Annotated in this window: 55 protein-coding genes and 1 riboswitch (2 of these 56 running past the window's edge); of the genes, 30 read left to right on the top strand and 25 right to left on the bottom strand. The window is 36.9% G+C overall.

What is annotated here, in order from left to right:
* The 3 genes from JO178_RS05530 to JO178_RS05520 all read right to left on the bottom strand — a co-directional run.
* A protein-coding gene (locus JO178_RS05530; RefSeq protein WP_291932913.1) for a 1-acyl-sn-glycerol-3-phosphate acyltransferase crosses the window boundary here: on the bottom strand, window positions 1–470 show its 5' portion. Its footprint begins 115 nt before the window's first position; the window shows 470 of its 585 coding nt (coding positions 1–470); it begins with the start codon at window positions 468–470; the stop codon falls past the left edge of the window.
* Window positions 471–786: 316 nt separating this feature from the next.
* Window positions 787–2,508 (bottom strand): PspC domain-containing protein, encoded by a 1,722-nt coding sequence (locus JO178_RS05525; protein ID WP_291932910.1) that lies wholly within the window; start codon window positions 2,506–2,508, stop codon window positions 787–789.
* A gap of 10 nt (window positions 2,509–2,518) precedes the next feature.
* Window positions 2,519–2,848, bottom strand: coding sequence for a PadR family transcriptional regulator (locus JO178_RS05520; RefSeq protein ID WP_291932908.1), 330 nt, complete (start codon window positions 2,846–2,848; stop codon window positions 2,519–2,521).
* A 345-nt stretch (window positions 2,849–3,193) separates the two neighbouring features.
* Here JO178_RS05520 and JO178_RS05515 point away from each other — a divergent pair, with 345 nt between their 5' ends.
* Window positions 3,194–3,784 (top strand): HD domain-containing protein, encoded by a 591-nt coding sequence (locus JO178_RS05515; protein ID WP_291932905.1) that lies wholly within the window; start codon window positions 3,194–3,196, stop codon window positions 3,782–3,784.
* Window positions 3,785–3,857: 73 nt separating this feature from the next.
* On the opposite strand, the gene JO178_RS05510 is transcribed toward JO178_RS05515, so the two are convergent.
* The 3 genes from JO178_RS05510 to JO178_RS05500 all read right to left on the bottom strand — a co-directional run bounded on the left by JO178_RS05510 (window position 3,858) and on the right by JO178_RS05500 (window position 7,712).
* Window positions 3,858–4,241, bottom strand: a complete 384-nt coding sequence (locus JO178_RS05510; RefSeq protein ID WP_291932902.1) for an acyl-CoA thioesterase — start codon at window positions 4,239–4,241, stop codon at window positions 3,858–3,860.
* Between the two features lie 113 nt (window positions 4,242–4,354).
* A riboswitch (cobalamin riboswitch) is annotated at window positions 4,355–4,535 on the bottom strand.
* Between the two features lie 34 nt (window positions 4,536–4,569).
* Entirely contained in the window at window positions 4,570–5,367 is a 798-nt protein-coding gene (locus tag JO178_RS05505) for a hypothetical protein (protein ID WP_291932900.1), read from the bottom strand.
* A gap of 197 nt (window positions 5,368–5,564) precedes the next feature.
* On the bottom strand, window positions 5,565–7,712 hold the full coding sequence (locus JO178_RS05500; protein WP_291932987.1) for a DNA mismatch repair protein MutS: 2,148 nt from the start codon (window positions 7,710–7,712) through the stop codon (window positions 5,565–5,567).
* Between the two features lie 141 nt (window positions 7,713–7,853).
* On the opposite strand from JO178_RS05500, the gene JO178_RS05495 reads away from it, so the two are divergent.
* Both JO178_RS05495 and JO178_RS05490 read left to right on the top strand, forming a co-directional pair.
* The gene (locus tag JO178_RS05495; RefSeq protein WP_291932898.1) at window positions 7,854–8,357 is read left to right on the top strand and encodes a GNAT family N-acetyltransferase; all 504 of its coding nucleotides are present in this window, start codon (window positions 7,854–7,856) and stop codon (window positions 8,355–8,357) included.
* 48 nt (window positions 8,358–8,405) lie between these two features.
* Window positions 8,406–9,047 carry a uracil-DNA glycosylase gene (locus JO178_RS05490; protein ID WP_291932896.1) on the top strand — a complete coding sequence of 214 codons (642 nt, stop codon included), beginning with the start codon at window positions 8,406–8,408 and terminating at the stop codon, window positions 9,045–9,047.
* On the opposite strand, the gene JO178_RS05485 is transcribed toward JO178_RS05490, so the two are convergent.
* Window positions 9,034–9,543, bottom strand: coding sequence for a hypothetical protein (locus tag JO178_RS05485; protein ID WP_291932894.1), 510 nt, complete (start codon window positions 9,541–9,543; stop codon window positions 9,034–9,036). The genes JO178_RS05490 and JO178_RS05485 overlap by 14 nt on opposite strands.
* Before the next feature lie 21 nt (window positions 9,544–9,564).
* A complete protein-coding gene (locus tag JO178_RS05480; protein ID WP_291932893.1) occupies window positions 9,565–10,059 on the bottom strand; it encodes a DUF456 domain-containing protein in 495 nt (164 codons plus the stop codon).
* A 117-nt stretch (window positions 10,060–10,176) separates the two neighbouring features.
* Here JO178_RS05480 and JO178_RS05475 point away from each other — a divergent pair, with 117 nt between their 5' ends.
* The 12 genes from JO178_RS05475 (at window position 10,177) to JO178_RS05420 (ending at window position 21,063) form a co-directional block, all read left to right on the top strand.
* Window positions 10,177–11,445: a mechanosensitive ion channel domain-containing protein gene (locus JO178_RS05475; RefSeq protein ID WP_291932890.1), complete on the top strand. Its 1,269-nt coding sequence runs from the start codon at window positions 10,177–10,179 to the stop codon at window positions 11,443–11,445.
* A 132-nt stretch (window positions 11,446–11,577) separates the two neighbouring features.
* Window positions 11,578–12,297 carry a pyridoxine 5'-phosphate synthase gene (locus JO178_RS05470; protein ID WP_291932887.1) on the top strand — a complete coding sequence of 240 codons (720 nt, stop codon included), beginning with the start codon at window positions 11,578–11,580 and terminating at the stop codon, window positions 12,295–12,297.
* 5 nt (window positions 12,298–12,302) lie between these two features.
* The gene (locus tag JO178_RS05465; RefSeq protein WP_291932884.1) at window positions 12,303–13,082 is read left to right on the top strand and encodes an alpha/beta fold hydrolase; all 780 of its coding nucleotides are present in this window, start codon (window positions 12,303–12,305) and stop codon (window positions 13,080–13,082) included.
* Between the two features lie 115 nt (window positions 13,083–13,197).
* Window positions 13,198–13,425 (top strand): microviridin/marinostatin family tricyclic proteinase inhibitor, encoded by a 228-nt coding sequence (locus tag JO178_RS05460; RefSeq protein ID WP_291932881.1) that lies wholly within the window; start codon window positions 13,198–13,200, stop codon window positions 13,423–13,425.
* Between the two features lie 46 nt (window positions 13,426–13,471).
* On the top strand, window positions 13,472–13,690 hold the full coding sequence (locus tag JO178_RS05455; RefSeq protein ID WP_291932878.1) for a microviridin/marinostatin family tricyclic proteinase inhibitor: 219 nt from the start codon (window positions 13,472–13,474) through the stop codon (window positions 13,688–13,690).
* 77 nt (window positions 13,691–13,767) lie between these two features.
* Entirely contained in the window at window positions 13,768–14,724 is a 957-nt protein-coding gene (locus JO178_RS05450; protein WP_291932875.1) for an MvdC/MvdD family ATP grasp protein, read from the top strand.
* Complete coding sequence (locus JO178_RS05445; protein WP_291932872.1) at window positions 14,717–15,721, top strand: MvdC/MvdD family ATP grasp protein; 1,005 nt, start codon at window positions 14,717–14,719, stop codon at window positions 15,719–15,721. The genes JO178_RS05450 and JO178_RS05445 overlap by 8 nt, the downstream gene beginning before the upstream one ends.
* Window positions 15,722–16,046: 325 nt before the next feature.
* Window positions 16,047–17,060: an NAD-dependent epimerase/dehydratase family protein gene (locus JO178_RS05440; protein WP_291932870.1), complete on the top strand. Its 1,014-nt coding sequence runs from the start codon at window positions 16,047–16,049 to the stop codon at window positions 17,058–17,060.
* Complete coding sequence (locus JO178_RS05435) at window positions 17,057–18,826, top strand: long-chain fatty acid--CoA ligase (RefSeq protein WP_291932867.1); 1,770 nt, start codon at window positions 17,057–17,059, stop codon at window positions 18,824–18,826. Before JO178_RS05440 ends, JO178_RS05435 begins: the two co-directional genes overlap by 4 nt.
* Before the next feature lie 113 nt (window positions 18,827–18,939).
* The gene (locus tag JO178_RS05430; RefSeq protein WP_291932865.1) at window positions 18,940–19,998 is read left to right on the top strand and encodes a diphosphomevalonate decarboxylase; all 1,059 of its coding nucleotides are present in this window, start codon (window positions 18,940–18,942) and stop codon (window positions 19,996–19,998) included.
* Window positions 19,999–20,200: 202 nt separating this feature from the next.
* The gene (locus JO178_RS05425) at window positions 20,201–20,641 is read left to right on the top strand and encodes a nuclear transport factor 2 family protein (RefSeq protein WP_291932862.1); all 441 of its coding nucleotides are present in this window, start codon (window positions 20,201–20,203) and stop codon (window positions 20,639–20,641) included.
* 44 nt (window positions 20,642–20,685) lie between these two features.
* Window positions 20,686–21,063 (top strand): VOC family protein, encoded by a 378-nt coding sequence (locus JO178_RS05420; RefSeq protein ID WP_291932985.1) that lies wholly within the window; start codon window positions 20,686–20,688, stop codon window positions 21,061–21,063.
* Window positions 21,064–21,066: 3 nt separating this feature from the next.
* On the opposite strand, the gene JO178_RS05415 is transcribed toward JO178_RS05420, so the two are convergent.
* Both JO178_RS05415 and JO178_RS05410 read right to left on the bottom strand, forming a co-directional pair.
* On the bottom strand, window positions 21,067–21,450 hold the full coding sequence (locus JO178_RS05415; RefSeq protein WP_291932859.1) for a DUF1634 domain-containing protein: 384 nt from the start codon (window positions 21,448–21,450) through the stop codon (window positions 21,067–21,069).
* A complete protein-coding gene (locus JO178_RS05410; RefSeq protein ID WP_291932856.1) occupies window positions 21,450–22,280 on the bottom strand; it encodes a sulfite exporter TauE/SafE family protein in 831 nt (276 codons plus the stop codon). Before JO178_RS05410 ends, JO178_RS05415 begins: the two co-directional genes overlap by 1 nt.
* 97 nt (window positions 22,281–22,377) lie before the next feature.
* On the opposite strand from JO178_RS05410, the gene JO178_RS05405 reads away from it, so the two are divergent.
* Together JO178_RS05405 and JO178_RS05400 are read left to right on the top strand one after the other, a co-directional pair.
* Window positions 22,378–22,929: a DUF1543 domain-containing protein gene (locus JO178_RS05405; protein WP_291932853.1), complete on the top strand. Its 552-nt coding sequence runs from the start codon at window positions 22,378–22,380 to the stop codon at window positions 22,927–22,929.
* 28 nt (window positions 22,930–22,957) lie between these two features.
* Window positions 22,958–24,070, top strand: a complete 1,113-nt coding sequence (locus JO178_RS05400; RefSeq protein WP_291932850.1) for a 5-(carboxyamino)imidazole ribonucleotide synthase — start codon at window positions 22,958–22,960, stop codon at window positions 24,068–24,070.
* Window positions 24,071–24,158: 88 nt separating this feature from the next.
* Here JO178_RS05400 and JO178_RS05395 read toward each other — a convergent pair whose 3' ends face one another.
* A complete protein-coding gene (locus tag JO178_RS05395; RefSeq protein ID WP_291932847.1) occupies window positions 24,159–26,282 on the bottom strand; it encodes a cation:proton antiporter in 2,124 nt (707 codons plus the stop codon).
* Window positions 26,283–26,290: 8 nt separating this feature from the next.
* On the bottom strand, window positions 26,291–26,854 hold the full coding sequence (locus JO178_RS05390) for a hypothetical protein (RefSeq protein WP_291932844.1): 564 nt from the start codon (window positions 26,852–26,854) through the stop codon (window positions 26,291–26,293).
* Window positions 26,855–27,009: 155 nt separating this feature from the next.
* Between JO178_RS05390 and JO178_RS05385 the strand changes: the two genes are divergently transcribed.
* Window positions 27,010–27,951: an alpha/beta hydrolase gene (locus JO178_RS05385; protein WP_291932841.1), complete on the top strand. Its 942-nt coding sequence runs from the start codon at window positions 27,010–27,012 to the stop codon at window positions 27,949–27,951.
* Between the two features lie 141 nt (window positions 27,952–28,092).
* On the opposite strand, the gene JO178_RS05380 is transcribed toward JO178_RS05385, so the two are convergent.
* Complete coding sequence (locus tag JO178_RS05380) at window positions 28,093–29,001, bottom strand: EamA family transporter (protein ID WP_291932837.1); 909 nt, start codon at window positions 28,999–29,001, stop codon at window positions 28,093–28,095.
* A 229-nt stretch (window positions 29,002–29,230) separates the two neighbouring features.
* Between JO178_RS05380 and purE the strand changes: the two genes are divergently transcribed.
* Window positions 29,231–29,734 carry a 5-(carboxyamino)imidazole ribonucleotide mutase gene (gene purE, locus JO178_RS05375; protein ID WP_291932834.1) on the top strand — a complete coding sequence of 168 codons (504 nt, stop codon included), beginning with the start codon at window positions 29,231–29,233 and terminating at the stop codon, window positions 29,732–29,734.
* A 72-nt stretch (window positions 29,735–29,806) separates the two neighbouring features.
* Here the strand turns inward: purE and yiaA are convergent, their stop codons facing one another.
* The 3 genes from yiaA to ahcY all read right to left on the bottom strand — a co-directional run bounded on the left by yiaA (window position 29,807) and on the right by ahcY (window position 32,746).
* Window positions 29,807–30,199 (bottom strand): inner membrane protein YiaA, encoded by a 393-nt coding sequence (yiaA, locus tag JO178_RS05370; protein ID WP_291932831.1) that lies wholly within the window; start codon window positions 30,197–30,199, stop codon window positions 29,807–29,809.
* A 346-nt stretch (window positions 30,200–30,545) separates the two neighbouring features.
* Window positions 30,546–31,334, bottom strand: coding sequence for a hypothetical protein (locus tag JO178_RS05365; protein ID WP_291932829.1), 789 nt, complete (start codon window positions 31,332–31,334; stop codon window positions 30,546–30,548).
* A 98-nt stretch (window positions 31,335–31,432) separates the two neighbouring features.
* A complete protein-coding gene (gene ahcY / locus JO178_RS05360) occupies window positions 31,433–32,746 on the bottom strand; it encodes an adenosylhomocysteinase (RefSeq protein ID WP_291932826.1) in 1,314 nt (437 codons plus the stop codon).
* Window positions 32,747–32,911: 165 nt separating this feature from the next.
* Here ahcY and JO178_RS05355 point away from each other — a divergent pair, with 165 nt between their 5' ends.
* Together JO178_RS05355 and JO178_RS05350 are read left to right on the top strand one after the other, a co-directional pair.
* Window positions 32,912–33,433, top strand: a complete 522-nt coding sequence (locus JO178_RS05355; protein ID WP_291932823.1) for a pyridoxamine 5'-phosphate oxidase family protein — start codon at window positions 32,912–32,914, stop codon at window positions 33,431–33,433.
* Window positions 33,434–33,531: 98 nt separating this feature from the next.
* Complete coding sequence (locus tag JO178_RS05350; protein ID WP_291932820.1) at window positions 33,532–34,146, top strand: 4'-phosphopantetheinyl transferase family protein; 615 nt, start codon at window positions 33,532–33,534, stop codon at window positions 34,144–34,146.
* Here the strand turns inward: JO178_RS05350 and JO178_RS05345 are convergent.
* The 3 genes from JO178_RS05345 to porU form a co-directional block, all read right to left on the bottom strand.
* Entirely contained in the window at window positions 34,127–36,391 is a 2,265-nt protein-coding gene (locus JO178_RS05345; RefSeq protein WP_291932817.1) for an FUSC family membrane protein, read from the bottom strand. The genes JO178_RS05350 and JO178_RS05345 overlap by 20 nt on opposite strands.
* 266 nt (window positions 36,392–36,657) lie before the next feature.
* Complete coding sequence (gene porV, locus JO178_RS05340) at window positions 36,658–37,821, bottom strand: type IX secretion system outer membrane channel protein PorV (RefSeq protein WP_291932814.1); 1,164 nt, start codon at window positions 37,819–37,821, stop codon at window positions 36,658–36,660.
* Window positions 37,822–37,881: 60 nt separating this feature from the next.
* On the bottom strand, window positions 37,882–41,778 hold the full coding sequence (porU, locus tag JO178_RS05335) for a type IX secretion system sortase PorU (protein ID WP_291932811.1): 3,897 nt from the start codon (window positions 41,776–41,778) through the stop codon (window positions 37,882–37,884).
* Between the two features lie 165 nt (window positions 41,779–41,943).
* Here porU and gldJ point away from each other — a divergent pair, with 165 nt between their 5' ends.
* Together gldJ and murF are read left to right on the top strand one after the other, a co-directional pair.
* Complete coding sequence (gene gldJ / locus JO178_RS05330; protein WP_291932808.1) at window positions 41,944–43,545, top strand: gliding motility lipoprotein GldJ; 1,602 nt, start codon at window positions 41,944–41,946, stop codon at window positions 43,543–43,545.
* A gap of 65 nt (window positions 43,546–43,610) precedes the next feature.
* Window positions 43,611–44,882: a UDP-N-acetylmuramoyl-tripeptide--D-alanyl-D-alanine ligase gene (murF, locus tag JO178_RS05325; RefSeq protein ID WP_291932805.1), complete on the top strand. Its 1,272-nt coding sequence runs from the start codon at window positions 43,611–43,613 to the stop codon at window positions 44,880–44,882.
* 50 nt (window positions 44,883–44,932) lie between these two features.
* Here murF and JO178_RS05320 read toward each other — a convergent pair whose 3' ends face one another.
* Window positions 44,933–45,550: an NUDIX domain-containing protein gene (locus tag JO178_RS05320; RefSeq protein ID WP_291932803.1), complete on the bottom strand. Its 618-nt coding sequence runs from the start codon at window positions 45,548–45,550 to the stop codon at window positions 44,933–44,935.
* 36 nt (window positions 45,551–45,586) lie between these two features.
* Here JO178_RS05320 and JO178_RS05315 point away from each other — a divergent pair, with 36 nt between their 5' ends.
* A complete protein-coding gene (locus JO178_RS05315; RefSeq protein WP_291932800.1) occupies window positions 45,587–45,976 on the top strand; it encodes an SRPBCC family protein in 390 nt (129 codons plus the stop codon).
* A 32-nt stretch (window positions 45,977–46,008) separates the two neighbouring features.
* Here the strand turns inward: JO178_RS05315 and JO178_RS05310 are convergent, their stop codons facing one another.
* From JO178_RS05310 to JO178_RS05300, 3 genes are read right to left on the bottom strand one after another with little or no spacing between them, the layout of a single operon-like run.
* Complete coding sequence (locus tag JO178_RS05310) at window positions 46,009–47,052, bottom strand: anhydro-N-acetylmuramic acid kinase (protein ID WP_291932797.1); 1,044 nt, start codon at window positions 47,050–47,052, stop codon at window positions 46,009–46,011.
* 6 nt (window positions 47,053–47,058) lie between these two features.
* Complete coding sequence (gene lptC / locus JO178_RS05305) at window positions 47,059–47,649, bottom strand: LPS export ABC transporter periplasmic protein LptC (RefSeq protein WP_291932795.1); 591 nt, start codon at window positions 47,647–47,649, stop codon at window positions 47,059–47,061.
* 1 nt (window position 47,650) lies between these two features.
* Window positions 47,651–48,949: a hypothetical protein gene (locus JO178_RS05300; RefSeq protein ID WP_291932792.1), complete on the bottom strand. Its 1,299-nt coding sequence runs from the start codon at window positions 48,947–48,949 to the stop codon at window positions 47,651–47,653.
* A gap of 291 nt (window positions 48,950–49,240) precedes the next feature.
* On the opposite strand from JO178_RS05300, the gene JO178_RS05295 reads away from it, so the two are divergent.
* Window positions 49,241–50,359, top strand: coding sequence for a DNA polymerase III subunit delta' (locus JO178_RS05295; protein ID WP_291932789.1), 1,119 nt, complete (start codon window positions 49,241–49,243; stop codon window positions 50,357–50,359).
* Window positions 50,360–50,396: 37 nt separating this feature from the next.
* On the opposite strand, the gene JO178_RS05290 is transcribed toward JO178_RS05295, so the two are convergent.
* Complete coding sequence (locus JO178_RS05290; RefSeq protein WP_291932786.1) at window positions 50,397–50,624, bottom strand: hypothetical protein; 228 nt, start codon at window positions 50,622–50,624, stop codon at window positions 50,397–50,399.
* Window positions 50,625–50,881: 257 nt separating this feature from the next.
* On the opposite strand from JO178_RS05290, the gene JO178_RS05285 reads away from it, so the two are divergent.
* From JO178_RS05285 to JO178_RS05265, 5 genes are all read left to right on the top strand, one after another.
* Complete coding sequence (locus tag JO178_RS05285) at window positions 50,882–51,508, top strand: TetR family transcriptional regulator (RefSeq protein ID WP_291932783.1); 627 nt, start codon at window positions 50,882–50,884, stop codon at window positions 51,506–51,508.
* The gene (locus JO178_RS05280; RefSeq protein WP_291932780.1) at window positions 51,492–52,808 is read left to right on the top strand and encodes a TolC family protein; all 1,317 of its coding nucleotides are present in this window, start codon (window positions 51,492–51,494) and stop codon (window positions 52,806–52,808) included. Before JO178_RS05285 ends, JO178_RS05280 begins: the two co-directional genes overlap by 17 nt.
* 16 nt (window positions 52,809–52,824) lie before the next feature.
* Window positions 52,825–53,928, top strand: a complete 1,104-nt coding sequence (locus JO178_RS05275; RefSeq protein ID WP_291932778.1) for an HlyD family secretion protein — start codon at window positions 52,825–52,827, stop codon at window positions 53,926–53,928.
* 93 nt (window positions 53,929–54,021) lie between these two features.
* Window positions 54,022–55,599 (top strand): DHA2 family efflux MFS transporter permease subunit, encoded by a 1,578-nt coding sequence (locus tag JO178_RS05270; protein ID WP_291932775.1) that lies wholly within the window; start codon window positions 54,022–54,024, stop codon window positions 55,597–55,599.
* Between the two features lie 422 nt (window positions 55,600–56,021).
* Complete coding sequence (locus JO178_RS05265; protein ID WP_291932772.1) at window positions 56,022–56,627, top strand: hypothetical protein; 606 nt, start codon at window positions 56,022–56,024, stop codon at window positions 56,625–56,627.
* Between the two features lie 101 nt (window positions 56,628–56,728).
* Here the strand turns inward: JO178_RS05265 and JO178_RS05260 are convergent, their stop codons facing one another.
* A protein-coding gene (locus tag JO178_RS05260; protein ID WP_291932769.1) for a TQO small subunit DoxD crosses the window boundary here: on the bottom strand, window positions 56,729–57,671 show its 3' portion. It continues 71 nt past the right edge of the window; only the last 943 of its 1,014 coding nucleotides appear in the window; the start codon falls outside the window, past its right edge — the gene reads right to left on this strand; its stop codon occupies window positions 56,729–56,731.

The raw sequence follows: 57,671 nt of genomic DNA, 5'->3' as shown, positions 1-57,671 counted from the left end.
GCAAGTCTTTCATAAGGAATCGTGTAGCCGAGATACACAATATTTCTTTTAAAATCTCCTGCAGCCAGAACAATAGGTACTTTTGCGGCTAATGCCATATGGTAAAATCCTTTTCTCCATTTGGGAACCCAGCTTCGCGTTCCTTCGGGAGTAATAACCAGGCTGAAATCTTCTTTTGCAAACTGGCTCGCTACAAAGTTAACCAGATCATTTTTCTGGCTTCTGTCGATACCAATTCCGCCAAGCCCTTTTACTAGCCCACCGTACCATGCTTTGGTATGAGCATCTTTGATAATGATTTTTAGCGGTTTTTTTAAGGACCAATAAGCAAGGTTTCCTAAAATGTATTCCATGTTATGAGTATGTGGTGCCACTACAAGGATACACCTGTTCAGGTTGTTGACATCGCCCTGTAAAACGACTTTCCAGCCTAATAATTTTAACATTAGTTTGCCTATCAGCTTTTTCATAGATTCTTGGATTAAAAACAAAAAAGTATAACCAAATTATGGTTATACTTTACAAATATATTGAAATATTATCGCTCTTAAAACAAACCGTTGATTAAATCTACGATTTTCATTACAAATTCTAAAGCAAATTGTATCATGATAGGTGTGTGTGTTTTTGTTTTATGGTTATAGTATTTTAACAGTACGAAAATAAAGATTTTTTTCCAGATAAGAAACTAAAAAATATGATTTTTTTCACTTTTCTGAGATAAGAAGGATGTGAATTTCAAACGGTTGCTGTCCATTCACACCTTCTCGCACTCTCTGAAGTTAATTATTTAGTTTGTATGGAAATTTCGTTTTTCCCGTCTTTGATTTTGATGTCTACATCTTTGTTCATTTTCTTGATGCCTGACGTCACTGAATCAATTACTTTCTCAACATGGTAGCTCGGAACTTTCTTACCGTTCACGATCACACTGTCTTTATCATCGGTACCGTAAGTGATGGTAGATCCGTTTACGGTAATTTTATTTTTTTCAATTCTGATACCATGGTGATTTTCATCTTTGTCCTGATCATTATCATTGATGCCGTCTCCGTCAAGATCTCCTTCAAAATCAATTCTGTTTTTCTGAGTCGGAATCACTACTGATTTCTGTGGAACTACCAGTTCGTACTCTACTCTGTAATCTCTGAATCTGTGTTCATAAGGATACTTAATGTAGTTTGGAAGCATTACTTTATTGTTGATCACCTCCACCGGTACAGTTACCTGAATAGGGAAGTTATATCCGTTTCCTTCTTTTTTAATAATCAGGTAAGGTGTTTTCACTTCAGGTTTTCTTGTTACCTCTACAGAGATATAATCTTCTTCGTATACTGTTTTTTTGTCTGAGTAAATATCATCGTCATAAGCCTTGAAATTCTGAGGAATATTAACCTGTTTTACATCTACATAGATGGTATCAGAAGTGGTATTGATGGCAACATTCTCCACATCTTCCTTGCTTCCTTTATAAATCAGGTTTTTCTTTGCCATACTGATTCCGAAATAAGTTCCTAATCCGATAAGCAGAAGGAATAAACCTCCGATCACCCATCCGATATTTCTCAATTTAGTTTTTGGAGAAAATATCTTAATACTTAATAAACTGAAGATAATGGCCGGAATTAAACTTCCGATGACCATAATGGCAGCCAGGACTTTATCAAGACCATTATCATCCATATAGAATCTGATCTGGTTGGCTCCCGGGAAATCCGTATCCATTCCGAAAAGACCGAATAATACGAATACTCCGATAATGCTTCCTACAGCCATGATTACAAATAAACCTCCTACGAAGTATTTAAAGATATTCCATACTCCGCTTCCTGCGTTGTTGATATAAGGCTTGTTTTCGTTGTATATTTCTCCGACTCTCTGTGTAGATTCGTTGGCAAACTGAACCAGTTTGTTCGATTCATTTTTAAGATTGTCGAAGTTCATAGGCTTTCCCTTCATTTTCAAAAAATCGGCTGCGGTTTCAGCTTTTGGAAGTACGATCCAAAGAAGGATATACAGTAACCCCACTAATGAAGAGGAAATTGCTGCAGTAAAAATTCCCAGAACGAAAATTCCCAGCCAGATCGCTCTCATGGCAGTAATGTCCATTCCTACATATTGAGCCAATCCTGCGCAAACCCCTGCTATTTTTTGTTTTTCAGGATCACGGAACAATTGTTTTTTATCTGAATAATTAGTTCCTGAAGTATTATTTTTAGTTGTTGTTTTTTCAGAAAAATAAGCCTCTTCCTGTTCTTCGATTTTTTCCGGAGTCCCGATTTGTGCGATTACTTTTTCTACATCCGTATCGTTGATTACTTCACGTTTTCCCAGAGAATCTCTGAATATCTCCACCATTCTTATTTCTATGTCATGCATTACCTCATCCGCTTCGGAAGCATCCAGTGAGCTTCTCAGTGCATTCAGGTAATCGCTGAGCTTTATATATGCGTGTTCTTCTATTGTAAAAGAAAAACCTGCGAGTCCTATTGAGAGTGTCTTGTTCATAGCTTTATTTTTAATTTTTTTGGGTGATTTGGTTTACTGAAGCTGTCAGTTCATTCCACGTATTTTGAAGTTCATTCAGGAAAAGTCTTCCTTTTTCTGTGATCTGGTAATATTTTCTGGGCGGGCCTCCCGTTGATTCTTCCCATCTGTAAGAGAGAAATTCTCCGTTTTTAAGTCTTGTGAGAAGAGGGTAGAGGGTGCCTTCCACTACGTCCAGTTTTCCTTTTTTTAGTTCATCTATTAGGTCGGAAACATACATTTCGCGATGATTGATGAGACTTAAAATACAGAATTCCAGAATTCCTTTTCGCATTTGCGCTTTGGTATTTTCAGTATTCATCTTTGATAAGTTTTGTTAATTAGTTCTATTTTTAGAAAAATGCTCCTAGCTAGCTGAGCCTATTCTAATTTTACATTACAAAGATATATAATTAAAATGGTATTATGCAATACAAAGTAGTGGTATTTTTGAAATAATAAGCTTAACTTGTTGTAAATCAATTTAATAAATTTTAGTATTTTTTTGCGTATTTAAAAAAAATACTAAAAATGATCCATTGTTTTAAAAAACATATTTTGAGAACGATCTTAGGTTTCGTATTTTTGTTATGAAATTTTGACAAAAAACACAGGCTTATACCGCTGCCAAAAAGAAAACAAACAATAATATTATAAATAAAGTATAATGAAGATTCAGAAGGAAATAGACTTTATTCTGGCAGTAGATGCCTTGAAAAATGTACAAAGAAGAAATTTTAATGCGGATGACTCCAGAAGAGAAAATACGGCAGAACATTCGTGGCAGATTGTGATTCTGGCACAAATTCTTTATCCGTATGCTAAAAACCGGGCAGATATAGATTTACTCAGAGTGATCAGAATGCTTTCTATCCATGATTTGGTGGAAATTGAAGCAGGTGATACCTTCCTGTTTGATGAAAAAGCAATGGTTGGAAAATTTGAAAGAGAAAAAGTTTCTGCTCAAAAGATTTTTGGAATTTTAGATGAGCCGTTACGGTCGGAATTTTTTAATCTATGGCTGGAATTTGAAGAAGAAAAAACTCCGGATGCTATTTTTGCCTGTGCCATAGACCGGTTCATTCCTTTTATTCTGAATTCCCATACTTCAGGAAAAAGCTGGACAGAGGCCGGAGTTACTGAAAAACAAATCAGAAATATGCTTGAAAATACCATTACCAGAGCATCTGACGAAATGGGAGAAGCCTTTGAATTTTTACTGAACCAAAGTATAGACTCAGAAAAAGTTATAAAATAAACGGGATTCTTTATTTTTTTATATGAAGGAATATAAAATCAGTTCGGGCGGCCAAAGGCCGCCCGAACTGATTTTATAGAATTTGAATTGGTTTCTTGAATTCATCAATCGCTACAAAAGTGAAATCACCAATGATGGCTTTCTCTCTTTCATAAGAATACATCTGCTCAGTATAGATCTCAACATTCACCTTCATACTTGTTTTTCCGACATATGAAACTTTTCCGATCAGCTCCACGATAGTTCCTGCAGGAATAGGCTTTTTAAAATCGATTTTATCACTGCTCACCGTTACCACTCTTTTTCTGGCGAATCGGGTTGCCGTGATGAAGGCTACTTCATCCATCAGCTGCATAGCCGTACCTCCAAACAGGGTATCATAATGATTGGTTGTATTAGGGAAAACCGCTTTAAAAATACTGGTTTCGGATGCTTTAATTCTTTCTTCTGTAGTCATATTTCATTATTAATTAAAGCGAAATGAAATAGTATCAAAACAACAGAATAATAGCAGGAATCTAAGAAATCCCTGAAACCATCCATCAGATCAATAAACTTCAGATCGCGAAAGTTTTTTGTTTAAGAAAAGGCAGGTCTCCTGACTTGTAACATCTTTTATCTCCTTCCCATGCCCCGCACAGTGGATCTTTGATAAAGATTACAGTTACTTACAGTTGCGCGACAGTCCGTGATTTTCACACGATTCCCTTTTAATCTGCGGCTAGGCAGAACCAATTTCTATGATGAATAAGTGTTAAACTTTTTCGGGTGCAAAAATAGTGAATTTATTCCGGATTATGATAAATAATCTGACTGATCACTCTTCCTTTTTTGATTGTCCACAGACTCGTATATCTGTTTTCCCCAGAACCATTGATCATATAAAGGAAAATGTTATCATTATCCAGAGACGTTACCCCTACATTATTGAAATCCATTGTGGGCTGAAACATATTTTTGATGGCTTCCCTTACAAAAACGGACCCTCTTCCGGGCTGTTGTACTCTGATAGATTTGATTTCGGTCATTCCTTCAGGCAGCTCATCACTGATTCCCCATGGTTTTACCTTATCAATAGTCAGAAGTTTTCCGCTGGCATCTTTTTCTTTCTTACGATATCCTGCATTAGAAGGATATACATCAATCACCACTTTGCTTCTCTGGGCTGTAGGTACTTTAGGATCAGAATTATCTGTGAAAATTAATGATCTTCCGTTTTTAGATTTGGAAGGGGTATAGGCCGGAAGCTGATCAATATAAGCGATACGCTCTTTGTTGACCATTCCTTCCTTGTCAAGTGTCTCATACCTTACAAAAGGTTTTTCATCGTCCTGTTTTTCAGGATATTTGATCCATATCCATTCCGTTTCTCCGGGAGCCGGCTTTACATAAACAAAAACATCTCCTTTACGCATACGGATCTTATCTACAATTTTTCTGTAGTTGTCTTTATGTACACGTACATTAGCATATCCCTCCTCAGCTTTTACCACTCCGAAAGGAACTTTATTCTGTCCTTTAGCAAATGCCAATGAAAAAATACTGAAAGCAGATATATAGAATGCTTTATTTATGGAAATCATGATGATAATTTTTAATCCTCCAAATATATAAATTAAATGCTTTTCCGAAGATACTTATCCCGTTGCAGTTATTTTAAATCTTGTATTTGCTATAAGTAAGCGCTACGAAACCATTAAAAAGAAAAAGAGTGTTGAAAGCAACACTCTTTTTTTGATTATACCATTTAAATTTTTTTGTTCGTTGGTTGCCCAATTGCTTAAATTCTCTCCAGTTCATCCGCATCAATCGTCGTCTTGAAAGTTCCGTAATTAACGATCACTTTGTTTCTGGAAATTTTTTCAATAGTTCCTACACTGGTACTTCCAGTAATGCGTACACGCTGGCCTATTTTCATCCAGACGGCACGGTCACTCTTGCGTTTTTCTTCAAGCCTTTCATTGGTTTCCGCAATTTTTTCAATCACTTCTTCCTTTTTAAGCTGTTGCGTGATTTTTCTCTTCACCACCTGAAGACGTTTGGATTCATCTTTGTCTGCCCCCAGTTTTCTGAATTTCTCCTGTTCAAGTAATTTTACAAAATCTTTAACAACATCTTTTCTGGATTTCCCTTTTGTATAGCTTTCAATGAATGTTTCAATCTTATTTCCGAACTGAAGTTTACGATGTTCTTCTTCATACAATTTCTGAAAATTGAATAACTTCTGCTGAAGCTGATCATTCAGTTTCTGAAGATTATCTCGTTTATCCTCTACAGACTCTTTTCTTTCCGCAAGATCAGATTTCAGTTTTTCAACTTCAAATTTTTCCTGCTGAAGCTTAACAATGGTTTTATCAAGATTCACAATGTCATGTTCTACTTTTTTCTTGGCAGAATGAATGATAAATCTAGGAATTTTATTTTTTTCTGCAACCTCAAACGTGAATGAACTACCGGCCTGGCCGACTTCCAGTTTATACATTGGTTCCAGAGTTTCTTCATTGAAAAGCATGGCTGCATTCTGAGCATTAGGAAGCTGTTCTATGACCAGTTTGATGTTTGTGTAATGCGTTGTAATAATTGCAAAACTCTTTTTATCATAGAAAAACTCCATAAAACTTTCTGCCAGAGCTCCCCCTAATTCAGGATCAGAACCGGTTCCGAATTCGTCAATCAATAATAAAGTATCAGCATCAGCCTCACGGATAATTCCTGACATTTTCTTTAATCTTGATGAATAGGTCGACAGGTGGTTTTCAATCGACTGGTTATCACCAATATCTGTCATGATCTTTTCAAAGAAAAACATTTCAGACTTGGGATGCACAGGAACCAAAATCCCAGTCTGAATCATCAGTTGAAGCAGTCCTACTGTTTTCAGCGTAATGGATTTTCCTCCTGCATTCGGTCCGGAAATACAGATGATTCTGTTGTGTTCCGTTAAAGCCAGGGTTTGTGGGTGAATCGTTTTATTTTCTTCTTTATTTCTCAGCCATAGTAACGGGTGGAAAGCATCTTTCAGCCTTAATGTTTTATGACGGTTGATCTTCGGGAGTACACCATTAATTAATTCTGCAAACTTTGCTTTAGCTCTCGTAAGGTCAAGATCAAAAATATAAATCTGGTACCTCCACAGCTGAGGCTGGAATTCGGCAAGTTCTGCAGTGAGTTTTCTCAGTACCTTATCAATCTCTTTTTTCTCTTCCTCTTCATTCTCACGAAGCTTGAAATAGTGTTTTACAACACTGTCCGGCTGAATATAAGTGATAGAACCTGTTTTTGAAATTCCAAGTGTTCTTCCGGGAACTCTTTTCTTAAATCCTGATTTTACAGCAAGCACCCTTTGGTCATCAATAATCGTTTCCCGTATATCATCCAGAAAGTCACTTTGTCCATAGGTGGTCAGTGCGCGGTTGAAGTTTTCCTGAATCGCTTTTTTAGCATGTTGAATCTCTGTTCTTATTCCTTTTAATGCTGGGGAAGCTTCATTTTTTACTTCACCGAAACGGTTGAAAACCTTATCTACTTTCTCAATAATTTCTTTTCTGAATTCCAGTACGGAAACATCTTCCATTAAAGTAGGAAAAGTTTCCGGCATGGTAGGGAAGAACTTCTGGAGTTTTCCGATTTGTTCCGTGATGGTTTTGATTTTAATGAAAGCGCTGTTTTCCAGGCGATAATTCTCAATCAGCATTACTTTCAGCTCACTTTCGATATCTTCATATTCATCAAACGGAATTGCATTTGAACTTTCAAAACTCGACAGGTATTCTGACGTTTTTTTCAATGAAAGTTCTGCCTCGTCTATTTCCATCGGACGAAGTTGAAGAATTTTTTCTCTTGTTTTCGGAGAATACGCAAATGGGGAAATTTCCGCGAGCAATTGCGGAAACTCTAATTCGTCTAAATCTTCTTTATCTATATACACCATGCAAATTTAGTGAGAAAATGTGAATGTAATACGGTGGTAATTTGAAAATGAGCAGATTTGGAAGCTGAAAGTTGAAAAAATCAAGACTTTTTAATGATAAAGAGCTTGTAATTGATCAGGGTTTAATACATTTGGAAGATGAGACTGGAAACCCAAAGACTGATTTTAAAAGAAATCGATGAAAGTCATACCGAAGATATTCTGAGGATCAGAAGCAATGAGCTGATCAATCGGTATGTGAAAAGAAATTCACCGAAAACCAATTATGATGCATTAGAATTTATCTTAAGCATCAGAAAAAGAACACAGAATAAAGAAATTATCTTCTGGGGAATTTCCTGTAAAGGCAAGAACAATTTTATCGGAACCATCTGTCTATGGAATTTTTCTGAAAACAGGCAGACAGCCGAAGTAGGGTACGAGCTGCTTCCCGACTATCATAAAAAAGGAATTATGAGTGAGGCACTAGGTTCGGTTTTAGATTATGGATTTAATGACTTAAATTTACAGGAAATTTTAGCTTTCACCCATCAGCAGAATGAGAATTCTCAACGATTGCTTCTAAAACATCATTTCATTTTGGAAGAAAATAAAACAGATAACAAAAATCCTGAAAATGTGATTTTTTGTTTGAAAAGATGAGTCTAAAGCAGCAAATAATAATCAATTTTAAAATTTTCAGACTGAATTATGACCTGGACAGAAATTTTAGCCCCGATAAAGAGTACAGAATACTTTAAGACCTTATGGGAAAAAGTAAAAAATGAATATGCAACCACTAAAGTTTTTCCTCCGAAAAATCAGATTTTCAGAGCTCTGGAGATTACACCTTTTGAAGATATAGAAGTAGTGATTATAGGGCAGGACCCTTACCATAATGATGATCAGGCGAACGGTCTGTGTTTTTCTGTTTCCGAGAAGGTAACCGCACCGCCGTCGCTTAAAAATATTTTCATCGAATTAAAAGATGATCTGGGTGTGGTAAGAACATCAAAAGAACTGGATGATTGGGGAAAACAGGGCGTATTGATGCTGAATGCTACCCTGACAGTTCGTGCTCATTCTCCGAATTCCCATAAAGATCTGGGCTGGGAGAAATTTACCAACTATATTATCAAAGAAATCTCAGATAAAAAAGAAAATGTAGTTTTTGTCCTCTGGGGAGCTTTTGCACAGAAAAAAGCCGAACTTATCAATCCGGCTAAGCATTTTATTTTAAAATCGGCGCACCCGTCACCATTTTCTGTCTACAGAGGATTTTTCGGGAGTAAACCTTTTTCAAAAATTAATGAATATCTTGTCTCAAAAGGGAAGAAACCTATTTCGTGGTAGCACCGGAAGTATTTTCCGTCTTTTTTACCGTAATCCCTATTTTATATTTTTCAGCAGGTATTCTTAGTCCGTCTGAAGATTTTGGATAGGGAGTCACTTCCTGTAGTGTAATGGTATATCCGTTGAAATCGGCAGACTGATGATAATTCCTTGCGGGATGATCCATACTGGCGAGGCTTATAGTCTCAGGTCTGGTTGTAATTCCCATCACTTCTATTTTGGCAACAGCTACTCCGGCCCATATACAATTGGTTCCTTCAGGACAGCGGCTGTCTTCTGAAATACCTTTGAATGTAATATTTACTTCAGCTTCTTTCAGAAATTTATTTTGTCCCTGGGTAAAATAAATGATATCTCCTTTCTGATCGGAAGCTTTTGTAGACGCTGTGCTGGTGCTCATTTCAGATGTTTTTGTTTCGGTTTTTATTTTCTTTTGGGCATCACATCCTGTTAATGCAAGAATTCCCAGGCTGAATATAAGGGCTTTATGGAACATAGTTTCTTTTTTTATTTTTATTTAAATGATATTGAACATATTAAGAAATACTACCAAAAACATTGCCACTCCGACAACAAAACTGAATCCGGTGCCGTAGATAAACCCAAGAAAAGCTCCTTTCGTAGACTGAAGGGCTTTATTTATGTCCTTACTGTCATGAAGAAGTTCTCCCATAAATACACCGGCAAACATCCCGATCAGAAATCCTAACGGCAGGGGAATAAACAACATTCCTAAAATGGTTCCGATGACAGAGCCGATACTTCCCCAGCGGGTACCTCCATATTTTCTGTTGGTTCTCGCCGGAATCACATAGCTTAATACAACAGAAGCCACAGTCAGAATTCCAAATATCCAGACATAGACCATAGGAAGGTTTGCATCGGTTCCGAATTTATAGATCAGAAGCCCGCAAATGCTTAATAATAAACCCGGTAAAACAGGCAGAAATGTTCCTAATATTCCTACTACTAATAAAATAAGACAGAGAATATTAATGATTGTATTATCCATTCTTTAAAATATAAACGAATATATGAAAAAAGAAAAATTATGCCATATTGATAATTTGGGCTGAAAATTGATTGTGAATATTTAAATCGTCATTCTTATTTTATAAATTTGCTGTCAATGAAAGATGATATTCAAGATACTAAAAACTATTTGCAGGAAATAAGCGAACAGTTGTACATTTACATTTCTCAGGTTTCTCCGTCCGGGCTGGACTGGATCATACATATCATTGTAAAACTGGCCCTGCTTTGTGCCCTGTTCCTGCTTGCAGATTTTATTTTTAAATTCGCGATCAATTCTGTTTTTCGTTTATTTCATAACGAGGAAAAGTTTCCGGTTTTAAAATCAATCTATCAGTCTAAGATTACCAATTCCGTTGCTCATTTTGCTGCACTGACCATTGTGGGCGGAATACAAAGCTCCATTTTTCCTGAAGGAGCACTTCCTAAAACAACCATCTTTATTATTAGAAGTGTTAATTTGGGACTGGTCCTGATTCTTGCAGGAATGCTATACCGGTCGCTGGCTGCATTTAGAAATTATTTCGCCATCAAACAGGACTTTTATAAAATTATGGCTTTAAATGCCATTTCGGAAACCGTTAAGATTCTGGGGATTTTTATATTTTCCGTAGTAGGGCTCTGTGTGGTTTTTGGAATCAAAGGAACCACCATCGTAGGAAGTCTGGGAGCGATTACCGCAGTCCTGGTTCTTGTGTTCAGAGATACGATTTTAGGATTTGTTACCGGAATTCATGTGGCTACTTCCAAGAATATGAAAGTAGGGGACTGGATCAGTATTCCCAAATACAGTATAGAAGGAAATATTACAGAAATAAGCCTCCTGACTACAAAAATCACCAACTTTGATAAAACTGTTTCTACAATTCCGACTTATGATTTCCTGACTACGGAGATCAAAAATATGCAGGTGATGTCTGAATCCAATACGAGAAGGATCAAAAAATCTATTTACTTTAATATCAATTCTTTTAAATTTTTAACAGATGAGGATATTGAAAGGTTAAAAGAAATAAACCTGATTTCAGATTATCTCGAACAGAAAAATATTGAAATTAAAAACGAAAATGCAAGTCTTGAACATAAGGATAAGGTGGTGAACGGAAGACAGCTTACCAATATCGGAGTGTTCAGATATTACGCACAGAAATACATAGAACATGATCCCGATATTGATAAAAAAGGGACAAGAATGGTTCGTCAGCTGGATATAACGCCACAGGGGCTTCCCCTTGAAGTCTACTGTTTTGCCAATGATTCCAAATGGGAACGGTTTGAACAGATTCAGGCGGATATTTTCGACCATTTACTGGTAGCCTCAAAGGAATTTGATCTTCAGGTGATGCAGATCAGTGTGAAAGTGTAAAAAAACGGATGTTCTTCCGGCTGATAAATAATAATATGATTAACAAAGGATATGGGAAGACTGATCTTGAAAAGGTGAGTACATTTGTTCCACCTGTTTCCAGCTTTTTATATTTAATATCTAAATAAAGAAATGACAAAATTAAGCGTAAACATTAATAAGATTGCGACATTAAGAAATGCGAGAGGAAGTGAAACACCAAGTGTGACAGAAGCTGCTGTAAAAATCCAGGAGTTCGGAGGACAGGGAATTACCATCCACCCAAGACCCGATGAGAGGCATATTACAAGAAAAGATGTCTATGATCTGAAACCATTGGTTACTACTGAATTTAATATTGAAGGGAATCCGCACCAGAGTTTTATTGATATGGTACTGGATGTGAAGCCGGAGCAGGTTACATTGGTTCCTGATGCAGATGATGCTATTACTTCGAATGCAGGATGGGATACCAAAAAACATTTGGATTATCTTACGGAAATTATCGCGGCGTTTAAAAACGCGGGAATCCGTACCTCTATCTTTCTTGACCCTTTACCTGAACTGGTAGAATATGCTGCAAAAACAGGTGCAGACAGAATTGAACTCTACACAGAAGCTTACGCGAAAAATTATACAGTTAATAAAGAACAGGCGATCAAACCTTATTATGATACAGCGGTAGCTGCAACAGAATTTGGACTTGGAATCAATGCAGGACATGATTTAAGTCTGGATAATTTAAAATACTTTGCAGATCATATTCCCAATCTGCTGGAGGTTTCTATAGGACATGCTTTGGTTTCTGAGGCACTTTATATGGGATTGGAGAATACAGTTCAGGCTTATCTGAAAAGACTGGCAAAATGGTAAACAATATGGAAATATTAAACTCGAAAATATTTGGCGAAAATCTGACAACGACGCCATTACTGGTTTTTCACGGATTATTCGGAATGCTGGATAACTGGGGAAGCTTTGGTAAAGATCTGGGGGAGTATCTTCCGGTCCATCTGATCGATTTAAGAAATCACGGACGGAGTTTTCATTCGGATAGCATGTCTCATGATGATCTGGCAGATGATATTGCCCGATATATGGATCACTACGGAATTCAGAAAGCTCATGTTTTAGGACATTCTTTAGGAGGGAAAGCTGTAATGCAGTTTGCTATACAATATCCTGAAAGAGTAGAAAAACTGATTGTTGTGGATATTTCACCTAAAGCATATCCACCGCATCATCAGGGAATTATAAAAGCACTGGAAAGTGTGGATTTCAATACCGTCAATTCAAGAAATGAGGTGGAAGCGGTCTTAAATCAGTACATCCCCGAAAGATCTACCGTTCAGTTTTTAACAAAAAATCTGTATTGGGACGATCAGAAAAAACTCAACTGGAGATTCAATCTTAAAACCTTATCTGAAAAATATAATGAATTTGTTTCCAATGCTATAAAATTTGGCGTTTTTGAAGGAGAAACCTTATTTATTGCCGGTGACAGGTCTAATTATATTCTCCCGCAGGATGAATATGGGATTAAACAACAGTTTCCGAAAGCTAAAATTGTTATTGTAAAGAATGCGGGACACTGGGTACAGGCTGAAAATCCTGTTGATTTTGCAAATGTAGTGAAGGGATTTCTTGGTTTAGGTTAAATTTGTACTTGATTTTTGATGTTTGTGTTAAAATTTTATTAAAATTTTAGATTATATCTCCATGAGTTGAATTTTTTTGTACTTTGGATTGTCAAAAAAATAAAATTATTACCTTATGGAAAACAAAAATTTAAAAAAGAAGCCATTCTTTGCATCATTCTTAGAAAAGCAACTTAAAGACCCTGAAACGGTAAAAGGAGGGGCCGCTTCTGTTACTTCACTTCTTAAAGATGATATTATGACCACTACAGCCCTTGAAGACAGTGCTACACTTCCTTCAAACGACGGGCACGTAACGATGAAGTATCCTTCTGATAGTGATGAAGCAGGAGATGCAGTATAAGTTCAGATACAAATTCAATTATATATCAAGTCAAAACTAAATCATTATGGAAAATAAAAATTCAAAGAAGAAGCCGTTTTTTGCATCATTCTTAGAAAAGCAAATCAAAGATCCTGAAACCGTAAAAGGAGGAACGGATATCACTATTCCTGAAAGAGATGTCGTTACAAAACCAATTGTTGACAATGTAACGTCTGCAACAGGAGATATGGAACATACGATGAAGTATCCTTCCGATGGTGATGATGATGTTCAATACGTATAATATAAATCAAGTATAATAACAAAATCATAAGAAAGGAAACTTAAACATTAAGTTTCCTTTCTTAATAAATACGGCTAATGATTCTCTGCATCACTCATTCACAGGATTTTTATAATATCGACCTCTTTTTTGAGTATCTCTCTTCTAAAAATATTCCTTATTTCAGACTAAATTCCGACCGGCTGAATCATCTTCAGAAAATCAATATCAATGAAAATTCATTTGAATTGACAGACGAGTTTGGACATACCCTACATTCAGATCAGATTAAAGCGGTATGGCACAGAAAAGCCTGGAAAATAGGAATTCCGGAAGAGCTGGATGAAGATTATGAGAAAATTTATCTTCAGGAATACGCAAGTATACGCTATAATCTGATTACTATTTTAGAAAATATTCCATGGATTAATCCTTATGAAAAGGAGAAAAAAACTGATGGTAATAAAATGTATCAGCTGAAAATGGCTCAAAAAAACAATCTTATTACCCCCAAAACTCTTTTTTCTAATGACGAAGAGACCATAATCTCTTTTTTTCATCAGTATTGCAATGGGAAAGCTATTGCTAAACTTCATAATGTAGTAGCCAAAACCATGAGTGGTGAGAATCAGGTTTCTACAATGGTCATTGAAAAGGATACACTGGAATATATTTCAGATATCGCCTACTGCCCGATGATTTTCCAGCCTTATATCGATAAAGAATATGAGTTGAGAATTGTTTATGTGGATGGGGAATTTTTTACGGGTAAAATTAATAATTCTGAGCATGTTGACTGGCGTGTGGTTCATCATGATTATTTCTGGTCTGCTTATGAATTACCGGAAGATGTTAAAGTAAACCTGACTTCCATGATGAAGGAAATGGGACTTTATGTAGGAGCGATAGACGTGATCAAAGGAAGAGACGGAAGATATTATTTTCTGGAAGTAAATCCGCAGGGAGAATGGGGAATGCTGCAAAAAGAGCTGGGTTTTCCCATCGCACAGAGAATTGCCGACAATCTTATAAAAAGAATCAGTTTCCATGGATAAAATTTTAATTATAACACATACTAAAGATAATTTCTCAATCGAAAAAGTAACGGAATATATTGAGAAAAATGATTGTGAAGTCATTCGTTTTGACGTAGATTTATACCCTTTACAAAATAAATTGTCCACTGTTTTCAAGGACGGAGAATGGGCAACTATTCTTGAAACCGCCGACAAAAAATATCGCCTGGATGATATTGCCGCCATCTGGTACAGAAGAGCCTATAATATAGGTACTGGCCTTAAAGAAGAACTGGATACCAAGTTTTATGGGCCAGCCATGGGAGAAATCCGAAATACACTTTTTGGTTTTATTGAATCGGTAGATGCTTATTCTCTGGGAAAACCGAGTGTTTACAGGAGACTGGACAGTAAAGAGGAACAGCTGAAAATTGCTCATAAAATAGGATTTAAAGTTCCGGAAACCTGTATTACCAATAACGCTGAAGAAGCCAGAAAATTTATTCTTACCCACCAGAATGTTGTAGCTAAAATGCAGACAGGTTTTGCTATTTATGAAAATGGAGTAGAGAATGTAGTTTTCACTAATGTAGTGAGGGAAGATAAGCTGGAAGAGCTGGACTCTCTGTTGTATTGTCCGATGCAGTTCCAAAGAATGATCGAGAAGAAAAGAGAACTCAGAGTTACTGTTGTGGGACGTGATATTTACGCATTTGAAATCGATTCCCAACAATTTGAGGATGCAAAGGTAGACTGGAGAAAAGACGGAGCCAATCTGATCAACAAATGGATCAGGACAGAACTTCCGGTAGAAATCGGGGAAAAAATACTGGAACTCCTGGATGTTTATCATGTAGATTATGGTGCAATAGACATCATTGTCTCTCCTGATGATGAGTATTATTTCATTGAGATCAATGCGGCGGGAGAGTTTTTCTGGCTGGACAATCTTACAGAAGACAATCTTATTTCCAAGAGTATTGCAGATGTACTTTGCGATAAAGCACCGAGAAGAAATAATATGGTAATGGCTTAAAATAAAAGCTGTTTTCTTATAAAAGTCCTGATGGTTTTAGTTTAAAATTTCAGGACTTTTTTATGTTGTCATATTGAAACTACAGGAGATTATAATAAGTCTTTCAAAACTTTTATGGTTTTGTGGTTCAAAATTTACAGGAGGTAACTTTGATCTTCGGATTTCTTGTTTTCAAAATAATAATATTGGTTAAATTAAATTGAATTATGCTTTAAAAATCGCAAATTTGCAAAAGCAGTTTTTCATATAACTTTCAGATAAGAATGAAGAATTGCCGGATAGAAAATATTGTCATATTTTAGTCAGCAATCAAGTAATATAATTAATGGTTTTTGTAACGGGTGCAACCGGTATTCTGGGAAGAATAATCGTGCTGGAACTTCTTAAAAGAGGGAAAAATGTGCGGGCTTCCAAAAGAGCGGGAAGTAATTTAAACGAAGTAAGGAATTCCTATAGCTTTTATACAGAAAACCCTGATGATTTTTTCAATAAGATCGAATGGGTCAATGTGGATTTCGATGATATTCATGCTCTCCAGGATGCACTGAAAGGAGTAGATGAGGTATATCATTGTGCCGCAAAAGTAAGCTTTCATCCCAAAGATGAAAAAGAAATGTATCATACCAATATCAAAGGAACGGAAAATCTTCTGTTTGCCTGTGAAGGTTCTGACGTAAAGAAGTTTCTGCACGTAAGCTCTGTTGCCGTTCTGGATAACTTTAATGAAAAAGGTGAGCTGGACGAAGATTCTGATTTTAATCCTAAACTAGAACATTCAGCCTATGCGATTTCTAAACATTTATCTGAAATGGAAGCATGGAGAGCCTCTGCTGAAGGATTAAATGTGGCTATTATCAATCCGGGAATGATTATAGGAAGTGGTAACTGGACTCAAAGCAGCGGAGAGCTTTTTTCTACTTTTGAAGACAACAGCTTTACATTTGCAGGCGGTTCCGCATATGTGGATGTAAGAGACGTGGCAAAAATCGCTGTAGAATTACTAGAAAATAATATTTTCGGAGAACGTTTTATCATCGTTTCTGAGAATAAAAGATATGCTGAACTGGCAAAGCAGGTCAGAACAAGACTGGGTCTTAAAGACGCAACAATACTTTCCGAATCTTTACTGAACGTTGGAAGAGCAGCGAATATCCTGTTCGGATGGCTGATTCCGAAACTGAAAATGGTTACCAAATCAAATATTGAAGCCATATCTTCATTCAACACTATTTCCAACCAAAAAATTAAAGATAAACTGAATTATCAGTTTATTCCCGTACAAGAAAGTATAGACTTTCACCTGAATAATTATATTAACGACAAAAAGCTGAAGAAATGAATCTGGCAGAGGCAATTATCCTTAAAAATGTAGAAAAACACCCTGTAAAAGCTGCTATTGGCTTTAAAAAGAAAGATGAAGCCTGGAAAGAGCTGAGCTGGAAAAAATTCAGTGAGATTGTTTTTAAAGCAGCTAACGCATTACAGGAAGCCGGAGTTCAGGAAGGAGACAGAGTAGCCATCTATTCGGATAACTCTTCTGAATGGATGATCTTTGATCTGGCTACCATGGCCATCGGAGCTATTACTGTCCCTATTTACTCAACCAATAATGCAGAACAGGCAGAGTATATCCTCAATGATTCCGGATCCAAAGTGGTTCTGGTAGGAAATCAGGCTCAGTATGACGCCTGTCTTGACATTTTACAAAAAGAAGAAAATACTCTTGAAACGATTGTTGTTTCCAAGAAAGCCGCCTGGATCAAGAAAGAATTCAACAGTTTTTATCTTGAGGATTTTGTTGCAAAAGCCTCTCCAAAGCTGGAAATCTGTAAAAGAGAATATGATGATACTGCAACACTGATTTATACTTCGGGAACAACAGGTACACCGAAAGGAGTAATGCTTACTCATGGAAACTTTATCAAAGCTTTTGATTCACATTTTGAATTTTTTAAGTTTAAAAATTTTGAAGAAGAACTTTCATTGGCATTTCTGCCACTTAGCCATGTTTTTGAAAGAAGCTGGAGTCTTCTTTGCCTGTATGGAGGAGCAAGGGTATATTTCCTTGAAGATCCGAAAAATGTAGCAAAGGCACTGGAAGAAGTAAAACCTACAACGATGTGTGCGGTACCGAGATTTTTCCAGAAGGTATACGCCGGTGTCCTGGAAAAAGCAGAAGAAAGCTCACCATTAAAGAAAAAAATCTTTAACTGGGCTTTGAAAACAGGATGGGAAACAGCAGAACTCAGAAGAAATGAAAAAACAATTCCACTGGGATTAAAAATAAAAGCATCAGTTGCAGATACCCTTGTTTTCAGTAAAATTAAAGAAAAAATGGGCGGAAGACTATGGTTCTTACCTTGTGGTGGGGCATCTCTGTCTCCTGAAGTAACCAAATTCTTTGAATCAGTAGGAATTCATGTTACCGTAGGATACGGTTTGACGGAAACTACGGCTACACTAACTCTTTTTCCTCTAACGCATTTCGAGCATGGTACAAGCGGGAAACCTCTTCCGGGAGTAGAACTTCGTATCGGAGAAAATGACGAAATTCAGGCAAAAGGAAATGGTATCATGAAAGGATACTATAATAAACCAGAGGAAACACAAAAAGTATTTACAGAAGACGGATGGTTTAAAACCGGTGATGCAGGGAAATTTGATGAAAAAGGAAACCTCATTATTACGGACCGTATTAAGGATCTGATGAAAACTTCCAATGGAAAATATATTGCTCCGCAACAGATTGAAAACCTTCTGACCAATAATAATTTTATCCAGCAGATTATGCTGATCGCAGAAGGACGTCAGTTTGTGTCTGCTTTAATTGTTCCGAACTTTGAATTCCTACATGACTTTATTAAGAATCATAATATTCCGTTTACTAATTGGGAAGAAATGGTTAAAAATGATAAAGTCATCGGTTTTTACAAAGAGAAAGTAAAAGAACTCCAGAGTCATCTGGCTGATTATGAGAAAGTGAAGAAATTTACCCTGATGCCTGCAGAATTTGATATCAATACAGGAGAAATTACCCCAACCCTGAAGGTTAAGAGAAATGTAGTATTGAAAAAATATGCAGATATAATAGAGAAGATGTATTAATAATAAAACTTGTAAACTCAGAAATATCATTAGTTCTTAAAAGACTTTCGAAAATATTCTGAGTTAATCTTTATAAAAAAACGGATATCAGGTTTTATCACTTAAAATAAACAATGACAACACAAGAATTTACAGGAACCCCAAATTTTACAATTCATACGCAGACCGTTTCGGAAAGCTGTCCTTCCAATATTGCTCTTATTAAATATTGGGGAAAGTATGCAGATCAGATTCCGGCAAACCCAAGTATCAGCTATACTCTGAATCACTGTAAAACGAATACCAGCATTGAGTTTTTAGCCTATGAGCCGTTTTCTGTTCAGACTTTTCTGGCCGGAAATGAAGAAGTGAAGTTTGCTGAAAAAATTGAAAAATATTTCAGAAATATTGAACAGTATCTGCCATGGATTTTGCAGGGGAAATATATCATCAGAACCGAAAATACTTTTCCTCACAGTTCCGGGATTGCAAGTTCAGCTTCAGGATTTGGAGCCATTGCAAAATGCCTGATGAGTCTGGATACACTATTTACAGATAAATCTTCTGATGAAGAATCATTGAGAAAAGCTTCATTTCTGGCAAGACTTGGAAGTGGAAGTGCCTGCAGAAGTTTATATAACGGACTCGTGGTATGGGGAGAAACAGATGAGGTTACAGGAAGTTCAGATTTGTTTGCTGTTCCGTATCCTGATACAGAAATTCATGAGGTGTTTAAGAATTTCAATGACTGGGTGTTGCTCATTCATGAGGGCCAGAAAAGTGTATCTTCAACAGTAGGACATGGTTTAATGAAAACCAACCCTTATGCGGAAAGAAGATTTCAGGAAGCACGGGAAAATTTCGTTCCGATGAAAGAAATCCTGAAAAACGGAGATCTGGAACAATTTATAAAACTGGTAGAACACGAAGCCCTTACACTTCACGCCATGATGATGATGAGTGATCCCGCATTTATTCTGATGAAGACAGGAACATTAGAAGTAATCAATAAAATCTGGGATTTCAGGAAAGAAACCGGATTGCCGCTCTTCTTCACTCTGGATGCAGGAGCCAACATTCACTTGCTGTTCCCGGATAATAATTCTGAAGATGAAATTAAAAAATTTATTGAAACAGAATTATTACAACACACACAGAAGAACGGAGTGGTAAAGGATGTGATGAGATTTTAAAAAAGAAAATGATATTCAATAGAAGTGGGTTTTAACCCACTTTTTTATTTTAAAGAATAGCCGTAATTCTACGGAACAATCTGTTTTTCTGAAATTATAAAAATACAGATTCAGAATAGGGCAATGATTGATAATTTCAAACAGGCATATCCTTTATTTTTCCTATTTTTATTCATCCAATTCAATCTGTAAAACTTATCTTATGAATAAAACTGGCGGAATTCTTTTGTTATTCAGTACGCTCTGTTTCAGTCAGCAGAATCAGGATATTGAAAAACCTGTCCGTAACCTGTTTCTTGCAATGAAAAATGCAGATCCTGTTTTGCTGAAATCTGTTTTTACTGAAAATGCAATTCTTCAGACGGTAACAAAAGAGGGTATTGTAAAAAGTGACAATATACAGGATTTCATTGCCTCGGTTTCCAAATTTACGAAAGGAGATCTTGATGAAAGAATTCATATAGAGGCTATTCATACGGATGGAAATCTGGCGAGTGTATTTACACCCTATTCTTTTTATAGGAAAGACAACCTCTCACATTGCGGAGCCAATAGCTTTCAGCTGGTAAAACAGAATAACGAGTGGAAAATCCAGTATATTATTGATACCAGAAGAAAAGATAATTGCAGAGAAATAAAATGAAGAATTAAATAGACAACGAATTTAAAAAAAATAAAAAAATGAAGATGAAAATCCATCATATTGCGATTATCTGCTCGGATTATACCGTTTCAAAAAAATTTTATACAGAGATTTTAAACTTAAATGTAATCAGGGAAGTGTATCGTGAAGAGAGGCAGTCTTATAAGCTGGATTTGGCGATCGGGGATCATTACGTTATAGAGCTGTTTTCTTTTCCTGATCCGCCAAAAAGAGCTTCACGTCCTGAAGCATGTGGCTTGAGGCATCTTGCTTTTTCCGTGGAAAATGTATCTGAAAAACGTGCAGAACTAATAGGCAAAGGACTGGATTGTGAAGAAATTCGTATAGATGAATTCACCGGAAAAGAATTCTTCTTTACCCAGGATCCGGATCAGCTCCCGCTGGAGTTTTATGAAATGTAAAATCTAGTGGGCGTAGCCTGCAAAAAAACTTACAGCCATAATGGTTAAAACGATAGAAGAAATGACTACATATACGTAGTCTTTTTCTTTTAAATACCCTATTAATGCAAAAACAATCCGCATCAAAGGGGTGAAAATCAACAAAAGAATTCCCAGCTGAATAATTGCAGAGCCTTCTCCTTTACATAAAGAATCCCAGAAATGGCTCCATACTTTTTCGGAAGAAGTTCCTACATTCAGGCTGCTGTATTTTTTAGGCATTTCAAAACCTTCAACAAATAACTTGACAAACCCTATTAATGAAGTGGCTACCGATAAAATAACTCCTAATCTGAGAAGATTTCCTACGGAGCGATTCAGATCAACATCTGTAAAATTCTTTTTCATTATCTGAAGCTTTTGTTGATACCGTTATACATCATATAAATGGAAAGGATGGTGATCACAATCGCAAAAAATACTTTAAGTTTTTTTGTTTTTGATACCATCAGTGTTTTAGAACCGATGAAACTTCCGATAACCACACCTATCAGTACAGGTGCTACAATAACCGGAATAATTTCTCCCCGCTGAAAGTAGATCAGTGCACTGGCAACTGCCGTTACTCCGATCATGAAATTACTGGTGGTTGTAGAAACTTTAAAAGGTAATTTCATCATATTATCCATAGCCAGTACTTTCAGGGCTCCGGAACCTATTCCAAGAAGTCCGGACATAGCACCGGCAAACATCATCATTAAAAATCCGGGAACGGTATTTCTTGCAGAATAACTTTTTAAAATTCCCTTATCAGGAAAAGTTCCGTGAAGTTTCAGCCTTTCTTCCAGACTTCCTTTTATTAAAGGTTCCTGGTGATCAGGCTTTCCTTTAAGATTTAAAATAACAGTCAAAAGAAGAATACTTGCGAAAATAATTCCAATTGTATTAGGGTTAAGCATTCCCGAAACTAAAGCTCCGATAATTGCTCCGGCAGTGGTTGCTATTTCGAGAAACATTCCGATTCTCATATTGGTAAAACCTTCTTTAACGAAAGCGACAGCTGCACCCGAAGAAGTTCCGATCACAGAGATCAGTGAAGCACCGATTGCGTAATGCATTGGAACGCCGAAACCCAGCGTTAATAAAGGAATGATAATAACTCCTCCTCCTAAACCCGTAAGTGAACCTAAAAGACCAGCGGAAATTGCACCAAGGAAGAGCACGATGATTTCTGACATACTACAAATAATACTACAAATATAAAATTATTGTAGTAGTCTGCCAAACATTTGAAAAAGATAAATTTAACGTATTTTTGTATGCATGAAAAATGAAATGAAATTATTTTACGTTATCCTTGGCGCTACGCCAAAAGGAAGAAACATTGAGCAACACGATGTGTTTTTCGGGATTGCTGAAAATCTTAAAGATCTTGTTCCTGAGATGAAAGACTTTTGGAAAGAAGCAGACGGAAAGATTCATATCGACTGTCATCAGGAAGTGAAATTTGCAGACGGGTATGAAGTTACCATTGTAGAAAAAGGCGAAAAATCATCTGAAGAGCAATTATACTTCCTTAATCTTGGGGGGTATAAAAGAGGGTTTTTTGAAGAATTTCATGAGCAGCATCTGATGGTTGGACAGTCTATGGGAGAAATTATTAAAAGAGCGAAAGCTACCGAATTTTATCAGACCATGGGATTTGAAGGTGCTGTAAGTCATGTAGATGATAAACACGGAGTGGATATTGATGATATTTTCAATGTGAATGATATTCTTCCGGTAAAAATGAAAGAAAAATATTCCATCGTTCTAAAAAAATCAGAAGCGGAAAATCAGGAAAATCAAATGGGACTGGGATATTTGAAAATTGATAAAGTTCAATAAAAGGAAATACAATCTAATAAAAATAAAAATGAAAATAGGAATTCTGGGAGGTGGACAGCTGGGTAGGATGCTGATACAGAGTGCGTTGAAATATGATGATGAGTTTTATACTCTTGACCCGGCTTCGGATGCTCCGTGCCATAATATCTCATATTTTACACAGGGAAATTTCAATGATTATGATACAGTCCTGAACTTCGGAAAGGGTAAGGACGTGGTGACTATAGAAATAGAACATGTGAATGCTGATGCTTTGGCTGAACTTGAAAAGCAGGGAGTAAAAGTAGTTCCCAATGCTGCTATTATTAAAACCATTCAACAGAAAATCCTTCAGAAAGAATTTTATAAAGCTCATGATCTGCCGAGTCCGGAATTTCAGGTGGTATGGAACTGTGATGAAAAGATCATTATGCCCCTTCCGTTTGTTCAGAAAATGAATACCGGAGGCTATGACGGAAAAGGAGTACAGGTCCTCAGAACGGAGGATGATTATCAGCATCTGTGGACAGAAGCATCTGTTATTGAAAGTCTGGTGGATATTGATAAAGAACTTTCAGTAATTGTTGCCATAAATGAAAGGGGAGAAACGAATACTTTTCCGGTAACTGAAATGGTCGCAGATCCTAAGCTGAATCTTCTGGATTTTAATGTCTGTCCGGTTCTTTTGACTGAAGACGTGCAGCAGCAGATTGATGCAATTACGGAAAAGTTTTTAAATGCCGTTAACTCTCCGGGATTGTTTGCCATCGAATTATTCTTAGATAAAGAAGGAAAAGTTTGGGTGAATGAAACCGCTCCAAGACTGCACAACTCGGGACACCAGAGTCAGGAAGGAAATACCAACTCACAGTTTGAGCAGATGTATCGTGTGGTGAAAAACCTGCCTTTAGCTGATACGGATGCCATTACCTACAGCGGAATGCTGAATCTGGTAGGTGCAGAAGGGTATTCGGGAAAAGTAGTGTATGAAGGAATGGAAGACGTTCTTCAGTTACCGGAAACCTATATTCATTTATACGGAAAAACGGAAACGAAGCCTGGAAGAAAAATGGGACATATCAATGTACTGGCAGATTCAAGAGAAGAGCTGATGGAGAAGCTGGTCATGGTGAAGGGAATGGTAAGAGTGATTTCGAAATAACGTCATTTTTTAAATATAAAAGAGCCGTAGTTTTTCTACGGCTCTTTTTTCTTTTACACTAATCTATGATTCTATCAAGGCGTGTATCTTATTTAAAAATATTCTGGATTACATTTCCGATTTCCACAAAATCTCCGTGATTACCCACAGACCGTATTTCCGGACTGTTTTTATCGTATTCGGAGAACGGGAAAATCAAAAGATAATTGTTATCGTTCAGGTTCCTGTTTAAAAGTTCAGGAATAAGCCTCATCCTTGGAATATAAGACTGCATTCCGCGTTTGGCCATTAAGATAATTAAAGCTTCATCATCTTTCAGCTGGGCAGCAGTTCTTTCGCCGTCCTGCCATGTATTCATAATGATAAATTCAGCTTCTATATTGGCTTTTTTAATAATTTTCTGAAGGATATCAAGAATGTTTTCAGGGGCATAAAAGACCACTGTTGCTCCTGAATTTCTGGCAATATTCCAGACTCTTAAAAGAGCATGAAAGAACCCTGCCTCTTTATGGGCGTTTTCAGGAATCATTACCGCATATCTTTTAATGGTGGAAAGCGGCTGTGCAGCATGATAAACCAGTACATTCACATCATCATTCTGAAGATAACCGTTATAAAGATTATAGACAAAAGAAGGAGAGAATCCTTTTTCATCTTCTAATCCGATGATCAGATCGGTGATTTTCTGTTCCTTGATCACGTTATTCACTCCGTTGATCACGTCATTGTCATATCTTTTAAGAGACTGCAGCTTAACATCAGCAGCGGCAGCGGCATCCGCAGCCTGGTGGAGAAGTTTTTCAGCATTTTTTACAGAAGATTCATTCTTATCTTCATTGATCACATTCAGGGCAAACAGATCTTCTGTATTGGAATGGGCTTTTATCAGGATTCCCAGGTTGACCATTCTTTCTACCGTTTCTTCATGATTGATGGCCAATAGAATGTTTTCCTCCTCATGGGTGTTTCCGGAGACGGTATCTTCATTATCGGTCTCTGCAATTTTTTGAGCGCTTGCCATCGAAATGAAAGATGAAATGGTACACGAAATAAGGATCAGTAAAATACTGCCGTTCAGTACGTGCTCATTTAACAGCCTTACAGGTTCTCCGGTTTCAGTTTCGGAAAGAATTATATTGTAACCCACCATTACAGAAGCCAGTGTGGCAGCCGCAGAAGCAGAGCTTAGTCCAAAGATCAGTTTTCCTTCTTCCTTTGTTAATCTGAAGGTTTTTTGAGTGGCAACGGCAGAAAGGTATTTTCCTCCGATGGAGGCCACCAGCATAATTCCTGCTACTTCCAGTGTTTCCCAGCTTTTAAAGAAAACTTTGAAATCAATCAGCATTCCTACACTGATCAGGAAGAACGGAATAAAGATCGCATTTCCTACAAATTCTACTCTGTTCATCAGAGAAGATGTATGAGGAATTAACCGGTTGAGTGCCAATCCTGCAAAGAATGCTCCGATAATGGCTTCTACACCGGCAAGTTCAGCAAGCATGGCGGCAAGGTAGATCATCACCAGTACAAAAATATACTGTGAAATTTTATCGTCTACTTTTTTGAAAAACCAGCGTCCTATGATAGGAAACACAATTAATACAATAAGAGCAAATACAACGAATGAAACAGATAATGTAACCCAGAATTCTGTTCCTACATCTCCCTGTGACATCCCGACAATGACGGCCAATACCAATAAGGCAAGGATATCAGTAATCATGGTGCCTCCGACCGTAATATTGACGGCTTTATTTTTGGCTATTCCCAACTTACTGACCAGTGGATAGGCGATAAGCGTATGAGACGAAAACAGGCTGGCAAATAATATCGAAGTCAGCATGGAAAAGTGAAGAAGATAATAGCCCCCTAAATAGCCCAATACAAAGGGAACGGTAAAGGTGTAGATACCAAAAGTAAGACTTTTCCATTTGTTTTTCTTAAAGTCTCCCATGTCAATTTCCAGCCCGGCCAGAAACATGATATAGAGAAGACCGGTAGTTCCCGTTACTACAATACTGCTGTCTCTCGACAGGATATTGAATCCGTTGGGGCCTATAACTGCTCCGGCAATGATAAGGCCAAGCAGATGGGGAACTTTTATTTTATTTAATAATAACGGAGCTGCCAGAATAATGACCAGTACCAACAGAAATTTCAGTACCGGATCTTCAATGGGAAAACTCAGATTATGTATACTCAGTAAAATCATAGGTGTTTTTATTTTGTGGAACGTACTAATTCAACAGAGAATTTGGCTGTGCAGCCGTCAGAAGTGATACTTCTTGTCCCTTTGATCTTGTTATCAGAAATCTCATTCAGAAGAACATTCATTTCTACATTTTTTTTTGCGGTAGAATCTGTTTTGAAAGAAAGTCTGATTTCATTATTTTCAAATTTCCCTGAATACAATCTCACCAGATTATTGTTGTTGATGATTTTGGTAATGGGTTGGGTAGAATCATTATCAAATTCCCAGATATCTGTACGCTGATCACCCACAGCATATTCACTACAATTGGATTCCGTACAGATTACTTTTCCGTTCCAGGCTCCTGAAATCTGGGCTGGCCATAGCGCGATCTGGACCGAATCTTTTTTGGTAAAGATGCTGTCTCTCATTTTGAGAAGCGACTGATACTCGGATTCTTTCTTGGCGAATAATTTCTCTTTTTCAAGTAATTGTTTTTCTCGGTCTGTCAGATTCTTTTCCTTTTCTTTGTAATCACAGCTTATTAAAAGAAAAGAGGCTGCCAGAAGAATAAAAATTGTGTTTTTTAGCATAGTAGATGTGTTGAGTATCCAAGATAAGAAAAATGGAGAGAATATAAAAATCAAGTCGAAAATTATCTGTTTTTAGTTATTTTTAATGTATTGAAAATCAATTTTGTATATTGAATAAAGGTTTTGAAGAATATTCATGATAAAAATTAAATTGAATGAAAAATTTTCTGTTGTCTTTTTTGTTTTTTGGCCACTTGTTTTTGGGTTTAAACGATCTTTCTGTGAAAGGACAATTACCTTCTATGGCTCTCTGGAAGGTTATTCCTGGTGGGTCAGGACCTCAAGGTGAAAACAAAATTTCGCCAAAAGGTTCTATTACTAATATCAGTGTTCCGAAATTAATAGTTCATCAACCTTCCAATCCTAATGGTATTGCAGTATTAGTAATAAGTGGCGGCGGATATGCACATATTGAATCTGGTTCGGAAGGCAATCCTGCAGGAGAGTGGTTGCAATCACAGGGGATTACTGCTTTTGAATTAATATACAGGCTTCCCACAGAGGGATGGGCTACAAAAGCCGTTCCGTTTCAGGATGCTCAGCGTGCCTTGCGAATCATAAGAAGCAATGCCGGGAAATATAAAATTGATCCTGCTAAAATAGGTGTTCTGGGTTTTTCTGCGGGTGGTCATCTTGCGGGATATATTTCTTCTACTTTTGATAAGGCGTCTTATCCTCAGCAAGATGCTATTGATCAGATTTCAGCGAAGCCGAACTTTACAGCAATGATTTATCCTGTGGTATCCATGCTGCCTCCTAATAACAATACACATTCTTTTACATCTTTGCTGGGAAAATCATCAGATACTCAACATCAGGTTGCATATTCTGTTGAAAAACAAGTAACGGAACGAAACCCGATCACTTTTCTGGCACAGTCTGAAGATGATCCTATTTCCCCGATAGAAAACAGTATTCTTATGTATCAGTCCTTGAAGGATAACAAAGTTCCCGTGGAGCTTCATTTGTTTCAATCGGGTGGACATGGCTGGGGATTGGGTAAAAAAGATACCAATACCAGTGAGTGGCCTAATTTGTTTTTAAACTGGTTGAAAATAAATGGTTTTTACAGAAATGACCTGCCTTTAGAAAAATAGAAATGGTGTTCCATATCTTTTCTATTGTCTTTCCATTGAATTTCTACGTACTGGTCACAGGAATTTTCAACATTTTTTTATTAGGTACTGTGAAAGTATTACAGACAACCAAGACAGTAAAATATCAGATAAAAGTATATTTTATATGGGCAGTTTTTGCTTTTTAAACATTTCCGGTTTGTAATTGATGATGAAAACCCCGCAAATAATCAGTATGGTTGCGATAATAAATTTAAAGGAAATCTGTTCATCCATAATCAGCCAGCCCAGGAAAATAGCAATAATGGTATTGATATAAGCTAATATGGAAACCTGAACCGGGGAAATTTTAGTTAAGGCATAATGAAATGCGAAAAATGCTGTTACGGAGCCAAAAACAGAAAGGTAAAGCATTGCCGAAATACTTTTTAACGTCCAGTTTCCGAAATTATAATTCTCTGAAAACAGAAATGCAAAGATCACCTGAACCACTCCTGCAAATAAAAACTGATAAAATAAATTTAATGTAATATTACCACTCTGGATATTCAGTTTTTTTGTAAAAATAGTTCCGGAAGCCCATCCTGAAATGGCGCAAAATAGAAAAAGCATTCCTGTTTTATAAGCAGGATTTGCCAGATCTTTAAGCCCGTCCCAGAAAACAAAAAGAACGCCGCTGAAACAGATCAGGACTCCTGCCATTGACCGTAGGGTGAATTTTTGTAATCCTATGGCAAGGCTTCCCAGAAATACCAGAATAGGAGCACAGGCGCTTATTAAAGACGCAAGGCTGCTGGATACCGTCTCTTCTGCGACAGTTACCATCCCGTTGGCAATGATTAACATCAACGAAGAAAAAATAATCTGATACTTCAGATTTTTCCAGCCGATCCATTTAAATTCTTTTCTTGAAAGAAGGATGACTAACATAATAATAGAGGCAAAAAGCTGACGGATTCCGGCAACAAACCATGCAGGAATGGTTTCTACTGCAATTCGGATCGCGAGGAAAGTAGTTCCCCAGACAATTGCGACCGTAAAAACGGCAAAAATGAGTTTATAATCTTTCAAGTAAATAGTGGTGTAATGGGCAAATTTACCTGTTTTAAAATAAAAAAAAGGGATGCAGTTGGTGTAATTTTTACAGATACAGATGTCAGCTAAAAGAATTTTCTGGTTATTTGTGAAGAGATAAATTAATTATTTAAATACTGTTGTTTAATTTATATTTTAAAGTTTGAGCCTAAATTTTAGCGGCAGTTTTAAATTATTTATCTTTGAACATCTAATAAAATTGAAGATGGTAGGAATTATTATGGGCAGTCAGAGTGATCTGCCGATTATGGAACAGGCTGCAAATTTTCTGAAAAGCCTTGATATTCCGTATGAGCTGACTGTGGTTTCAGCGCACAGAACACCTGAAAGGATGTTTGATTATGCGAAAACAGCAAAAGAAAGAGGGCTTAAAGTAATTGTAGCCGGAGCAGGCGGAGCTGCACATCTTCCGGGAATGGTGGCCAGCTGTACGACACTTCCGGTCATCGGAGTTCCGATTTTATCCAGCAATTCTATTGACGGATGGGATTCCGTATTATCCATTCTTCAGATGCCCGGTGGAATTCCGGTTGCCACTGTAGCATTGAACGGTGCTTTGAATGCGGGGATTTTGGCTGCAAAGATTTTAGGAAGTGCAGATATTCAGATTGCTGAAAATCTTCAGAAATATCAGGACTCTTTGAAAGATAAAGTATTAGGAACCGTGGATGATATCAAAGCGAAACATCCTAATCATTTTGATAAATAACAGAGCAATAGACTCCACATAAAAGCCTCACTGAACACTGAGGCTTTTTTATTTATTGATCTGTGAATTCTCCTATTCCTGAATCATATTGTCTCTTGTGTTTTTCTGAACAGAGATGGCGCCGAAAAGGGCCAGTAAAAAAGCAAATGCGTAGAAACCTTTTTCACTCGGAAGAATGGTTGCATTCCAGAGACCTACTGCTAGTAATACAATGGAAGATAATGTTGCAAACCAGCAGATCCCGTAATAGATATCTGTTACCTGAATGTTTTCCAGTTTGTCACGGACAGCTTTCTGCAGAGAAACTACAGCAAAAAGGCCATACAAAAGAATGGTAAAATAATACCCTTTTTCATTAAGCTGCATTTCAGCTCTTGCAAGACCTGCGATATACCCGATCATTCCTGCTCCCAAAGCTACCCAGGACGCTGCAATAAATGCATTCGATACTCTTTGTTTTTTCATGAATATAATGTTTTGTTTAAGGGGCCAAATATATTCATTTTTTATAAATAGGATGGCGGGAGAGGTGAAATATGGGTAAAATACGGATAAAACACAGTTGTGAAAGTTGAAAATATATTGCTCATTAGCCCAGGCTAAGCCATTATATTAAACGGAGGTCTTATCAATAGAAAACTGAGAACTTCAAATGATCGTTGCTTATTATTCTAGCCCTGATAGCAGCGGTTACCCCGCAGCAATATGGGCTGGGTAAGGAGGCGAGGAGTAGGAGCGGATAGCAGGAAAAAGCTCCATAAAAAAACACTCCGGATTCTGTGGAGTGTCTTGTATGGATTAACTGAAAGTCTTATTGTGAAATGTACTCGTAATTATATTGTACATAATTATTTCCGTTGGCTTCTTTTCCGATTACCTGAACAGGGAGCTGAGTACTGTTGTACAGAATGCTGTAGGTAATATTCTGACTCAGGATCCAGTTTCCGCTATTATCTTTATAGCTTATTTTTTCTGTGGTATAATTGTTTTTGCTTAACCCCATTGCTCCTTCTGTCATGATTCTGAGGTATTTGTTGGTGTTTGCTAACGGAGTGAATTTATCATCATAAGAAAATTCCCTTTTTATACCATTGACTACAGGCCCGCTCATTAAAGAAGTTTCTGAAGAAACATTGTCTCCGTTATAAGTATAGGCAGTAGAGGAGGGTTTGGAGCAGTTTTCAGACTGGCAAAGGCTGGAGGAAACCACTTTCCCGTTTGTATCATAAGTATAAGAGTAGTTTCTGTTATAATCCGGATTGGTATAAGTAGTTTTCGAACTGATGAGCCGGTCTCCGCTGTAGTTGAATACAGAAGAATATTCCAGAGCCTGATTAGAAGTGTAATAGTTGGCTTTCACTGGTTTACCGTTATTATATTCGTAAGTAGCGGTACGTCCGTCGGTATTCATTTTTATGACTTCTCCCTGGCTGTTATATTCAAATGATGATATACTGGTTTGAGGTTTGGATGGGTTGTCGTAGTAAATGGTTGTGATTGTACTGACCATTATTTTTTTCTCTGGGGATTCATCGTTACTGCTGCAGCTGTTAAAGAACAAAGCTAAACTCATGGCTCCCGGAAATAGAAAGTTTTTCATGTTATTTTTTGCGGCAAAAATAAGAAAAGTCTGGTGAGGCAATGAATAAAAAATCCCACTATTTGGAAATAGTGGGATCATATCATATTGTCTGATTTTTAATATCTGTAGTATTCAGGCTTGAATGGTCCTTTTACGTCTACTCCGATATACTCAGCCTGCTCAGGGGAAAGAGTTTCAAGCTCTACGCTTAATTTTTTAAGGTGTAAAGCTGCTACTTTTTCATCTAAGTGCTTAGGAAGCATGTAAACTTCGTTTTTGTAAGCTGCGGCGTTGTTCCATAATTCGATCTGAGCCAATGTCTGGTTGGAGAAAGAGTTTGACATTACGAAACTTGGGTGTCCTGTTGCACAGCCTAAGTTTACCAGTCTTCCTTCAGCAAGGATAATGACTTCTTTTCCTTCAATTGTATAGATGTCAACCTGAGGTTTAACTTCAGATTTAGTCTGACCGTAGTTTTTGTTTAACCAGGCCATATCGATCTCATTATCGAAGTGTCCGATGTTACAAACGATTGCTTTATCCTTCATTTTAAGGAAGTGTTCTCCTCTTACAATATTAAAGTTACCGGTTGTTGTAATGATGATATCGGCGTTGTCTACTACGGTATCTAATCTTTTTACTTCATAACCGTCCATTGCAGCCTGAAGGGCACAAATTGGGTCGATCTCTGTAACGGTAACGATAGAACCGGCTCCTCTGAAAGAAGCAGCAGTACCTTTACCTACGTCTCCGTATCCGCAAACTACTACTCTTTTTCCTGCTAACATTACGTCTGTAGCTCTTCTTACAGCATCTACAGCAGATTCTTTACATCCGTATTTGTTGTCAAACTTAGATTTAGTGACTGAATCATTAACATTGATTGCAGGCATTACTAAAGTTCCGTTTTTCATTCTCTCATACAGTCTGTGTACTCCTGTAGTCGTTTCTTCAGAAAGACCTTTGATGTCTTTTGTAAACTGAGGGTATTTATCAAACACCATGTTTGTCAGATCACCACCATCATCAAGGATCATGTTCAATGGTTTTCTGTCTTCTCCGAAGAATAAAGTCTGCTCAATACACCAGTCAAATTCTTCTTCGTTTAGACCTTTCCAGGCATAAACCGGAATTCCTGCAGCGGCAATAGCAGCAGCAGCATGATCCTGAGTAGAGAAAATATTACAAGAAGACCATGTAACTTCAGCTCCTAAAGCTACCAGAGTCTCGATAAGCACAGCTGTCTGGATGGTCATGTGAAGACATCCTGCGATTCTGGCTCCTTTCAGAGGCTGAGATGGGCCGTATTCTTCACGGATAGCCATCAAACCAGGCATTTCTGCTTCTGCAAGGGTAATTTCTTTTCTTCCCCATTCTGCTAGGGAGATATCCTTTACTTTATAAGGAAGGTATTGTGTTGTAGTACTCATATGTAATGAATAGTTTTAAATTCAATTGATAATGAAATGCAAAATTACAATTAATAATTAAGATAAAAAAACAACAATTCAAGTTCGGAAAGATGAGATTAAACATGATTTGATATTATTTAGTCTTAATATAAATAATTACTTTTATCGGATAAATTATACGATATGAATCATACCCATACGGAGAAAAAAGCAAAACCGGTTGCTCCTAAAGTAATAGAACTGATTGCACGTACCAAAAGTATAATCCTGGCTACCACAGATGGCGAAGGAAATCCCAATTCCAGCTATGCACCATTTGTACGGGTAGATGAGACATTCTATATTCTGGTATCTTTTATGGCAAAACATACCCGGAATCTTTCGGCAGGAAGAAAGGTGTCGGTATTGTTTATTGAAGATGAATCAGCTGCCAAACAAATCTATGCCCGTGAACGTTTGACCCTTGAAACTTTTCCCGTACAGGTAGAAAGAGATTCGGAACAGTGGAATAGGGTAGTTGAGAAACTGGCCGAAACTCATGGCAAAGTTGTGGATGTTATTTCTGAAATGGGAGATTTTATTTTAATTGCTTTACGGCCGGTAAGGGGTTCTTATGTGAACGGATTTGGAAGTGCTTATTTTGTAGATGAAAATTTAGAAATTATTGAGCATCGAAATGATGTGAATCATAAGTCGAATAAGTAAGGAAGCTGGGAGCAGGATATAAAATAATAGCTTCCGGCTCCCGTCTTGTCTCTTCTTCGAATGGTTTCTTTTTAGTATTTTTGTTAAATAAAAAAAGAATGCCCCTTTACCGAGATTTTTCAGATGATAATGCCACCATCCTTGTTTGGAAGTATGATGAGAGTGAAGAACTTGATATTAATGAACTTCTGGAGCCGGAAAATGCAGAAAAAGTAAAAGATTATCATCCTAAAAAACTTCTGGAGGTGCTGATGGTGCGCAAGCTGTTAAAAGGTCTGAAGCCACATTCTAAAATTTTATATAGAGAAAGAGAACCTTTTCTTTCTCCCGATGATGCGGAAATTTCCATTACCCATTCTTTTCCCTTTGCAGCGATTGCGATATCCAAAAATAAAATAGGAATTGATGTTGAAAAATTCAATCCCAAAATTTTAAGGGTGATTGATAAATTTACGTATGAAAATGAAAGAGGTTTTATTCCGCAAGATAAGGCAGATACATTTTATACAATTATATGGAGCGTGAAGGAAAGTATGTACAAAATTCATCATTCCAAATACTGGTCTCTGAAAAAAAATTATGAAGTAAAGCCTTTTGAACTTAAGCATCTTCATAAAATAAGCTGTAGGGTTTATGACGATCAGTTTTCAGATGAGTTCAAAGCCAGAGTAGAATTTTTTGATGATTATTGTTTTACGATTGTGGAGGAGTAGCATGTTTCTCACTTCTGTATTTTTCAATAACCTTTCGTTGTTCTTTAGCAACATCATAGATCAGTTCAAGGATATCCAGAATATTTTTAAGTTCCGTCAAATGTGAAATTTTATCGGGATCTCTTCGGTCTATGATATCGTTTTCCTCAATCTCTGTTTTTCTTTTCATCAGCATGTCTTCAATAGAAGAATCTTCCGGTTCCAGACGGCTTTCCATTTTAAGAGCTTCATTGATGTCTTCACCATGTAATAAAGCTGATGTCTGCTGCATTTCAGCTTCAATTTTCCTGCTCCAGCTCTCGGCATCAATTTCAGGATAGAGCTCATTGCTCTTGGAATATTGTGAAAGGGAAGCGGTATAAGCTGTGATAAGATGTGAGGTAGCTACAAACTGATGAACAACCTCGAGTTTCTTCTGCTGGTTTTTGGGATCGGAAATCATTCGCTGGAAATTATCCGATAGGTTCGCTAAAGAAATAATAGCATTTTTTCGCTTTACTTTATAATCTTCAAGATCAAAATCTCCCTGTAAAAATTTAGAAATTACACTTTGGAAATAGATGAGGTTGTCTGCCGCAGATTTTTTCATCAGATCCAGGTTTTGGGTATGCTCCCAAACCGGTAATACAATATAAGATACGGCAAAAGCAATTATTCCAGCGATGGCGGTATCCACAACACGGTCTTTGAAAATGATGTCTACTTTTCCGGGGTTAAGAAAATTAAAACTCAGGAAAACATAAATGGTCATAAATAATACTGCCCAAAAATACCTTCCTTTTAAAAAGCTGAAACACATGATCATACTGATCAGCAGAATGGCAAATAAAACACCGTTAATATGTATGAAATGCAGGATGATATAAGCGATTGTAGCTCCGGTTACCGTTCCGTAAAGCCTGAGAAGATTTCGTTGTTTCGTGATAGAATAGGCCGGTTTTAGGATTGCAGTAATGGTAATTAAGATCCAGTAAGTATGACCCAAGCCCAGAAAATCAAACATAGAGAAAAGGTATCCCACTAATAATGCCGTGGTAATTCTTATGGCATGACGGAAATGAGAGGAGGAGAGAGAAATATTATTCCTTAAAACTTTGGCGTTCAGCTTAGGTTCATTCGGCATAAATTTTTTCAAATCCAGTCCGGTGGATAAACTTTTTGCGAGTTTTACATTTTGAGAGAATACTTTATAGATCTCATTGATTTCTTTGGTGATCTCATTAATACGCATCAGAATCTGACGCAGGATCATAAAATTTTCCAGATTGTCAGAAGTAAGCTGCTTATTTCTAAGCTCAAAATAATTGTAGTTAAGATTTTTTAATTCAAGTTCCAGATTGAACATAGACTTAGCTCTCGTTCCACTTTGCAGGGCGATTCCGATATTGGTAATCTCCTCGGCCAGAAGATTAAGATAGTCGTGAATATTGACCAGAATCATGCTGTCTTCAAAACTCTGTTGCAGCTTTTGGTAGTCACTTTCTGAGGTCATGAGTTTTTCATGAAGGTCCATAGAGTTCAGAAACATCAGCATCAGCAAACGGCTGGTTGTCGTAGATTCATTGACAATGGTTCTGGTTTTAAAAACAGTTTCCCGGGTATCTTCCTGAAGATTTTTTATTTCAATCTGTTTGGCAATAACCTGAGTGGTCAGTTTATCAAAATCCGGATTTTTCTGGTAATAACTGGCTTTAATCTTTAAAAATTCTGCCAGCTGAAGGTAGTTTTCGCCAATCATCTGTCCGGCCAGTTTATAGGGACGAATGGTTGTGACAATAAGGAATATCAGTAAAAACCAGATACAGCCACTGGCAAAGATTAATAAGCTTTTTAAAATATCACTACCGGTAAGATGCCCGTCGATAAAGATGGCCAGTACGACAAGTGATAGTGAACCTACAGCAGCTAATCTCTGCCCATATACTCCGATCAGGGAGAAAAACATACCGAAAGCTATGATTTCAAACAGGACCAGGAGCCTGAAATTCATTACCAGACTTGCTATGAGTGCTACAAAGACAAAACAGCAGATGGCAAAAGCGAGCGCATTTCTTCTTCGGATAAAGGGACCTGGCTGGTCTGTAAGTGCTACAAAGCTGGTTCCGAGAGGGAAGAGGAAGTATTCTTTTAAAATTCCAAAGTGGGCCAGTACTAAACAAGGCAGAACAGTAGCTAATGTAATTCTGATGGCAGAATATACATATTGACTGGTTACAAATTTTTTTAGCTCCGCCGAATAGTTCATAGTACAAAAATAGGTATAGAATTTAAAAGAAATACCATAAAAAAGAGACTTTTCTCAACTTAAATATTATATTTTTTTAATAAAAAACTGATAATTGAAATGATGTAAAGGTGAAGTATTGAGATCCAGTGGAATGGTAATCAATTTTTATTTGGGTAAAGTGAATATGGTAGGGTGAAGCGCTATGCTTTATTTTTTTCTGGTTATTACAATAAAAAAGCCTCATACAAGTGATGAGGCTTTTGTTATCATTGATATATGATTAATTAACGATCGTTGTTGGATGTTTCATCACCGATATTCCAGGTAAGACCAAAACGAAGGGTATTATCTAATGCTGTGTTTACTTTAGACATATTGATCAGATACGAAAGATCAAGTCCGAAAGAACGGTATCTTAATCCAATACCTGCAGTGGCAAACTGTCTTGCTCCCTGCTCTGCACTTTCATTGAAATAACCTCCTCGTACAGAGAATGCGTTGTCATATGAATATTCAATAGCACCACTATACATGATACTGTTTTTGTTTTTGAAAGATTTTCCGATACCTTCCATTACTCCTACATTAGGTACAGCATAGATTTCTTTTCTTGTATTGGGATCTATTCCTGCATATTCGGATCCTGGAACTAAGAGTTTTGAACCTTCAAAGCTGATTCCCACTCTGTTCATATCATCAAGATACATGTCATATCCGATCCCTAATCTGGCCATTGTCGGAAGATAAGATCTAGATTCTTCATTTCCTGTATAATCCAGTTTCGGACCCAGGTTTGATATTGTGAAACCTGCGTTCACTTTACCGTCGTTCCCACCGATACCCGAGAATTTTGGTGAACTATAGTATCCGGCAACATCTACTGCAAATGAGTTGGCTGCTTTAAGTGTTGTATCAGTATTAAATCCTCCGGCTAAGTCTGAGCGAATAAATCTACCCGTTACGGCCATGGAATAAGAATCAGAAAGTTTTAATGCATAGGCAACATCAATAGAGAATTCATTTGGTTTTGATGCACCCATTGAAACAATTTCCGAACCTACCAGCTGAGTCAGGTCTACCTGTCCCATATTAAAATAATAGATACTCGCAGAAATTGTGGATCTTTCTTCCTGTCCTAAAAATTTATGGAATGATCCGTATAGTAAGAATACATCATTGGTAAGTTTTCCCATATATGGTGTATAGTTCAGACCGATGGAAGAACTTGTTCTGCTAAAAGGATATTTTGCCGCATTCCAGAATTGTGAAAATGCATCCGGGGAAGTTACCACCCCCTGATCTCCCATACCTCCTGATCTTGCATCTGGTGCAATTCTTAGGAAGGGAGCTCCGGTCAATACTGGATTAATTTTACTTAAATCTTGCGAATAGCCTAGAAAACCAGCACTTAACCCAAATCCCAAAAGCAGTTTAGTAGTTAAATTCATATGTTGTCTTTTATATATTATCAGTTTTTTATTAATTTTATTATCTATTGTATTGTATAATTATTTCAAAATTACCATTTTTTCTACAGCTGTAGCACTTCCTTTGCATTTTTCCTGATTTTGACTTTTTGCAAATATCTTAAAAATATACGTACCTTTTGCTACTGTTGCTCCAAAATCATCTCTTCCGTCCCATTCTATAGCCTGACGGGGAGTTCTAAAGCCCTGTAGAAAGGGTTCTGCAACGACCGGTTGAGATAAAGTTTTTACCAATCTTCCGGTAATTGTATAAATCTGAACATTTACATCTAAAATATCATCGCAGTTATGTTCAAACTGGATGTACGTTTTATTGGTGAATGGATTCGGCCAGTTCAACGGACGGTTGATAATTAAATGTTGATCAGATTCATCCTTAACTTCAAAATTTAACGTAGCAGTTGCCGAATTATTGTTTATGTCCCAAACTTTAAATGTTAATTGATGTTGTCCGATAGCCAGATTTCTGAAAGGATAGGTTACATTTCCTTTCTGGTACTCTGCAAGACTTGGGCTTAAGCATCCGTTTCCTTCTCCGGCAGCATAAAAATCATTTAATATAATGGTATTGATGATTTGCCCGTCCAGATATACCGTAATATCATGGCCTACTCCTGAACCTGTAGCGTTAATTCCTGTGTCATCCGTAAGACAAGCCAGAAGAGTGGGGTTTTGGTTGGTAATTCCGCCGTCGGCAAAGTTTGTGTTATTCATATAAAGTCTTACCTTCGGAGGCTGGTTGTCATTTACTCCGTTAGGATTCAGACCACCTACCTGTACTGCCTGATTGTTGAAAACATCTGTTACTTTATTATCCGCGTAACCTAATATTCTTCCTTCTCCGATAGTATAATTGATATCCTTAGGCACATAAAATTCAGAAGTAAATACTCCGTTGACAACTATTCCCGAAGCTTTTACAATAGGGCTTCCTTCTTCTGTGTATTCCAGAACAGGTGAAAGAGCACCATTATTGTTTAAAGTCTTTTTATTGATTCTCTTATCAAAAATATTGATGGTTACTCTCCCGTTGAAAGTAGAATTCAGGGTTCCGTTAGCATTGTTAATATGTCCTTTGATTTTAACAAAATCTAATCCTCTGATCTGACCCGGAATAGGCGTGTCTATATTATCAATTACCAAAAGTCTCTGAGGTCTGCTTAGTTTCATTGCCGGATCACCCAGGAAGTTTACTTTTAAGTGATTGAGATCCGCACCTCTTTCTTTTTTAGCTGTTAAATGTGCATTTCCAAGTGTTGCAAAATCATCATTGGTTAATTTAAAGATGTTTTTAGTGTAAGTATCTGTAAACTGGCGCCCGTAAATAACTCCGATAGCGCGGCTGGAAGTAATCATTGCTGCTGCACCTCCCTGTTTTAGTTTGATGAATTGCTCACCTGCCGAATACGTGGAAGGCTCATCCCATAACGTAAATTCACAAGTGATTGTAGAAACAAAAGGAAATCTGCTGTATACATTGGAAAAATTATTGGAATTCTGAATTTCAGTCGTTGTTAAAACCCTTTCCTGTGCCCATCCGTTAATCCCTCCATGTCCGAAATAGAACAGATACAGGCTGTTTCCGATCGCATTTGAGATCGCCTGATTAACCTGCGGATATCTTAATCCTCCTGCAGTACTTTGAGCAGGAAAAGCATCCATGTATAATTTTTTTACATTGTATTCTTTTAACTGGGTTTGTCCAGGTTGTTCAAATTCATTGACCAGGGTAGCGTTCATCACATTATGAAAAGGACCTCCGTCCTGAGCATCATCATCCACTACGAAATCAAGTTTCATACGCCATTCACCAAACGGGCTGGATTGTCCCGGAAGTGAATTGTAATAAGCAAGTGTTTTATTGATCATATCGCCTGCTTCGGAAATATTAGCTGCAGGAATTCTTCCGATAGGAAGGTCCGGAAGATTATTTTCAATATAGCTTGCTGTTTGTGGTTTAGTCATTACGATATAATCATCCGTTACGAATGAGCTTACATAATCTGAAGATTGCTCACTTTGATAAGCCGTAACAATATTTGAATTGTTTGATACTTTATTTTTAAAATCATATGAAGCATCACCAAGAATGAATACATATTTAAGACTTCCCGTCGGAGTATTCAGTTTGCTCACAAAATCCCTGATAGCTGTAAGATCTCTGCTTCCGCTGCCAAACTCCTGATATACTTTATTAATATCTACAATTTCTACTTTGTAGTTATTTTTTGTCTGGTGATAACTTGCTATTCTTTGTGCCTGGCCCATCATTTCAGGGACTGTAAGGATCAGGTAGTCTATATTCTGCAACGCTGAAAGATTCTGATTTCCGATTCTTTCCACAAATTGCGGAGAAAAGGCAGCATCAGCACGGAAAGCCACAAACTCATTATTGAAGTTCTGATCAGCCGCGATATATGCAAAATTAAAGCTGCCGGCTCCTGCTTTGTTTACTCTTCTGTTGGCATTCGTAATATCGGTAACATCCCATACCTGTTCTATATTGGAAGCGTTGGAAATACTGAATCCATAGTTTGTATTGCTGCCGCTTACCAGTGAAAAGTCTCTGAAATTCATTTGCGAACCATTGAAACTAAGGTTTTCTTTATATTGTACTTCCGCATAATCCATAAAGAATGTTCCGTTAGGATTCAGACTGATATTAGGATTGTATTTTATCGTAATCTGATTTCCGGTGATATTCGTTATCGTTCCCGAATAAGTGGGTAAAAAATAGAAATCATATTTAAATGTAGAAGTGTCCGTCGGAACAGAGCGTATAATTGAATTTTGATCATTGATTTTAAACTCAACCGTGTTTTTTTGTGCTCTGTAGCCTGCTATTCTTGCTCCGAACCTGATAACATCCGTAGCCTGTATCGGTGAATTGGTAGTGAAAGTGACTGTTTTCTCCGTAGTGAAAGGAGAGTCTTCTACCCATACTCTTCCTACTTTCATCACGTTCTTCTGGTCGTTATTAATCACCTGGTAACTGTCATATCTGGTGATTAATCCATTAGGAAGGGTGCCGTCAACTGCCTGAACTCTTTTACCGGGACCTTTGTCAATATTAATATAGTAATAGGAAAAATCTTCATATATGTTTTTTACATTATTACTTCTGTCATATCGGGTTTCGGTTCTTTTAAAGCCATTACCGTTTTCTCTGTTATAAAGATTGTACCCATCCGGACCCTGCGCATAAAATAAAGCATAGTCATTATCATTCCATACTCCGTCATCTTCACCTACTACCTGAATGGCATTCTCCTGCAACGCACTATATTTAGCGTCCTGGTTGTATTCCGGTAACAACAGACCACCATTACCATAGATTCTGAAATTCTTAGGATTTACAGAGGCCGGATTGATCCCGTTGTCTCTTAAAAACTGAGTGGTAATTTTAAATATACCGGATTTGTTGACTTTTATTTTATAGAAATTTCCACTTGATAACGGATTGGCTGTGGAACCTATTCTGCTTACACTTCCAAATGTATTGGGTATTGCCGTTTCAGAAACATTAAATGAAGATAGCCTCTGAACACGTCCATTATTAGTTTTAAATAATGATACACTGATGCTGGCATATCTTTCGCCTTCTAACGTATAATATGAAATATCTGCGATATCATAATTAGGAAGGCCTCCTTTATCCAGTTCGTATAAATCTCTGTCGGAAACATTATCCCAGGCAAGGTCGGAAACTTTTAACTGCTTTTCTCCTACCTTTTGTTTGGTTACTATAAAAACGTTATTTTGGCTAAACGAAAAACCCTCATTTTTGAAGTTTGGAAGATTTAATTTTGACTCACCAAAGTCCTGAATTTTTGAACCATCCCATTCTATGGTGTTTCTTTGGGCCCAAAGTGTTGATACAAAAGAGAATAGAAATAAAATCGCGATTTTTTGTTTCATGTTTATTGTTGAAATTTCTGAATTACAAAATAAATGAAAATTTTATAATTAAATTGTGATACAATAAAATTAATTTGTTAACGTTTTTCAAAAAAATCAAATCTTTATTTGATTTATTGAATAATTTATTTTTTCTTTGTACTCTTGAAAATATTTATATCGACTATGAAAAAACTAAAGTTGTTTTCATTAATAGCATTAAGTTCTACACTTGCATTAACCAGTTGTGGCGGATCAGGGACCAGCAAAGGTGGCGGTACCAAAAAATTTGTCAGTAAAACAGGTTGGAAACCAAACGAAAAACAGGGTTGGTTTTTTGCAGGAAAGCAACAGAAGCAGAAGGGTTGGCCGGGAATGGTATATGTAGAAGGTGGAACTTTTACAATGGGATTAGTGAAAGATGATGTTATGCACGATTGGAATAACACACCGCGCAGAATGCAGGTAAGTTCATTCTTTATCGGAGAAACTGAAATTACAAACTATGAATACCGCGAATACCTTACATGGTTGAAGTATGTATTCCCTCCAAGTGATCCTAGCTTTAAGGAAATCTACAATGGTGCTTTACCAGATACCTTATTATGGGACAACAAATTAGCTAGAAACGATTATAATGAAACGTACCTGCGTTCTCCGGAATTCGACTACTATCCGGTAGTAGGAGTTTCCTGGACTCAGGCCAACAGATATTGCGAATGGTTGACAGACAGAGCCAATGAAAAAGCTTTGATGCAAGCCGGAGTAATTGCTAAAGACTTGTACATTAATGAGTCTAACAATCAGGGTGGAACTGCATTCAATATGGATAAATTCAAGGCGAATGATCCTGAAATGCAGGGATACATCAATGAGAAAAGAATGCAGCAGAAAACAGGTATGAAAACTACCAACCAAAGATTGTTAGCTGCAAACAGAGCTCCTAATTCCGCAATGGTTCAGAAATTTAGACTTCCTACAGAAGTTGAGTGGGAATATGCGGCACTTGGTATGGCTAAAAACAGAGAATATAACCAGTACCTGGGTAAAAAACCTGAAATTGAAAAGCTGAGAGGCACCAAAGGAAAAGAAAGAGGAATGTTCCTTGAAAACTTTAAAATGGGTAAAGGTGACTATTCTGGTATCGCAGGATGGAAAAACGACGGATCTGCACAAACTTCAGACGTAAGACAATATCCATCTAACGACTTAGGAATCTATGGAATGTATGGTAACGTTGCCGAATGGACAGCAGATGTTTACAGACCAATCATCGATGAAGATTACAACGATTTTAATTACTATAGAGGTAACATGCCTCAGGCTATTGTAAGAAACGGTGACGGAACTTACAAAATGGTGGACGAAGGAAGTATCAAATATGATACTTTGGCAGACGGAAGACTAGTGTACAGAGGACTTCCTGGGCAATTCGAAAGACAGACAATTGCCGATTACAGAAACTATAGAGACGGTGACAGACAATCTTCTTTAGAATACAGAAGAGATGCAGATTCAGCTTCATCATTTGATATGTATAATGCACCTCGTCAGAGATTCGTTGTAGATGCAAGCGGTAGAGTGAAAATGCAGAAAGATACCAGAGACAGAACTTCAGCAATCTCTAACGAAGTAAGAGTAGTAAAAGGAGGTTCTTGGCAAGATACAGCCTATTGGTTGGATCCGGGACAGAGAAGATATAAAAATCAAGGAAGAGCTTATGGTTGGATTGGATTCCGTGTAGCACAGGATGCAAGAACAAACGATAAGAGTAGAACAAGAAGATAATATTTATCAAAAAATACTTATAAAAAACCTTCCGGAGTTTCGGAAGGTTTTTTTATTTTTGACTCATGAATATAGAACAGTTTTATCCCTTATTTTTACAAGCAGGTAAAGTAACGATTGATAGTAGGAAAATAGCTGAAAATGATATTTTCTTTGCTTTTTCCGGTGAAAATTTCAATGCAGCAACTTTAGCTGAAAAAGCTATAGATGAAGGAGCTTTGGCAGTCATTGTAGAGCTGCCGGAATTTGAAAACAGAGATAGAAATATTTTTTATGTTCCATCTACTCTTGAGTTTTTACAGCAACTGGCTGTTTTTCACAGGAGTAAACTAACCATACCTTTTATAGGGCTTACAGGCAGTAACGGGAAAACAACGACTAAAGAACTGATTCATGCAGTGCTTTCCGAAAAATTTAATATTCAGTATACTTTCGGTAATCTGAACAATCATATCGGAGTTCCGTTAACGATACTTTCTATTAAACCTGAGCATGAGATGGCGGTCATCGAAATGGGAGCAAACCATCAGAAGGAGATTGAGCTTTTATGTACGATTGCCCAACCTGATTTCGGATATATTACCAATTTCGGAAAAGCACACCTCGAAGGTTTTGGTGGCTTCGAAGGAGTGATTAAAGGAAAATCTGAACTCTATGATTACCTTAAGAATAATCAACGGACAATTATTGTTAACGAGAATGATCCTATTCAGCTGGAAAAAACTGAAAATTATTCACCAACGATCACTTTTGGAAAAGATCATTCAGATTATAATTTTGCATCCTTTTCCGAAAATCATTTTGTGGGGTTGATGTATCAGGGTGAAAAGGCTTTGTCAAAACTGACAGGAGATTATAATTTTACCAATCTTTGTGCAGCCGCAGGCCTTGGCCTTTATTTCGGAATCAGTTTCGGAAGAGTAAAGCATGCCATAGAGCAGTATACCCCAACAAATATGCGTTCGCAGGTCGTTAAAAAAGGAGACAGGACACTCGTGCTGGATACTTATAATGCAAACCCGAGTTCGATGGCAGCTTCACTGAATAATTTTATCAGTTTTGAAGGCAGTAAAACCATCGTAATCGGGGATATGCTGGAATTGGGTTCGGAAAGTGAAAAAGAGCATCAAAGTATCTTAAAACTGGCTCAGGATCTGCGTTTTGATGAAATTATTACCGTAGGAAAACATTTTAAATCGGTTAATCCTTCAGGCCTTGCTTTTGAAGATACTTCCTCACTGGCAGAATATCTGAAACAAAATACAATTAAGTCTGATAATATCCTGTTGAAGGGTTCAAGAGGAATTGCTCTAGAGAAGCTGATAGACTTTATATAATAAAAAAGGCCGGAAGTATAACGAATGACTTCCGGCCTTTTTCTGAAATTTCAGCTCTGACGAGCTTTTGAATTCCAGAAATCCTGTACGATCAGCTGGATATTCTTGAATGTACTTGGAAAAACTTCTCCTTCAATCTGGGTCGTGTTTTTCCATGCTACTTCAGTAATTCCTTCTTCTGTCTGAGGCTTAAATACAGCCTCTCCATTGAAGTTCATTTCAAACCAATGGGTGCATTTTAGTATTTTTTCACCATTCCTTTCTACATAAATGTGATACGTTGTATTGATGAATTTTACGAGTTCTACATGCTGAAGACCGGTTTCTTCTTCAATTTCCCTCACGGCAGATTCTTCCTTGGATTCACCTTTCTCCATTTTTCCTTTAGGAAGGTCCCATTTCCCTAATCTTTTGATGAAAAGAATTTCACCATCAGGATTATTTACAATTCCTCCGGCTGCTTCTATGATTCTGAACAGCTTCTGGAATTCCTGCCAGATCTCGCCAATATTCTCACCGAAAACATTGAGTTCTGTCACAGAAGTATTCTCTAAAAGATCTAATGCAATTTCTAAAGTTGTGAAACTTTCATACCCAAGATTTTTTTCAAGATCTTCAGGATGCTTAGATAGTAATAATTTTTTTTCGTTCACAAAAACTTTATACATTTGTAAGAATTAAGAATTTAAATACAAAAATAAAAAATGAATTTAGAAGGACGAAAAATTATTGTCAATAAATCATCCAAAGAGCTAACAGAATTACTGAAATCTCCTGAAAACTACAAGGAATTTATGCCGGATGGTCTTCAGAAATTTGAAATAAGAGACAACGGATTTAAATTCGGATTACAGGGAATGCCGGAAATTGCTTTGAAAATAGATGAAGTAGATGATCAGAAAGCAGTCTTAAGATCTGCAAGTTCAAGTTTAGATTTTTCATTAACAGCAACTTTGAATCCTCTCAACGAAAACCAGACGGAAGTACAAATGCTTTTTGAAGGAAAATTTAATCCTTTCATTAAAATGATGGTAGAGAAGCCGCTGCAGAATTTTATCAATACATTGACAGATAAGATCGAAGCTTATAAATAATATAAAGAAAACCTTCAGTGATGAAGGTTTTTTTATGCAATAAGACCTGAGCTGTGATCTTGTATACTTCCCGTAGCAGAGGCCAGTACATTAATTTGCTTATTAAGCTTCAGGACTCCCATAAAAGCAAAAATTAAAGCCTCTTTATAGTTAATGATCTCTTTTGACGGAATAATGATTTCAGCGCTTGTTTTTGCCTTTATTTTTTCAGTTAGAAATGTATTATATGTACCACCGCCGGTGAACAGAATATGCTTTATATTATTCTCGTTGATCACCCCTGAAATTTGCAGGGCAATATGTTCTGTAAACGTAGCCAGTGCATGTAAGGTATCCATATTTTCAAGTAAAGGGAACACATGTTGGTTGCACCATTCTATCCCTAAGGATTTAGGATGCGACTGCTGATAAAAATCTAAAGAATTGAGTTGGTTTAATATAGCTTCGTTTATTTTTCCGGCTCTTGCCAGATTTCCGTTTTGATCAAAATCTTGATTGAGCTGCTTCGCCAGTTTGTTGAGAACGATATTTACTGGAGCAATATCAAAAGCAATTCTTTTATCATGTAAGGATAGAGAAATATTTGAAAATCCGCCCAGATTAAGACAGGCGTCATATTCCGGAAAAAGAAGTTGATCTCCTATAGGGACCAAAGGAGCACCATTTCCTTTCATCAGGACATCCTGGCTTCTGAAATCATATACAACAGGCAAGCCGGTTTCCAGTTTAATAGCTCTTCCGTCACCGATCTGGAGTGTGAATTTTCTTTGGGGCTGGTGGAATACAGTGTGTCCGTGAGAGGCAATCAGGCTGATGTTTTCAAGCTGATGTTTTAGGATAAACTCTCTGACATGACCACCCAGATAAAAGCCATATGCTGAATGAAGCTCCAGAAGTTCTTCTGCAGACAGATGAATGGCATTTTTGAGTTGATTTTCCCATGAGCTGGAGTAGGGAATAGTTTCTGCTTTCAGGATCTGAAACGTCCAGGAATTTTGATGCTCAAATTCAGCAAGGCAGATATCCAAACCGTCCAGGCTGGTTCCGGACATAAGTCCAATAGCAAGAGTTTTCATGAGAAACTATTTTTTGTTTTCAGAAATCCTCTTTGAACTGAAGTCTCCTGAATTGTTATAGAAGGTATATTCGGAAAAATCATCTTTTGCAGTCATACCGTTAGCTCCTACTAAAGTCGAGCCATCTTCCATGGTTACATAAACAGTATCTTTGGTGTAAATTCTGTTTTTTTTCTGGTCCCAGTAAATGCTCTGCATGGCAAATCGCTGTCCTTCATTGGTTGTAATTCTTACATCGCCTTTAGCTTCATAGAATTTTTTATATTCAAAAATACGGGCATATTTAGCCGTAATTTTTCCGGGAATTTTCGGTTTCTTTTTATCAAAGAATTCTATATTGATTCCTTTTCTGGCTACTACATACGGGCTGTCGATCAGCTCGTATTTTTCAATGATGGGAGCCTTGGCTTTTAGCGTAACAAAGCCGGAATCACGTTGGATAATGTTGGCATTGTTAATGATCTGTGACGGGAAATTTTTACTTTGGCTGCCGTTGGTCTTAGTAAGGTCTTCCTCACAGGAGGTCAATATAAAAAATATAGCACAACTAAAAAGGCATGCTATATTTTTATATGATATTTTTTTTGAAAAGTTCATTCTAGTTATAGAGATTCTTTCTGAACCATTTATCAGCAAAATTAAAGCCGATTCTCAGGTTGATAAAGTTTTGGTTGATCAGGTTGTCACTGAGAGTCCCTCTTTTACCGAGTTCTACACCGAGTTCCAGACCACTCATTCTTGTGATACTACTATTCTTGAAAGGAAGCATAACACCGGCTGAAATACCGAATTTGTTAATACTGTTTCCTTCTAATTTAAGCCCACCTCTTTCATAGAAAGCACCATATCGGTAGATTACCCTTGAGAAATAACTTCTGAAGTTATTGTAATTAGGAAGATACCATCCACCCGCAGAAATTCTGTAGGTATCCTGCATGTTGAAAGTCTGGCCAAAGTAAGAAATATTTTCTCCTTTTTTATAATCAAGCTGTCCGGAAAGGAACCAGTGATTTTCACTTCCGTACCCAACTCCTAAAGAGGCTTGTAGTGGAAGAAGGTTTTTAGATTTTCTACTTTGCTGGTCTATAATAGTTTCGTTGGCTCTTGTTCCTTCTGCATCAGCATAGGTATAAGTACTGTTAATATAATCAGTAGTCATATTGCTGGTATTCCCGAAAGTAGCAGTGGCACCAATCGTTAGTTTTTTATCTGTGCGTGTATTTAAAGTCTGATAACTTGTACCCAGGGTAAAGTTAAAATTTCTGACTCTGTTTTTAGTCTGATAACCATTAATGAATTCCGAACTTGCAACACCATTAGCATCTACCGTATAAAACTCATTAAGATCGGATAAATCACCAAAATAAAGATTGGCTCTTGCTCCTACCGCCAATTCCTGGTTTATTTTGTAGGATACGGCTACCTGTGCGGTATTTAAAGTTCCGTTTCCTCTGAAAACATTTTTGTAGCCTGTTCCGTCTTTCAGAATCTCAGTGTTGGTAATATTATAATTCTTAGAGCTGTATGGCTGATAAGAAATTCCCATTTTAACCTTTGAAGAGATTGGAAATGCCAAGGCAATATTCGAAAGATACGTAGAATGCTTTGTAGATTTCGTATCGTTATAATTCGATTTGAAATAATTGTTTTCATTAGTAGCTTCCAGCCTGATGCTTGTAAGGTCGAAGTTAGTGTTATTTGCAGGGTTTGCAAAATTGAAACTACTGGTAAAATCACTTATAAAAGCAGTAGATATACCTCCCATTGAAGCAGTTTCGATCGTATTATCATATTTTACATCTCCAATTCCATACGCTGCATAAGGAGAGTTACTTAGACTCTGTGCATTTAGGAAATATCCAACTGATATGAATGATACTACAAAGATTTTTTTCATTCTTGATTTTTAAAACAATGCGCAAATATCTTAAATATTAATGAATTGTAAAAATTATATGTGGTTAAAGTTTGTTAAGGCCGTTATAATAAGGATTTTTGAATGTTTACAGATTATTAATATCAATTGTGAATAGTGATATAGCAGATATTAAACAGAGAATCTGTTCCATTCATGAATGCCCATACATTATTTCTCTTTTGCCATAAAAAAGAATGATTTATCTTTCTTAGGATTGACAATTCATAAATTTACGCCCGAATTCTTCTTCAGTTTTTTTATCTTTGAAACATGAATTGGGAGAACATAGCCGGACAACAAAATCTGAAAAAACTTCTTAGAGATAGCATTGCTGAAAACAGAGTGAGCCATGCCCAGCTTTTTGTAGGAAAAGAAGGATATGGAACATTGCCTATGGTATTGGCTTATGCCAGAGAAATTTTTAACCAGGAAAATGCGCATGCCGCATCAAAGGTTGAGCATCTTAATCATCTGGATCTGCATTTCAGTTTTCCCGTTTTTACAGACAACAAAAACTCTTTAAGTAAAAATAAATTTGAAGAATTCAGGGAAATGATTCTTAAATCCCCTTATTCAAGCTATGATGATTGGACTGCTTTTTTAGAATCCGAAAATAAACAATTGTTTATCTCTGCCGATGAAGTAGATGACCAGAATCAGAAATTTGCATTAAAAAGTTTTGAAGGCGGAACTAAAATCCTTATTGTCTGGAGAGCAGATAAAATGAATGTAGCGGCTTCCAATAAATTTTTGAAATTTCTGGAAGAACCTCCCGCTAAAACCATTATTCTTCTTACGGCTGAAAATACCAATGATATTCTTCCCACCATTCTTTCCAGAACCCAGATTGTAGAAGTTCCGAGAATTGATGATGAAGATCTGGGGAACTATCTCCAAAAAGATTTTTCCGTTTCTCAGGAAAAAATAAGAGAAATTCTTCACGAAGCTCAAGGGGATCTCAATGATGCCTTACAACTTTTAAATTCCGGTGATAAAAGCAATGAATTTGAAAAACTCTTTGTACAGTGGGTTCGTGATGCCTTTATGGTAAAAAAGAAACCTGCTTATCTTAAAAGCATTATTTTCTGGGCCAGAGAAATTGCAGGATGGAACAGGGAAAAGCAGAAGAATTTTCTAAATTATTGTTCTGAGATTTTCAGATTGGCTTTGCTGCAAAATTATCAGTCTGATGAGTTGGTATATAAAAAAATCAATGCTGATGATTTCAACTGGAATGGATTTTCAAAATTTATCAGTGGAGCGAATATTGAAAGTATCCTGGAAGAAATCAACACAGCTGATCTGCATTTAACCCGAAACGGAAATCCTAAGATTGTCTGGACTGATCTTGGCATAAAATTATCGAGATATATTCACAAGAACTCATAAAAAAACACCGGCCAATTGACCGGTGTTTTTTATTCAATTAAGCCGTTTTCTTTACTTTTACAGCTTTCTTATCTTTTTTAGGTGTATTTTCTGCCGTGTTGGCTTTTGCACTTCCATCTTTGTGATGGACATCAGTACATGCTTTTTTATCCTTTACCGTACATTCTTTTTTGTCTTTTCCGGCACAGCATCCTTCTTTTGGCTTTTCCTGTGCATAGCCTGCCGTAAACAGACCTAAGGCTAAAATCGCAATTATTTTCTTCATGATTTAAAATTTTAAAGGTCATAAATGTAATAGTTTTTTGACAGAGTTGATTAAATTTTTATTAAATATAAAGTATTTTAATGTTTTTTTTAAAAAGGGCATAACAATTGCGCGAATTATTTACCGTTTCGTTTGTGTATATTTTTCATAGAAGCAGTCTTATATTGCTGATAAATTAAATCTATATTAAAAAATCAATCAATCGTTTGATTTTATTTAAAACTTATGTACATTTGCGCCCTGAAAATGGGAATGATATGATTTCAAAAGAAGAAAATATATTATTTGCAGCTGAAAAACTTTTCGCAGAAAAGGGTTTTGACGGAACTTCCACCAGAGAAATTTCCAAAGCGGCAAATGTGAACATCTCTATGATCTCTTACTATTTTGGCTCTAAAGAAAAGCTCTATGAAAAACTGGTTGAATACAGAATGAATGAAGGACAGTTTTTTTCAAAAGATATTGTAGAGAGAACAGACCTTAATGAATGGCAGAAAATTGAAAAAATAATAGATCAGTTTTCTGATAAAATCAGAACGCAGAAATGCTTTTACAGAATTATGCAGCGGGAACAGCTTCATGCTGAAAATCCACAGATTGTAGAGTTTTTAAAACAAACCAAAATGGGATTTCTGTCTATGTATTCGCAAATTTTGGAACAGGGATTAGAGAAAGGTGTTTTTACTAAAAATCCTCCGATTTATCTGCTTCATTCTACCATCAGCGGAACATTGTTTTATGCATTCAATGCAAAAGATATGTATAAAGAGTTCCTTAATGATACAGAAGAGGAGAGTGTTTTTGATGAAACATTTTATACAGAACTTAATAAACATATAAAACATTTACTAAAAGACCTTTTAGGTTATGAAGAGAATAAATAACTCAGTGATTGCATTATCATTATTCTTAGGAATAGCAAATGCAAATGCTCAGGAGAAAAAAACACTTTCTCTTGACGAAGCTGTGCAGCTGGGAATCCAGAACAGCAAGAATCTCAAGATCGATGCCGCCAAGATCGAGGAGGCTACCGCTGATCTTTTGGAAGCTAAAAACAGACAGCTTCCTGAATTGAAAGTTTCGGGGAGCTATATGTATCTTCCGATAAAACCGAATGTTGATATTAAACTTGCGGGGCTTTCCGGAGGAGCAGGAGGCCCGGATGTTCACCAGGTTCTTTATGGTTCCGCTAATCTTAGTGTTCCTATCTATAGCGGCGGAAGAATAAAATATGGTATTCAATCTGCAAAATATTTGGTGGAAGCTTCTAAACTGAGCACGGAAAATGATAAAATAGCCATCGCTTATAACGTTGCCCAGGCTTATAACAATTTGTTTAAAGCCAACCAGTCTATCAAAGTTTTTGAAGAAAATCTTGCCGCTTCTCAAAAAAGAGATGAAACCTTTCTTAAAATGGAAAACAACGGTCTGATTGCAAGAAATGACAGATTAAAAGCTAACCTTCAGACTTCAAATATAGAACTTCAGTTACTGGAAGCTAAAAATAATTACAATATTGCGAATATCAATATGGATTTATTATTGGGACTTCCTGAAACTACCGAACTTGAAGTTGATCCTAACTATATTGAAGAAGGTTCTGATGTGAAGCCGGTAGATTTCTATGTAAGCGAAGCCCGAGAAAACCGTAAAGATTTACAGGCTTTAGCTCAACAAAGAAAAGCAGCAGAACTGGGGTCAAAGGCAGCCAAAGCTGAAAACCTTCCTTCCGTAGCTTTCACTGGAGGTTATATCGCTGCGGATATTCCTAAATTTCTTACTGTTTACAATGCCGTGAATGTAGGAGTCGGAATTTCTTATAACCTGTCCAATATCTGGAAAGAAAATTCTTCCTTAAAGCAGTCTCAGGCTAGAGAAAAGCAACTGGCGGCTACTGATGAATTATTAAATGATAATATTAAGCTTGATGTCAACAGAGAATATCAGAATACGGATTATTCTAAAAAGAGAATCGTTGTATTTGAGAAATCAGCAGAACAGGCTAATGAGAATTACAGAATTACAAAAAATAAATATGATAACGGTCTTGCAACCATGACAGAATTACTGGATGCAGATGCGGCTCAGATTTCAGCAAACGTTGGCGTTATCAATGCAAAAGCAGATGCTGCGCTAGCGTACAGAAAACTATTACAGACAACAGGAACTTTAACAATTAAATAATCAGATCGAAACCAAAATGGAAAATAATACTACACCAGCAGCTGAACCTAAAAAGAAAAAAAGCTTAGTCTTTCCCATCATTTTAGCGGCTGTAGTAATCGGAGGAGGTATCTACGGTTACAGAGCATATACATACGGACAGTATCACGAAGAGACTGATGATGCTCAAATTACTTCAAACATGGCCCCTGTGATTTCTAAAGTTTCAGGATATATTAAAGAAGTAAAAGTAAAAGACAATCAATTTGTTAAAAAAGGAGATACGCTGGTTATTCTGGATAACAGAGATCAGAAAATGGCGCTTGAGCAGGCTCAGGCAGCTTTATCTACAGCGAAAAGCAATATTTCAAATGCGGAAGCTTCTACAACAGCTACTTCCAAAAACATCAGCTCTTCTGAAGCCGCTGTAGTTACTGCCAATGCACAAATAGAAGCTGCAAAAGTAAATGTCTGGAAAACATCTCAGGATTTAAAAAGATATGCTAATCTTGTTAAAGATCACTCTATTACAGAGCAACAATATGAGCAGGCTTTAGCAGCAAAACAATCTGCAGATAAGCAATTACAGGTTTTAGTTGATCAGAGAAATCAAATCGCTCAGCAAACCACTATCGCTTCTTCTCAGACCGCTGCAAGTTCTCAGCAGATCAGCGTAGCAGGTTCTGTAGCTAAACAAAGAGAAGTAGACGTTGAAAATGCAAAATTAAACTTGTCTTATACGGTTATTTTAGCTCCTGAAGACGGATATGTAGGAAAGGTACCTACTCAGGCCGGACAGTATTTACAGGCAGGAGCACAATTATTTGCCCTGGTTAAGAATGATCAGAAATGGGTGGTTGCCAATTTTAAGGAAACACAGGTAGATAAAATGGTTGAAGGGCAAAAAGTGAAAATTGAAATCGATGCTTTCCCTGATCAGAAATTTGAAGGCGTAGTAAGCTCATTCTCTCCTGCAACAGGAGCTACATTTTCTATTTTGCCTCCGGACAATGCAAGTGGTAACTTCGTAAAAGTGGTACAGAGACTTCCTGTAAAAATAGATTTTGTAAATCTTGATAAAAATATCGCCAAGAGATTGAGAACAGGAATGAATGTGAAGGCAGAAGTTGCTTTGAAATAGTATTCATGTACTGACGTACAATGTATTCATGATAAATTAAAAATCATTAATGCATCCTACAATTTACATTAATACAAATATTCGAATAAAATTATGCAAGATTCATTAGTAGAATATGGAGCCCGAAGAGTAATCATTACGATTACAGCGATTCTTTGTGCTTTGCTTGAGATTGTGGACTCCACGATTGTCAATGTTGCCTTGAATGAGATGAAGGGTAATCTTGGAGCCACACTTTCTGAAGTAGGATGGGTAATTACGGCCTATGCAATCGGGAACGTAATTATCGTACCAATGACAAGCTGGCTTTCTCAGCAGTTTGGGCGTAGAAATTACTTCGCGGCATCCATTATTATATTTACAATATTTTCATTTTTATGTGGAAATGCGACTAATATCTGGGAACTGGTATTCTTCAGATTGATGCAGGGAATCGGTGGAGGAGCCTTACTGGTAACTTCACAGACTATTATCACGGAGTCTTATCCGATTGAAAAAAGAAGTATGGCTCAGGCAATCTATGGTTTAGGGGTAATTATTGGCCCTACTTTAGGTCCGCCGTTGGGAGGATACATCGTAGATAATTTCAGCTGGCCTTATATTTTTTATATCAATATTCCGATCGGGATTGCAGCAACTCTGATGACGCTTCAGTTTGTAAGAAGTCCGAAATATGCAGAAAAACGTAAAGTTTCAGATGTCGACTGGCTGGGTATTGCCCTGTTAGCCGTAACCGTAGGTTCATTACAATTTATTCTGGAAAGAGGGCATGAAGAAGACTGGTTTGCCAGCGGAATGATTGTAGCATTCACTGTAGCGGCAGTTTTAGGGTTTATATTATTCCTGTGGCGGGAACTTACTTTTAAGTATCCGATTGTGGAACTCAGAGTACTTAAAAATAGTAATCTAAGGATCGGGACCATGATGTCTTTCGTGCTTGGATTCGGACTCTACGGTTCTACATTCATTGTTCCTCTTTATACACAGAGTATTTTAGGATGGACGGCCCTGCAGTCGGGTGCATTGATGATTCCTGCCGCATTGACAACGGCTTTCATGATGCCGATTATTGGCAGGCTATTATCAAAAGGTGCGAAACAACAGATCCTGGTTTCTCTGGGACTGTTTATCTTCTTTATTTATAGTTTCTGGGGATATAAAATTCTGACTCCGGATACAAGTAAAGAAGCCTTCTTCTGGATGCTGATTGTAAGAGGTGCCGGACTGGGATTATTGTTTATTCCGATTACTTCTTTATCACTAAGTACTTTGAAAGGGCAGGAAATTGGCCAGGGTGCAGCCTTTACGGGGATGATGAGACAGCTTGGAGGATCTTTCGGAATTGCGGCAATCACTACTTTTATTGCCAATGCCAGCCAGAAATACAGAGTCAATTTGATTACTCATCTTGATTCTACCGATTTTGAAGTCCAGCAAAGGATTAATACACTGAAGGCAAGTTTTATTTCAAAGGGAATGACTCCCGATGCAGCGCTGAATGCGGCATATAAAATGCTTGACTTATCGGTTACTAAACAGGCTACCGTATTGTCCTATATGGATGTATTTCTTTATCTCGGCGTTATATTCCTGATATGTATTCCGTTTATCTTATTTATAAAAGAAAGAAAAAGTAAAGAAAAAATAGATTTGAGTGAAGCCATGCACTAAATTTTAATCATAAACCTCCGGATTTCCGGAGGTTTTTTTATGTTTTTTCTAACATAAATAATCAGATTCAGATTAGTATCCATGAGGTTTTTATACGGTAACTGATTTGATGTTAGTTATTTATTGTTGCAATAAATTAATATCACCTATTGGAGAATTTATTTATTTTTTTTAGCTTTACAGTACCAAATGAAAAAATATGAATAGCCTCCCTCATTTACACCTTCTCTTTTTCAAGAGAGATATCCCGGAGTATTTTACCATGCTCCTTTCTGATAAATAACTGCTAAATCTTATGGATGGATCAGGCCATTATTGTATGGCATTGATATTTTGTTTTCATTAAAGAGATAATTCTTTATTTCTGTTTTGAGAATGGTATTTGTTACTTCTTAAACAACACTGATATCAAAAAAATTATCATGAATAATAATTTACAACTGCCGGAACCATTTGTAGCATTATCCGATTTCAGAAAAAATGATATTTATCTCTCTGAAATGGAACCGGATCAGATTATTTCAGATCTTTTTCCTGCAACTTTTACAGAGCTTGTTCAGAGGCTCTCAGATATTACAGGTGCATTTTACGGAGGAATGCTTAAACAAACAGAACAACTTTTTGGAGCTGAAGCGGTAGAAACCCTTTCCAGCAAATTTATGTATGATCTTGGGGCAAAGATGGCCTTAAGAAATCTACAAGCGAAACCTGATTTGCAACCCGGTATTCCCGCTGTTGCAAAAATACTTATAGGAGCAGTTTTTACATCCAGCCCCGAATATAGTTTTGAATTTAAAGAATTGAATGACCATAAAATTGAAATGTTGATACTGGGAGTAGACCGTTACCATAAAATTACACAGAGTCTTGGAATTTCAGGGCTTCTGAAATGGCCGGTTATACAACCTTTTATACAAGGAGTGTGCGATACTATGGGGCTGGATGTTTTACTAAATATAAAAGTACTGGAAATTAATCCGGATAGTTCATGTATTTATCAGATAAGTATTTTTAAAAATAAATACTGAAAAATTCAGGATTAAAGCTTAGATTCTCTATATGAATTTAATAAGGGCTATTGCAAAGCAGCAGCCCTTATTATATAATTTGTCTTTTTTAAAATTTTCACTTATCTGATTTTTGAAACCCATTCAATACCACTGATATCGATAAGTTTTAAACTATGTATTTCTTCTTTCTGAGGAATATCATTCACATCAATCATAATATCAGCTTTTGCACCCAGGGGAATGATCAGACTGTGTTTTCCCGGTTTTACTTTAGCTACATAATAATTTTTAATATGCTCTTTGGAAAATTCTGATAATTGCAGAGCATCCAGTTGCTTTAAGATATTTCCGTTTTTATCCAGAATATGAATTCCGATAAGAAAAGACCCGTACACATCGGCACCTTCGGTTCTGTAAACTTCAAATTTCAATATAGAGTTCTGAAGAGAAATTCCGGAAATTTCAACCCTGGGCTTTACAGATTTATTGTGTAATGTTCCCCAAACCCCACCGTGAAAATATTGGTTGGTATAAAGGCAGAGTCCGAAAATAAGCATTGAACCCGTAAAGACTATAGTCTTAGGTTTTGACAAAGGTAGGATTCCTGATCCAAGCCATTGAAACCATTTTGTATCCGTAAAACGATAGGCTTTCCTGATGAAATAATAATCCAGAGAAAAAGGACCGCTCCCGGTAAGAAACAGAACGAATCCGCCCGCAATTCCCAGCACGCCGATCTGCCATTCGTCTACACAGGTGGTCCCAAGCCAGCCGGATCCGAGAAGGATTCCCAAAGCCAGACTGAAAATACCAATACTCATCAGTCTTGTGAATACTCCCAGAATGAGTAATAGCCCAACTATAGCTTCAATAACGGTAAAAGTCATCATAGAGCGCTGTAAGGTCTCCGGATGAGTCACCAGATATTCTATAACTGGTTTTATTCCTAAGGCATTGGGAAGGAAATGATTAAATTTTTCCCCGATATAGCCCTGTTCATCCGGAATTAATTTGTTCTCAAGAACGAGTCTGCGCCAGAAGGCAGAAAAATAGGTCCATCCG

Origin of the sequence: Chryseobacterium sp. (assembly GCF_019236175.1) — a bacterium.
Taxonomy (GTDB): Bacteria; Bacteroidota; Bacteroidia; order Flavobacteriales; family Weeksellaceae; genus Chryseobacterium.
This window is presented reverse-complemented; position numbering and strand designations above follow the sequence as displayed.

Coding starts and splice junctions, on each gene's coding strand:
- JO178_RS05525 (WP_291932910.1), bottom strand. CDS start 2,508: ATGAACAAGACACTCTCAATAGGACTCGCAGGTTTTTCTTTTACAATA.
- JO178_RS05520 (WP_291932908.1), bottom strand. CDS start 2,848: ATGAATACTGAAAATACCAAAGCGCAAATGCGAAAAGGAATTCTGGAA.
- JO178_RS05515 (WP_291932905.1), top strand. CDS start 3,194: ATGAAGATTCAGAAGGAAATAGACTTTATTCTGGCAGTAGATGCCTTG.
- JO178_RS05510 (WP_291932902.1), bottom strand. CDS start 4,241: ATGACTACAGAAGAAAGAATTAAAGCATCCGAAACCAGTATTTTTAAA.
- JO178_RS05505 (WP_291932900.1), bottom strand. CDS start 5,367: ATGATTTCCATAAATAAAGCATTCTATATATCTGCTTTCAGTATTTTT.
- JO178_RS05495 (WP_291932898.1), top strand. CDS start 7,854: ATGAGACTGGAAACCCAAAGACTGATTTTAAAAGAAATCGATGAAAGT.
- JO178_RS05490 (WP_291932896.1), top strand. CDS start 8,406: ATGACCTGGACAGAAATTTTAGCCCCGATAAAGAGTACAGAATACTTT.
- JO178_RS05485 (WP_291932894.1), bottom strand. CDS start 9,543: ATGTTCCATAAAGCCCTTATATTCAGCCTGGGAATTCTTGCATTAACA.
- JO178_RS05480 (WP_291932893.1), bottom strand. CDS start 10,059: ATGGATAATACAATCATTAATATTCTCTGTCTTATTTTATTAGTAGTA.
- JO178_RS05475 (WP_291932890.1), top strand. CDS start 10,177: ATGAAAGATGATATTCAAGATACTAAAAACTATTTGCAGGAAATAAGC.
- JO178_RS05470 (WP_291932887.1), top strand. CDS start 11,578: ATGACAAAATTAAGCGTAAACATTAATAAGATTGCGACATTAAGAAAT.
- JO178_RS05465 (WP_291932884.1), top strand. CDS start 12,303: ATGGAAATATTAAACTCGAAAATATTTGGCGAAAATCTGACAACGACG.
- JO178_RS05460 (WP_291932881.1), top strand. CDS start 13,198: ATGGAAAACAAAAATTTAAAAAAGAAGCCATTCTTTGCATCATTCTTA.
- JO178_RS05455 (WP_291932878.1), top strand. CDS start 13,472: ATGGAAAATAAAAATTCAAAGAAGAAGCCGTTTTTTGCATCATTCTTA.
- JO178_RS05450 (WP_291932875.1), top strand. CDS start 13,768: ATGATTCTCTGCATCACTCATTCACAGGATTTTTATAATATCGACCTC.
- JO178_RS05445 (WP_291932872.1), top strand. CDS start 14,717: ATGGATAAAATTTTAATTATAACACATACTAAAGATAATTTCTCAATC.
- JO178_RS05440 (WP_291932870.1), top strand. CDS start 16,047: ATGGTTTTTGTAACGGGTGCAACCGGTATTCTGGGAAGAATAATCGTG.
- JO178_RS05435 (WP_291932867.1), top strand. CDS start 17,057: ATGAATCTGGCAGAGGCAATTATCCTTAAAAATGTAGAAAAACACCCT.
- JO178_RS05430 (WP_291932865.1), top strand. CDS start 18,940: ATGACAACACAAGAATTTACAGGAACCCCAAATTTTACAATTCATACG.
- JO178_RS05425 (WP_291932862.1), top strand. CDS start 20,201: ATGAATAAAACTGGCGGAATTCTTTTGTTATTCAGTACGCTCTGTTTC.
- JO178_RS05420 (WP_291932985.1), top strand. CDS start 20,686: ATGAAAATCCATCATATTGCGATTATCTGCTCGGATTATACCGTTTCA.
- JO178_RS05415 (WP_291932859.1), bottom strand. CDS start 21,450: ATGAAAAAGAATTTTACAGATGTTGATCTGAATCGCTCCGTAGGAAAT.
- JO178_RS05410 (WP_291932856.1), bottom strand. CDS start 22,280: ATGTCAGAAATCATCGTGCTCTTCCTTGGTGCAATTTCCGCTGGTCTT.
- JO178_RS05405 (WP_291932853.1), top strand. CDS start 22,378: ATGAAATTATTTTACGTTATCCTTGGCGCTACGCCAAAAGGAAGAAAC.
- JO178_RS05400 (WP_291932850.1), top strand. CDS start 22,958: ATGAAAATAGGAATTCTGGGAGGTGGACAGCTGGGTAGGATGCTGATA.
- JO178_RS05395 (WP_291932847.1), bottom strand. CDS start 26,282: ATGATTTTACTGAGTATACATAATCTGAGTTTTCCCATTGAAGATCCG.
- JO178_RS05390 (WP_291932844.1), bottom strand. CDS start 26,854: ATGCTAAAAAACACAATTTTTATTCTTCTGGCAGCCTCTTTTCTTTTA.
- JO178_RS05385 (WP_291932841.1), top strand. CDS start 27,010: ATGAAAAATTTTCTGTTGTCTTTTTTGTTTTTTGGCCACTTGTTTTTG.
- purE (WP_291932834.1), top strand. CDS start 29,231: ATGGTAGGAATTATTATGGGCAGTCAGAGTGATCTGCCGATTATGGAA.
- yiaA (WP_291932831.1), bottom strand. CDS start 30,199: ATGAAAAAACAAAGAGTATCGAATGCATTTATTGCAGCGTCCTGGGTA.
- JO178_RS05365 (WP_291932829.1), bottom strand. CDS start 31,334: ATGAAAAACTTTCTATTTCCGGGAGCCATGAGTTTAGCTTTGTTCTTT.
- ahcY (WP_291932826.1), bottom strand. CDS start 32,746: ATGAGTACTACAACACAATACCTTCCTTATAAAGTAAAGGATATCTCC.
- JO178_RS05355 (WP_291932823.1), top strand. CDS start 32,912: ATGAATCATACCCATACGGAGAAAAAAGCAAAACCGGTTGCTCCTAAA.
- JO178_RS05350 (WP_291932820.1), top strand. CDS start 33,532: ATGCCCCTTTACCGAGATTTTTCAGATGATAATGCCACCATCCTTGTT.
- JO178_RS05345 (WP_291932817.1), bottom strand. CDS start 36,391: ATGAACTATTCGGCGGAGCTAAAAAAATTTGTAACCAGTCAATATGTA.
- porV (WP_291932814.1), bottom strand. CDS start 37,821: ATGAATTTAACTACTAAACTGCTTTTGGGATTTGGGTTAAGTGCTGGT.
- porU (WP_291932811.1), bottom strand. CDS start 41,778: ATGAAACAAAAAATCGCGATTTTATTTCTATTCTCTTTTGTATCAACA.
- gldJ (WP_291932808.1), top strand. CDS start 41,944: ATGAAAAAACTAAAGTTGTTTTCATTAATAGCATTAAGTTCTACACTT.
- murF (WP_291932805.1), top strand. CDS start 43,611: ATGAATATAGAACAGTTTTATCCCTTATTTTTACAAGCAGGTAAAGTA.
- JO178_RS05320 (WP_291932803.1), bottom strand. CDS start 45,550: ATGTATAAAGTTTTTGTGAACGAAAAAAAATTATTACTATCTAAGCAT.
- JO178_RS05315 (WP_291932800.1), top strand. CDS start 45,587: ATGAATTTAGAAGGACGAAAAATTATTGTCAATAAATCATCCAAAGAG.
- JO178_RS05310 (WP_291932797.1), bottom strand. CDS start 47,052: ATGAAAACTCTTGCTATTGGACTTATGTCCGGAACCAGCCTGGACGGT.
- lptC (WP_291932795.1), bottom strand. CDS start 47,649: ATGAACTTTTCAAAAAAAATATCATATAAAAATATAGCATGCCTTTTT.
- JO178_RS05300 (WP_291932792.1), bottom strand. CDS start 48,949: ATGAAAAAAATCTTTGTAGTATCATTCATATCAGTTGGATATTTCCTA.
- JO178_RS05295 (WP_291932789.1), top strand. CDS start 49,241: ATGAATTGGGAGAACATAGCCGGACAACAAAATCTGAAAAAACTTCTT.
- JO178_RS05290 (WP_291932786.1), bottom strand. CDS start 50,624: ATGAAGAAAATAATTGCGATTTTAGCCTTAGGTCTGTTTACGGCAGGC.
- JO178_RS05285 (WP_291932783.1), top strand. CDS start 50,882: ATGATTTCAAAAGAAGAAAATATATTATTTGCAGCTGAAAAACTTTTC.
- JO178_RS05280 (WP_291932780.1), top strand. CDS start 51,492: ATGAAGAGAATAAATAACTCAGTGATTGCATTATCATTATTCTTAGGA.
- JO178_RS05275 (WP_291932778.1), top strand. CDS start 52,825: ATGGAAAATAATACTACACCAGCAGCTGAACCTAAAAAGAAAAAAAGC.
- JO178_RS05270 (WP_291932775.1), top strand. CDS start 54,022: ATGCAAGATTCATTAGTAGAATATGGAGCCCGAAGAGTAATCATTACG.
- JO178_RS05265 (WP_291932772.1), top strand. CDS start 56,022: ATGAATAATAATTTACAACTGCCGGAACCATTTGTAGCATTATCCGAT.